A 55,404-nucleotide genomic window follows, 5' to 3' on the forward strand; every position below is an offset into this window, starting at 1 on the left:
CGGGAGACCTGGGAGGCCGACCCGATCTTCACCGCGATGCAGCAGGCGTTCTCGGCGCACCACGTGGAGAGCCCGGAGTTCATGGGCATCCACTACATGGATGCGACGACGGTCGAGGAGTGCTGGCGGCTGCTGCGCCAGACCGGCAAGTCCAGCTCCTACGAGTCCCTGGCCAACGTCCCGCGCTACTCCGCCTGGCTGCGGCGGCAGGACTGGACCGACGCCTACGCTCGGCACAAGGAGAACCTCCAGCTGGTCGGCCTCAACGACCCCGAGAAGCGCTGGGTGCTCAAGAACCCCTCGCACCTGACCGCGCTCGACGCGCTGATGACCGTCTACCCGGACGCGCTGATCGTCTACACCCACCGCGACCCGGTCGTGTGCATCGCGTCGTCGTGCTCGCTCTCCGCCGAGACGACCGCGGGGCACAGCACGACGTACGTCGGCCGCACGATCGGCGAGACCCAGCTCGACCTGTGGTCACGGGCGTTCCACGCGTTCCACGACGCGCGCGGCCGCTACGACCAGGCGCAGTTCGCCGACGTCGCCTTCCGCGACCTGGTCGCCGACCCGCTCGGCGTGACGCGCGGGATCTACGAGCAGTTCGGCCTCGACTGGACGCCGGCGGCGCAGGCGGCCATCGAGGAGATCGACCAGGAGTCCAAGCAGGGCAAGGCGAAGCCGTCCCACACGTACACGCTCGAGGACTACGGACTCGCCGAGGCCGAGGTGCGCACGGCGTTCGACCGGGGGTGAGAGCTGCGCCGGGCGGCGACCGGAGCAGACCTAGTGTGGAGGCGAAGATCGTCCCCTAGGAGCAGCCATGAAGATCGCCGTCGCCGGCGCCACCGGGCTCATCGGAGCCCAGCTCACCACGCTCGCCCGGGAGGAGGGGCACGACGTCGTCGAGCTCGCCCGGTCGACGGGGTTCGACCTGCTCCGGTCCGACGGCGCCGACCGGCTCCGGGAGGCGCTGACCGGGGTCGAGGCCGTCGTGGACGTGACCTCGAGCGCCGACCCGACCGGGGTCGAGACGTTCTTCACCACCGTGGCCCGCAACCTGGGCCAGGCGGCCACCGGGGCCGGGGTGGCCCGCACCGTCGTCCTCTCGATCGTGGGCGTCGACCGCAGCCCGGACTTCGACTACTACGTCGCCAAGCTCGCCCACGAGCGGGCCACCCGCGAGCACGCGCCCGGCCCGGTCGTGTTGCGGGCCACGCAGTTCCACGAGTTCGCGGGCCAGATGCTGGCCTGGAACACCCACGACGGCGTCGTCCAGGTCATGGACGTCCCCAGCCAGCCGGTGGCGACCGGCGAAGTCGTACGCGTGCTGCTCGACCTGGCGACCGGGGCACTCACCGGTGACCAGGACCTCGCCGGCCCGCGCCCCGAACGGCTGGTCGACCAGGTGCGGGCCCTGGTCGACCGCGCCGGCTCGGACGTCACCGTCGAGGCGGCGCCGGCCGCGCCGAGCATGGCCGACGGGTCGATGCTGCCGGGCCCCGGCGCGCTGCTGCGCGGACCCGACTGGGCCACCTGGCTGGACCAGCAGGCCTGACGGGTCGTGTGCCTGAGCACGCGCCATGGCGCGTGCTCAGGCACACGACCCGAACCCCGTCGGCCAACCTGATGTCCGTGGTCAGAACACCTGGCGAGCCGTGACGCGGATCCTGGTGCCGCGCCGGGGGACGCTGGTGATGTTGCGGACCTTCGGCTCGTCGCGGCCGAGCGCCTCGACGTCGTACGCCGCGAACACCTCGCGCAGCACCGCCACCCCCTCCATCAGCGAGAAACCGGCGCCCAGGCAGCGGCGCACGCCGCCGCCGAAGGGGATCCAGGTGTTCGCGGGCGGGTTCTGGCCCAGGAAGCGCTCGGGCCGGAACACGTCGGGATCGGGATGGTTGTCCTCACGCTGGTGGGCGATGATGATCGACGGCCCGACCGTGGTGCCCCTGGGCAGGTCCCAGCCGGCGATGGTGGCCGGCTCCATGAGGGTGCGCACCACCATCGGGATGATCGGGTGCAGCCGCATCGCCTCCTTGAGCACCGCCTCGAGGAAGTCGTCGTCCCCGCCGGCGGCCGCTCGCTGGCAGCGGGCCAGCAGCCCCGGGTCGCGGCCGGTCTCGTAGAGCGCCCAGGACAGCGCGGACGCCGTGGTCTCGTGGCCCGCGAGCAGCAGGGTCACCAGCTGGTCGCGCAGCTCGGTGTCGCTCAACCGGTCGCCGCTCTCGCCGCTGTCGCCCTGGAGGATCAGCCGGGACAGCACGTCGGTGCGCTCGGCCAGGTCGGTTGCGGTCCGCCGGTCGCGGATCTCGGCGTACATCAGCCGGTCCAGCTCGCGCTGGTTGTCGACGGTCGCCTTCCACGGGCCGAACCGCTGCAGCCAGGGGTAGCCCCAGCCGAGCAGGATCGCCGGGCTGATGTTGACCGTCTTGTTGACGCGCGGGCGCAGCCGCGCGAGGCGGGCCTCGTCGGTGACGCCGAAGACCACGCGCAGGATCACCTCGAGGGTGAGCGCGTTCATCCGGTCCAGCGCACGGAACTCCTGGCCGCTGCGCCAGCCGCCGACCTCGGCGCGGGCGACCTCGGTGACCAGCGCCTGGTACTCGCGCAGGGCGTGCCCGTTGAACGCGGGCATCAGCAGCTTGCGGGCCCGCTTGTGCTCGCGGGAGTCCTGGAGGAGCAGGGAGTGCTCGCCCATGATCGGGCCGAGGATGCCGTTCGCCTTGCCGGCGTGGAAGACCTCCGGGTCGCCGGCGAAGATCTCCTTGGCGTGCTCGGGTCGGGTGAAGAACACCAGCGGCCGGCCCCCGGGGGCGAGCCGGACGGTGAAGGCGTCGCCGTACTTGCGATGCAGGTAGGGGTGGAACCGGTGCCGGAAGCGCAGCAGCCCGGCGGTCTGGACGAGCACCGGCCAGCGCGGGCCGGGCGGCAGCCCGCTGCGGTCCACCGCGGGGAGCTTGCCCTGGTTGCCCGGGCTCATCCGCTGCATCCGCTCGGTGGTCAGCTCGCTCACGTCGTCCAGGGTCGCCATGGACCGACTCTAGGTCGCCTCGCCCGAATTGAATAGTCGTCAATAGTGGCGTCGCCGCCCGGCGGTCAGCCGGCGCGCTCGATGACGAACGAGGCCAGGAAGCCGACGGTGGCGATCAGGCCGGTGAGCAGGTGGGCGCGCTCGAAGGCCTCGGGGATCATCGTGTCGGCGACCATCGCCAGGATCGCGCCGGCGGCCAGCGCGGTGATCGCGGCGACGGTGCCGCCCGAGGCGTCCTGCAGCGCCAGCACGCCGAGGGCCCCGGCGATGCCGCTGGCCACCGCGATGCCCACCCACACCCCGAAGACGTAACGGGCGCTGCGGCCGTTGCGCTTCATGCCGGCCGAGCTCGAGAGTCCCTCGGGCAGGTTGGAGATGAAGATCGCCGCGAGGACCGGTACGCCGACGCCGCCGCCACCCAGCAGCGACAGGCCGAGCACCACCGACTCGGGCACCCCGTCGAGCAGCGCGCCGACGGCGATCGCCGTACCGCTCCCGGCCTGCTCCTCCTCCGACGGCTGCTCGTCACCGGAGCGCTTGCGGTGCCGGGCGCCGCGGCGGGCCAGGAGCGCGTTGGCCGCGACGTACGCGAGCGCGCCGCCGAGGAAGCCGAGGGCGGTCGCGGCCAGTCCGCCGGTCCGCTCGGCGTCGTCGACCAGGTCGAAGGCGAGCGCCGAGATCAGCACGCCGGCCCCGAACGCCATCACGCCCGCGACCACGACCCGCGGCACCCGCGTCCACCAGGCGATCGCCGCGCCGAGCACCAGCGCGCCCCCGGCCAGCAGGCCCCAGAGCCCCGCCTCCACCCAGATCGGCATCGGGCCACCCTACGTCCGACCTCCGCCGCTGTAACGCGGGGCGAGCACCCGGGCGAGGAAGGCGACCTGGTGGCGCACGGCGGCGTCGTGCCAGGCACCCGACCCTCCCGTCAGACCCGGCGCGTCACGCTGAGCAGCTCGTGAGCGGGCACCGGGTTCGCGCGGCGCGCCTTGCAGGTCAGCTGCGTGGCGGTGGCCGGGTCGCGGGTGGTCCGGACCCGGACGTCGTACGTCGCACCCGCCACCGCGAAGACGGCCGTGGTCAGGTCCGCCTCGACCGAGCGACCGACGAGCACGACGTCCGGCTCCCGGGTCGCCCCCAGCTCGCGACGCAGGAGGATCTCCGCGGCCTGCACGGCCATCGGCTGGGAGGAGCGGCCGCGCAGGTGGTCCAGGTCGAGCTCGCCGGCGAGGTGGGCGCCCGCGACCGCGAGCGCGGCGGCGGGATCGAGCCGCCCGTAGTAGAGCCCCTGCGGCAGCACCACCAGGTTGCCGGCGAACCGGTCGCCGCCGATGTGCGAGACCTCCCAGGTCTCCTCGGGGTGCGCCCGGTCCAGGGCCCGGGCGATCGGGCGGCCGCGCTCCGCACAGCAGGCGTCGTGCCGGCCGTTGGTGCACACGCAGAACAGCGCGCTGTCGTACGCCGACAGGCCGGTCGACCCACCGTCTCGGAACCCGGCCAGGTCGAGGTCGAGCACCTCGCGCACGTCGCCCAGCCGGCCGGCCTCGATCCGCGGCCGGACCGGGTCGGCCAGCGCGGCGAACACCCGCACACCGGCGCCGTCCGACGTCGAGCTGAACCGCCGGATCAGCAGGATCTTCGCGCGCAGCGCCCGGGCCCGGTCCTTGAGCGCCGGGCCGACGCCCTCGGGCAGGCGGGCGTCGAGCAGGGCGTCGGCGCCCCACGGCCCGGTGTGCTCGACCAGGAGCCAGGCCCGGACCTGGGTCGCGGTGCCGGCGACCGGCTCGTCGCGCAGGAGGCTGGCGGCCGCACAGCGGAATGCCGGAGGCGGCGGGCTCACCGGACCTCCAGGAGGCCCTCCCGGACCAGTCGTCGGCACAGCACCAGGCGGCTCTGCTCGTCGAGCGGCAGGTCGGCCGGCGTCAGCTCGCCGCGAGCGCGGACCGCCTCGAGTGCCGGGCGGATCCACGCGGGCACGGTCAGCGACCGGTCGCCGAGCAGCACCTCGACCCGCTCACCCCGGTCGAGGAGCACGCAGGGGTGGCCGGGCCGGCGGCGCAGCAGGGTGGTGTCGGTGATCGTGCCGTGGGCGAGCACGTCGTGCAGCCCGCCGTCCAGGCGCGGCGGCCGCGAGGTGAGGAACCGCCGCACCTCGGCCTCGACGGCGGCGGTCGCGTCCAGGCGGCGGACGGCGTCCGCGAGTCGCTCGAGCCGGTCCGCGAGCGGGCCGGCGAGCGCGGCCGGGTCGTCGAGGTAGCCGGCCGGCAGGTGCTCGTCGGCCACCTCGCCGAGGGCCCCGGCCACGGTCCGCTCGACCAGGCCGCGCCAGGTGAGCTGGTTGATGCCGAGCGTGACGTGCAAGGAGACGGTGTCCTGGGCACGGGCCGCGTGCGGCGTGCCGGTCGGCAGGTACATCGACACCCCGGGCTCGAGCAGCACCTCCTCGGGGCCGTCCGGCCCGTGCACCTCCCAGCGCTTCGAGCCGGCGGTCTGGAACACGAACACGTCGTGGGAGTCCGAGTGCACCGCGAAGCCCTGCGCGCCCGGCGGGGTGAGGTACGCGTTGGCCTGGCACGGGTGGCCCAGCTCGAGCTCGAGCCGGGCGATCAGCCGGGTCAGCGGGGGCCAGTAGCGGTGCAGGCCCTGGAAGACGACGGTCGCGCCGTCGTCGAAGAGCGCCAGCGCCTTGCGGGCGTCGACCAGCCCGGTCAGCGGCTTGCCGGCGAGGCTCGCCCGTCGGGTGTACGCCGACTCCGGGAGCACCGCGCCGTCCTTGGCCAGCCGGATCGACGGCGTCCGGACGGCGCTCGAGGTCAGCAGGTGGTCGGCGTCGGCGAGCGCGAACAGCCCGACCAGGCTGTCCGGGCCGTCGGCGCTGCCGGGGCTGTCGGGGTCGGCGGGGCCGCTGCGGTGCAGGTGCACGCGCGACGCCCAGACCTTCGCCAGGAAGGTCTGGGCGTCACCGCTCAACAACTCGAGGGCAGGCAGCTCCCGGGCAGGCAGCTCGCGGGCAGGCGGGTCCAGGGCGGGCCGGTCGAGCGCGCTCACTCAGGAGGCGTCCCCGTCGGTGCCGTCGCCGTCGGTGCCGTCACTGTCCGAGCCGTCGCCGTCGGTGGTGTCGGTCGCGTCGCCGTCGGTCCCGTCCCCGTCGGTCCCGTCGGCGTCGCCGCCGTCGGTGCCGTCGGCGTCACCGCCGAGGCCGACCGTGGGGTCGCCCGCCGGGGCGGTGGTCATGTCGTCGTCGTTGAGAGGCTCTTCGGGCGTGGTGGTCATGACGTCCTCCTGGGTCGGTCGGGAACGGGATCGTCGATCTCCCGATCAGGTACCCCAGCCGACGACCGTGTACACGGGCGCGGCCTTCGTCCGAAGGTCCGCGCAGCTGTGCCGGCGCGGGGCGCCGAGCGACTCCTCGACCTCGACCAGGTACGCCGCGCCGCCGGCCTCCAGGCGCACCCGCCCGTCCTCCACCCCCACCACGCGGATGTCGTCGAGCCGGTGGAGCCCCAGCTCGGCGCGCAGGTACAGCTCGGCCACCTGGGCGATCCCCGGCAGGCCGGAGCGGCCGCGGGCCAGGTGGGCGGGCAGCCGGCCGGCCTCCAGGGCCGCACAGGCCGCGACGGCGGACCCCGGGTCGAGCCGGCCGAGCACCACGCCCGCCGGGAGCGCGAGCAGGGTCCCGGAGAACCGGTGCCCGCCCAGGTGACTGGTCTCCCAGGTCGCGTCCGGCCAGCGGGCGGCCAGCGCGGCGGCGACCGGACGACCGCGCTCGGCGCAGCACAGGTCGCGCCGCCCGTTCGTGCACACCAGCCACAGCGGGTCGCCGTACGGCTCCCAGGAGAGGTCGTCGAGACCGCCGAGCAGCTCGGTCGGGTCCGCGAGCAGCGCCGTGCGCACGACCGGCCGGTCGCCCAGCACCGCGGAGAAGACCCGCACGCCCGGCCCGGAGGCGCCGCCCGGGCGGCGGATCAGCTGGACCCGTACGCCGTCGAGGCCGGCCAGGTGGTCACGAACGGCCTCGGGCAGCCGGCACTCGGCGACCGCCTGGCGGCCCCACGGGCCGGGCTGCTCGACGAACAGCCACGCAACGTCGGCGGGCGCGGTGCCGGCCATCGGCTCGGTGTCGAGCAGGCTGGCCCCGGCACAGCGGTAGTCCGAGGCGGCGGTCGCGGTCACGGGTCCCGAGTATGGCTGTGCGGTGGGCGGTGAGCCGATCCGCCCCCTCGCCGGACGGGCCCGGCGGGCCGTGCGTGATCGAGCACACGCCGGCCGGCTCGCCTTCTGGCGGCCAGTTCTCTAGGCTCAAGCCGTGCATATTCGTGCGGGCGCCGACCAGCGGGCGGTGCGACAGCTCCACCACGACCCGGGAGACCGCCCGCTGATCACGATCTGGGAGGTCACCCGCGCCTGTGCCCTGGTCTGCCGGCACTGCCGGGCCGACGCCCAGACCCGGGCGGACCCGCGCCAGCTCACCACGGAGCAGGGCAAGGCGCTGCTGGACGACATCGCGGGCTTCGGCAAGCCGTACCCGATCGTCGTGCTCACCGGCGGCGACCCCTTCGAGCGGCCGGATCTCGCCGAGCTGGTCCGCTACGGGACCGCGCTGGGCCTCCACGTCGCGCTCTCACCCTCGGTGACCCCGCGGCTCACCCCGGACGTGCTCGCCGAGCTGCGTGCCGCCGGCGCCGTCGCCATGTCTCTCTCCCTGGACGGCGCGGTCGCCGAGACGCACGACTCGTTCCGTGGCGTGCCCGGGGTCTTCGAGGACACCCTGCGCGCCGCGCGGTGGGTCAAGGAGGCGGGCTTCCGGCTCCAGGTCAACACGACCGTCACCCAGGGCAACGTGCACGAGCTGCCCGACGTGCTGCGCACGGTCATCGACCTGGGCGCCTCGCTGTGGAGCGTGTTCTTCCTGGTGCCGACCGGCCGCGGCACGGCGCTGACCCCGCTCACGGCGCCGGAGGTCGAGGACGTGCTGCACTGGATGCACGACGTCTCCGACCTGGTCGCCGTCAAGGCCACCGAGGCGCCGCACTACCGACGGGTCGCGATCCAGCGGGCCCGTGGCGACCACGCCGAGCTCGGCGAGCTGTACCGGCGGCTGACGGCGGCGACCGCGAGCCTGCGCCAGGGGCGCACCGAGCAGCTCCGCCGGCCGCGGCCACCGATCGACGTCAACTCCGGCCGCGGGTTCGCGTTCATCGACCACCTCGGCGACGTCTACCCCTCCGGCTTCCTGCCGCAGCGCTGCGGCAACGTCACCGAGCAGGGCTTCCGGGAGCTCTACCGCACCGACCCGCTGCTGCTGTCGCTGCGAGACGCGTCGGCCTTCCACGGCCCGTGCGGGACCTGCGAGTTCCGCGAGGTGTGCGGCGGGTCGCGCTCGCACGCGTACGCCGTCACCGGCGACGTGCTCGGCTCCGACCCGACCTGCGTGTACGTCACCGCGAGCTGACCGACCAGCACCGGGCGCCGACCCCGGGCCGACCCCGGGCCGACGTCAGCCGATCAGCCCCCGGCGCCGGGCGATCGCGGCGGCCTCGGTGCGCCCGGAGGCGTCCAGCTTGCCGAGGATGTTCGAGACGTGCACGGAGACGGTCTTCGCGCTGATGAACAGCTGCTTGGCGATCTCGCCGTTGGACCGGCCCTGGGCGACGAGCTGGAGGACCTCGCTCTCGCGCGGGGTCAGCGCGTCCGGCACGGACTCGGTACGTGCCGGGGCGCTGCCGATCGAGCGGAGCTCGTCGAGCAGCGGCCGGGCGCCCAGCTGGTGGGCGCTCGCGCGGGCCAGGTCGCCGAGCTCACGGCCGCCGGCGAGGTCGCCGGTGGCGCGGAGGATGCCGGCCAGGGCGGTGCGCACCCGGGCCAGCTCGTAGGCGTGGCCGAAGTCCTCGAACAGCACCGCGGCGTCGCGCCAGGTGTCCACCAGCGCGTCCAGCGGCGGGGCGTCGATCCCGGCGAGCCACCGGACCCGCAGCGTCTCCGCGTCGAGCCGCTTCATCCAGGCACGGCCCTCCGGTCCCCAGTGACCGGAGGGGTCGGAGTAGCGCTGCAGCACGACATGCCCGTCGGCGTGGATCCGATCGACGCGGCCGACGTACGACGCCCGCTCGGCGGCGGAGAGCGCCGGCATCGCCTGGGCGACCGCGCCGATGGTGAGCGCGCCCAGCCGGATCCGCGCGCTGAACCACTCGTGCCAGATCCGGGTGAGCACGGCGACGACCGCGTCGTACACCTCGATCGCGCCGGCGGCGTCGCGGCGCAGGCCCGCCGCATCCAGCTCGACCGCGCTGGCGTTGATGGCCACGCCACCCTCCCGGGCCCAGAACTTCCGCAGCGCCCGGGCTTCGGCGCGCACGTCCTCACCCCGCGCCTGGAGCACCTGCATCCGCAGCGGCGCGATCAGCGCCCGGGGGATCGCGGGGGGCGGTGTGTCCTGGCCGGTGTCGGTCAGCGCGAGTGCGTCGTCCCAGCGGCCGCGGACCACCAGCACCCAGGCCAGCTGCCAGCGGGCCTCGAAGGCGTACGGCGCGTACGGGATGCCGGCGTCGGCGCCACGCTCGATGGCGCTGCGGAACCAGCGCTCGGTCTCGTCGAACTCCGCCCAGTCCTGGTAGGAGCGGCCCAGCAGGTAGCGGGCGCGCATCTCCGAGGACAGCGCCCCGGACGCCTCGGCCCGGGCGACCGCGTCCGCGAGGGCTTGGCGCAGGCCCTCCTTCGGGCCGGCCTTCTTGAGGCCGCTGAGGGTGGTGATCACCTCGGAGGCCAGCTCGTGCAGGTCGAGCCGCTCTGCCAGGTGGAGGGCGTCCAGCCCGACGGTCTGGGCCTCGTCGTACTGGCCCATCCCGGCCAGCACCCGGGCGTGGTTGGCGAGCACCCGGGTGCGCAGCCCGCTGTCGCCGTCGGGCACCAGGGCGACCGCCTCGGTGGACATCCCGACCGGATCGTCGCTGCCCTCGATCATCATCGTCAGCAGCGCCTGGGTCGACATCATCCGGGCCCGCCAGGTCGTCGGCGCGTCCACCGGGAGCCGTTCGACCTGGTCGGCGATCACCTTGACCGCGCGCTCGGGGTCGCCGCTGGCGGAGAGCGCCTCGGCGGCGCTGACGACGAGCTTGGACAGGTCGAGGTCGACCTGCGCGCAGCGGCGCGGGTCGACGAGCAGCTCGAGGGCTTGCTGGTAGTGGTAGGCCGCCTCGTCCGGGCCACCGACCCGCGAGGCCTCGTCGCCGGCCTGGATGCTCGCGGTCAGCGCGGTGTCCAGGTCCATCGCCAGCCGGGCGTGGCGGGCCAGCTCCGCGGCCGTGCCCCGCGCCCCGGCCCGCAGGGCGGCGACATACTGGGCGTGCAGCCGGACCCGCTCGCCCGGCAGGAGGTCGTCGTACACCGCCTCGCCGAGGAGCGCGTGGCGGAAGGAGTAGCGGCCGTCCCCGGCGACGAGGATGTTCATCTCGACCGCCTTGCGCAGGCCCTCGTCGAGCTCGGCGTCGGCGAGCCCGGAGGCCGCGGCCAGGGTCTCGTGCGAGACCCGGCGGCCCGAGACGCTGGCCGTGCGGACCACCTGCCGGGCGGTGTCGTCGAGCCGGTCCAGGCGGACCAGGAGCACGTCGGCGAGGTCGGCGGGGACCCAGCGGCCCGGCCCGGCGGCGGCGCTGGTGAGCTCCTCCACGAAGAACGCGTTGCCCTCGGCGCGGTCGACGATGTCGGCGAGCTCGCGCTCGGCCAGGCCCTCGGGGGCCAGCTCGGCGATGAGGGCGCGGACCGCGTCGTCGGACAGCGGGGAGAGCGGTACCCGGTGCACGCCGCGGATCCGGGACCACTCCGCGACCTGGCGGCGCAGCGGGTGCCGGCGGTGCAGGTCGTCGGAGCGGTACGACGCCACGACCGAGACCGGGCCCGCGAACGGACGGCTGAACAGGAAGCTGAGCATGTCGCGGGTCGACTGGTCGGCCCAGTGGGTGTCCTCGATGACCAGCAGCAGCGGCGCCGAGGTGGCGGCCGACTCGAGGAGCGCGTGCACGGCCTCGAAGAGGTCGCTGCGGTCGAGCGCGCCGAGGTCGTCGCTCGAGCGCGCCGGGGAGCCCATCACCCGGCGGCCCGGCTGGAGGCGGGCGAGCGCGGAGTGCCGGCCGGCGACCTCCTCGACGAGGTCCGGCAGGTCGGCGGCGAGCCGGCCGAGGACCTCCGAGAACGGCAGGTAGGGCAGCGCGCTGTCACCGAAGTCCAGGCAGTGGCCCGCGACCACCTGCCAGCCCTCGGTGAACGCCAGGTCGCGCAGCTCGGTGAGCAGCCGGGTCTTGCCGACGCCGGCGTCGCCGGAGAGCAGCACCAGGCCGGTGCCGGTGCCGGCCGGACGGACGCCGAGCAACGAAGCGATCTCCGTCAGCTCGGCGTCTCGTCCGACCAGGGTTCGGCTGGTGTGTGCGGCCACGTCGCCCATGATCGCGTGTTCCGGAGACAGCTGCCGCGCATTCGCGGAGGGATCGCCGCCCGGGACCAGGCGCAGCGCGGGCTGGGTCATCGCGGCGCGCCGCTCAGCGCACCGTCGTCCAGGTCAGGCCGTCGACGTCCCGGCTGCGGCGTACCAGCGCCCGCCGCTTGCGGCGGCCCGCCAGGTCGGCCTGGGCCCGGTTGATCCGGTACTCCAGCTCGGTCTTCACGTAGTCGCGGTGTGCGGTGTTGTCGTACATGGTGGGCTCCTCAGCTCCTCGGTGGTGAGACCGAGAGTGGTTCGCTGAGGTAGGCACGCACATCGGGAAGGTGCCTTATCTGTGGTCCGACCCGGGCTCGCGAGGCGTCTGAGGCACCCGGCCCGAGGTCTGCCGCCACTGCCGCGGAGAGCGGCCGTGGGCCCGCTTGAACGCCCGGCTGAACGCCTCCTCCGACTCGTAGCCGACCCGGTGGGCGATCACCGCCACGCCGAGCTCGCTGGACTCGAGCAGATCCCGGGCCAGGTGCATCCGCCAGCCGGCCAGGTAGCGGATCGGGGGCATCCCGAGGACCGTGCGGAACCGCTCGTCGAGGAGGGACTCCGAGACCGCGGCGACCCGCGCCAGCTCGGCCACGCTCCAGTGCGCTGCCGGGTCGGCGTGCATCGCGGCCATGGCCGGCGCCAGCACCGGGTGGTGGAGCGCACCGAGCCAGCCGTGGTGCGCCGCGGGCGCGTTCGCGAGGTGCAGCCGGAGCACCTCGACCAGCAGCAGCTCGGGAAGCCGGGGCGGCACCTCGAACCGGCCGTCCGCGACCTGGGCGGTCTGCTGCAGGGCGTAGGCGATGCTGGCCCGCACGAACTCCTGGGCCTCGCCGACCGGACTGACGACGAACACCGGCGGCAGCGCCGAGAGCCGCGGGTCGAACAGCGGGTCCTCGCTCGCGAGATAGCCGCACACCACCTGGGTCGGGTCGCCGCCACCGCCGTGCTCGATGGCGGGCATCCGGGTCCACGGTGGCGGCTGGACGAGGGTCCCGACCTGGACCGGCTCGACCGACTCGACCCCGCCCATCCGATGGGTGTCGCCGTAGGGCAGCACGACCACGTCACCGGCGTCGGCCCAGTGCCGGTCCCCGTCGCCCACCTGGATCCAGCAGCGCCCCCGGCCGATCACGTGCATGAGGACGACCCGCTCCGCCCCGGGCACGAGCAGCGCGGCAAGGTCGGCCCCCGGGACGGACTCGTAGGCCCACGCCTCGCTGTAGGAGCCGCGCAGGAAGATCGCGCCCTCGAGACGGAGCTTGGCCAACGCGTCGGCGAGCGGGTTCGTCATCTGCTCAGCATGAGTCCGAGAGACCTCCTCCGACAGATCCCGGACGGGTCATGTACTCCGGGCGTTCGGTCATGGTCCTCGGCAGCGGTGTCAGCCGAGACTCGACAGACCACCAACGAGAGGAGAGCGCGATGCCGCTCTACATGGACGTCCACGAGACCCTGCCGGAGGGCGCGACCGCCGCCGACGTGGCGGGCGCGCACGCCGAGGACCTGAAGATCCAGGCCAAGTACGGCGTGGACTACCGCAGCTACTGGGTCGACGAGGCCAACGGCAAGGTGTTCTGCCTGGTCGACGCCCCGAACCCGGAGGCAGCCGCCGCCGTCCACCGCGAGGCGCACGGGCTGGTCGCGGACCACATCCACGAGGTGGTCGCCGGATCCTGAGCGGCCGCGTCCTCGTCGTATTACAGCGGACGGCCGGCGACCCAGGTCTGGCGGACGAGAGGGACGCCGGGGCGGTAGGCGAGGTGGACGTGGGAGGGGGCGTCGAGCACCGCGAGGTCGGCGCGGCGCCCGGGCACGAGCGCGCCGATCCCGTGCTGCCCGTCGCGGTCCAGGGCCTGGGCACCGCGGTAGGTCGCCGCGTGCACCGCCTCCGCGGGGGTCATCCCCATCTCACGGACGGCGAGCGCGATGCACAGCGGGATCGAGCTGGTGAAGCAGGACCCGGGGTTGCAGTCGCTGGCCAGAGCCACCCGGACGCCCGCGTCGAGGAGGCGGCGGGCGTCGGGATAGGGCTGCCGGGTCGAAAACTCGACCCCGGGCAGCAGCGTGGCGATGGTGCCGCTGTCGCGCAGCGCGGCGACGTCCTCGTCGGCCAGGTAGGTGCAGTGGTCGACCGCGACCAGGCCGAGCTCGGCGGCGAGCCGGACGCCCTCTCCGTAGGTCAGCTGGTTGGCGTGCAGCCGGCCGCGCAGTCCGGCCGCCGCGCCGGCGTCCAGGATCGCCCGGGCCTGGTCGGCGTCGAAGGCGCCGCGCTCACAGAACACGTCGATCCAGCGGGCGTGCTCCCGGGCCGCGTCGAGCATCGGGCCGGTGACCAGGTCGACGTACTCCCCCGGGTCGCCGTCGGGCACGACGTGCGCCCCGAGGAACGTCGTCTCCTCGGTGAACTGCCGCGCGACCGCGAGGCTGCGGGCCTCGTCGTGGACGGTCAGCCCGTAGCCGCTCTTGATCTCGACCGTGGTCGTGCCCTGGCGGCGCATCTCCTCGACCAGCCGGGCGACGTGGCTGGTGAGCTGCTCGTCGGTGGCGGCCCGGGTGGCGGCCACCGTCGTGCGGATGCCGCCGGCGGCGTACGGCGTCCCGGCCATCCGCGCCGCGAACTCCGCGGCCCGGTCGCCGGCGAAGACCAGATGACTGTGACTGTCCACGAAGCCGGGCAGCACCGCCCGGCCGCCGGCGTCGACGAGCTGGTCGGCGTCCGGGGCGTCGGCGGCGCGGCCCACCCAGGCGACCGTCGAGCCGTCGATCACGAGCGCGGCCTGCTCGACGATCCCGAGCAGCCCCCGGCCGTCGTCGGCGGCCTCGGGGTCGTTGGTGACGAGCTCGCCGATGTTCGTGATCAGGGTGCTTGCCACAGTGCCTCCATCGCAGCCGCCAGCTCGCGGCCGATGTCCTCGTGGTCGTCCTCGGACGCGACGACCCGGCCGTCGACGACGACGTGGGTGACGTCGGCGGCGGTGGCGGCGAAGACGGCGGTGTGCTCGTCGGCGCCGGTGCCGGCGGTGCGGGTGCTTCGCGTGTCGATCGTGACCAGGTCGGCCGGCGCACCGACCGCGATCTGCAGCCCGGCGGTGCCGATCGCTAACAGCTCGGCAGCTGACCAGTGCCCGCGCTCCTGGGTCGCGAGCCGCTCGTCCATCTCGAGGCCGCGCAGCTCCTCGAACGGGTCGATGACCGCGTGGCTGTCGCTGCCGATGCTGATCCGGCAGCCCACGTCCGCGAGCCGGCGCGCCGGGCCGATCCCGTCGGCGAGGTCACGCTCGGTGGTGGGCGTGATGCAGACGTTCGTGCGGGTGCTGCCGAGCAGCGCGATGTCGTCGTCGGTGAGGTGGGTGGCGTGCACGACGGTGGTGTCCGGACCCAGCAGACCCTCGTCGTGGAGCAGCCGGGTCGGGGTGACGCCGTACGCCGCCAGGCAGGCCTCGTTCTCGGCGACCTGCTCGGAGAGGTGGACGTGCAGGGGCGCGCGGCCGCGGAAGACCGCCAGCTGCTCGCGGGGGACGGCGCGCACGGAGTGGATCGCGGCCGGGCCGGCGCCGACCCGTGCGGCCCACCGCTCGGCGGTGCCGTCGCTGAACCGGAGCTGCACGCCCTCCGGCGGCGCGCCGAAGCCGCTGCTGACGTAGCAGGCGTCGAGCAGCGTGAGCCGGATGCCCGCCGCTCGTGCGGCCTCGCGGAGGGCGTCGCCCGTGGCCGGCTCCGGGTCGTGGAGGTAGTGGAACTCGGACACGCTCGTGTAGCCCGCCGCCACCATCTCCCGGAACGTCGCCCGGGCCAGGGTGAAGTAGGTGTCCGGGGTGAGCCGCTCCGCCACGGCGTACATCTGCTCGCGCCAGGTCCAGAACGTGCCCCGCCCCCGCTGGGTCCGCCCCCGCAGCGCCCGATGGAACGCGTGGCTGTGGTCGTTGGTCAGCCCGGGGAGGGTGAGGCCGGCGAGCCGGACGGTTTCCCCGGCTAGCCGGGGAAACCGGACGTTCTGGGCCGAAACTTCACCCGAGAAGCGGAGGCTTTGCCCTACCGGTGTGACGGATGTGAATCGGCCGTCCTCGATCTCGACGAGCACGTCGTCGCGGACGGCGCCGTCGACCCACGCCCGCTCGAGGAGGTACGCCGAGGAGGGGGACTCGGTCACCGGGCCAGCCGTTCCAGGGTGTCGGCCAGGGCGGAGACGCCGACCAGGCAGTCGGGGAGCTCCGCGTGCTCGGCCGGCGAGTGCGAGACCCCGGTCGGGTTGCGGACGAACAGCATCGCAGTCGGGATGCCGGCGGCGGAGAGGATGCCGGCGTCGTGGCCGGCCTGGGTCGGGATCACCGGCCAGTCGCCGCCCTCGTGGTCGGCGGCGACCCGGGCGGCGAGTGCGGGGTCGAACCGCACGGCCGGCGACACCGACTCGGCCGTCACGGACAGGACGGTGCCGTCCCGCCCGGCCCGGTCGGTCGCCTGGGTCGTGATCCCCTCGACGAGCGCGGCCAGCGACGACTCGGACGCGCACCGGGCGTCCAGCCACGCGGTCACGTGAGACGGCACGGCGTTGGTGCCGTTCGGCTCGACCGAGACCCGGCCGAAGGTCGCCCGCTCACCGGCGAGCCGCGCCTGCTTGTTGGCACCCAGGGCGGTGAACGCGTAGGTGAGCATCGGGTCGGCGCGGTCCTCCATCCGCGTGGTCCCGGCGTGGTTCGCGGTGCCGGCGAACTCGAAGCGGTAGCGCCCGTGCGGCCAGATCTCGCTCGCCACGCCCACCGCCGCACCGCGGTCCACGAGGTCGCGGCCCTGCTCGACGTGCAGCTCGACGAAGGTGCCCACCAAGGACAGCAGCGCGGACGCCCCGCCCTCGACCACGTCGCCGAAGGCGACGCCGTCCCGGTCGGGCAGCTCGCGCGCCCGCTCCCACGACACGGCGCCGGTCGCCAGCCGCGAGCCGAGGCAGGCCAACCCGAAGCGCGAGCCCTCCTCCTCCACGAACACCGAGACCCCGATCGGCCGCGCCGGCGCGACGCCGCGCGAGCGCAGCAGGTCGATCGCCGCCAGCGCCGACACCACGCCCAGCGGACCGTCGTACGCACCGCCGTCGAGCACCGAGTCCAGGTGCGACCCGGTGAGCACCGCGGGTCCGGCGCCGACGTCCCACCAGCCCACGACGTTGCCGAAGGGGTCGCTCTCCACCCGCAGCCCGCGGGCCCGGCACTGCTCCACGAACCAGGCGCGCAGCTCGGTCTCCGGAGCCGTGAAGGGTTGGCGGAAGTAGCCGCCGCTCGACGCGGAGCGCCCCACCGGGGCGAGGTCGGCCCACATCCGCTCGAAGTCGTCAGGCATGGTTCCCTCCATAATCCGGGCCATGGAGTTCCAAGACGTCGTACGCCGCCGCCGCATGGTCCGCAACTACGCGACCGAACCGGTCGACCCGGCGGTCGTCGACCGGGCGCTGCGCAACGCGACCCGCGCCCCGAACGCCGGCTTCAGCCAAGGCTGGGGGTTCCTCGTGCTCGACACCCCGGCGGACGTCCGGAGGTACTGGGAGGCGACCGCCGAGGACGTCGACCACCCCGACGAGTGGCTCAGCGGGATGATGCGCGCCCCGGTGGTGATCGTGCCGTGCTCGAGCAAGGCGGCCTACCTGAGCCGCTACGCCGAGCCCGACAAGGGCTGGACCGATCGCGACGAGGCCCGCTGGCCCAAGCCGTTCTGGGACATGGACACCGCCATGGCGGCACTGCTCATCCTGCAGACCGCGACCGACGAGGGGCTCGCGTCGTGCTTCATCGGGATCCCGCCGGACCGGGTGGCGCTGGTGCGGACGGCGTTCGGCATCCCCGACGAGTTCGACCCGGTCGGCGTGGTCACGATCGGCCACCACCCCGAGGACCCCGCGCACCCCGGAGCCGCGGGCTCGCCGACCAGGCGGCGGCGCAAGCCGGTGGCGGAGGTCGTGCATCGCGGCAGGTGGGGGCACGGGGCCAGTCCATCGGCGTGACGCCCCGCGGTCAACGACCGGGGCCGGTCCGAGCGTCTCGCATCCGAGACGCGCGCGGGTGTCCTAGCCTGCGCAGGTGACCCATCGCGCCGTCGGCAAGCTGCAGGCGCTGGTCCGCATCCCCACCGTGTCCGACCGTGACCCGGACGGGGTGGACGCCGGCGCGTTCGACCGGCTGCTCGAGGAGCTCGCCCGGCAGTTCCCGGTGCTGCACGAGCGGCTCGAGCTCATCCGCGTCGACACCCACGGCCTCCTGTTCCGCTGGCCCGGCCGCGCCGCGGACCGCCCGGTGGTGCTGATGGCCCACCTCGACGTCGTACCCGTCGACGAGACCGCGCCCTGGCGGCATCCGCCGTTCGGCGCCGAGATCCACGACGGCGCGATCTGGGGGCGCGGCACCCTCGACGACAAGGGCGCGGTGGTCGGCATCTGCGAGGCCGTGGAGAGCCTGCTCGAGCAGGGCTTCGTCCCCGGCCAGGACCTCTGGCTGTCCTTCGGCTGCAACGAGGAGGTCTCCGGCACCGCGGCCCGGCTCGCGGTCGCCGAGCTCGAGGCGCGCGGCGTGCGGCCGTGGTTCGTCGTCGACGAGGGCGGCGCGATCGCCTCCGAGGCGTTCCCCGGCGTCGGCGCCCCGATCGGCGTGGTCGGCGTGACCGAGAAGGGCGTCACCTCGCTCGAGCTGCGCGTCGACGGCCGCGGAGGGCACGCCTCGACGCCGACGCGGATGGGGCCGACCGCCCGCCTGGCCCGCGCGATCACCCGGCTGGATCGCTCGCCGATGCCGGCCCGCATCCCCGAGCCGACCGTCGAGCTGTTCCGGCGGATGGCGCCGCACGCCTCGCTCGCGTTGCGCCCGCTGCTCGCGAACGCCACCCGGCTGCGCCCCGTGCTCACCCGGGCGCTGCTGGCCGCCGGCCCGGAGCCGGCCGCGATGGCCCGGACCACGTTCGCGGTCACCACCCTGTCCGGCTCGCCGGCGCTCAACGTCATCGCCAGCACCGCGCGGGCGGGCGTGAACATCCGGATCATGGTCGGCGACACGGTCGCCGGCGTCGTCGAGCACGTACGGCGCAGCATCGCCGACGACCGGGTCCTGATCGAGGTCGTGGAGCGCAACGAGCCGAGCCCGGTCAGCCCGACCGACGACGAGGCGTTCGCGCTGCTGGAGGCCACGATCGCCGAGGTGTTCCCCGACGCCGTGGCCGCGCCGTACGTGATGATGGCCGCCACCGACTCGCGGTTCTTCACCGCGATCTGCACCCGCGTCTACCGGTTCGCGCCGTTCCGGATGACCAAGGCGCAGCGCGAGTCGATCCACTCCTACGACGAGCACCTCGGGGTCGACGCCCTCGTCGAGGGTGTGCGCTGGTACCAGCGCCTCATCGAGAGGATCCCCTGATGGAGCCCGTGACCCCGCCCGGACGCACGCCGGCGATCCGGCCGCGCCACTCCCTGCTCGCGATCGTCGGGTTCCTGGTCTGCGTGGAGCTGGCCAGCGGCATCCTGCAGGGCTACTACACGCCGATCTTCAGCGACATCGCCGACCACCTCGACATCGCCGACGCCGACGTGAACTGGTTCGAGGCGGCGCAGCTGATCGTGTCCGCGCTGGTGGTGCCGCCGCTGGCCCGGCTCGGCGACCTGATCGGCCACAAGCGGGTGCTGCTGCTCTCGACCGCCGTGACCGCGCTCGGCTCGTGGATCCTGGCCTTCGCGCCGTCGTTCTCGACGTTCCTCGTCGGCGCCGCGATCCAGGGTGCGTACGTCGTCTGGCTCCCGCTCGAGGTCGCGATCATCTACCGGAGGACCGCCGGCACCGGCCGGCAGAACCAGCTGACCCGGCGCTCGGCGGCGGTGCTGGTCGGCGCCCTGGAGCTCGCCGTGATCATCGGCGCGGTGACCAGCGGCGCCCTGGTCGAGGCGACCTCGATGACCGTGCTGCTGGCGCTCCCGGCGATCGCGGTGACGGCGTGCTTCGTGGTGATCTGGCTCGGAATCGAGGACCTCCCCGGCACCGCCTCCGGCGGCATCGACCTCGGCGGCCTCGGCCTGGTCACGACCGCGATCGGCCTGGTGATGGCAGGGCTGATCGTGGTCCGTGTCGACGGTGTCGGCAGCCTCCTCGCCTGGGCACTGGTCGTGCTCGGCCTGGCCGCCGTCGTGCCGTTCGTGCGCTTCGAGCTGGGGCAGGCCGAGCCGCTGATCGACGTCCGCCTGCTCCGCGAGCCGGGGCAGTGGCCGGTGCAGCTCACGGCGTTCCTGTTCGGCATGTCGGTGCTGGGCGCCCAGATCCCGCTGTCGACGTTCGCCCGCACGGACCCCGAGATCGCCGGCTACGGACTGGGCGCGAGCGCCGGGTTCGTGTCCACGCTGATCGGGCTGTACGTGATCTTCCTGGCGATCGGGGCGTTCACGCTGCCGCTCACGACGCGCGCGCTCGGGCCCCGGGGTGCGCTGGTGTTCTCCTCGCTGCTGGTGGCCGCCGGCTACGCGCTGTGGCTGCCCTTCCACGACGAGACCTGGCAGGCGCTGGTCAACATGGCCGTCGCCGGCCTCGGGTCCGGGGCGCTGGTCGCCGCACTGCCGGCCACCGCGGCGGCCGCCGCGCCGCCCGAGCGGACCGGGTTCGCCACCGGCATGACCAACGCGACCAAGACCGTCGGCGGCGCGATCGCGTCCGCGATCTTCGCGATCGCCCTGTCCGCCACCGGCAGCATCGACGACCCCACCGAGGGCCACGCCGCGCTCTCCGGCTACCTCACCGTGTGGTCGGTGTGCGCCCTCGCCGCCCTGGCCGCCGCCGTCGCGCTGCTCTCGGTGCCGAACGTGGTCGCCGAGGACCCGGAGCCCGTGCTGTCGTCCGATCCGGGATAGTCCCTGACGTTTGCGGGGTTCCCGCGGCCCGGAGACCGCGCAAGCGTCAGGGACTATCGTCGGCGGAGCAGGAGGTGACGACCCGATGCCCGACGAACAGAAGCCCGAGCGCCGCGACGGTACGACGAGTGCCGCCGGCACCGACGCCGGCCGACCGGCGAGCCGGGCCGCGGCCCGGGCCCGGATCGAGCAGCAGCAGACCTGGGTCGACCTGCAGGTGCGCCAGGCCATGGAGCGCGGCGACTTCGAGAACCTGCCCGGCGCCGGCAAGCCGATCGAGGGTCTCGGCGCGCAGCACGACCCGGACTGGTGGCTCAAGAAGCTGGTCGAGCGCGAGCGGATCACGGTCCTCCCGCCCAGCGTGGCCCTGCGCAAGGAGGACGCCGAGCTCGACGCCGCCCTCGACCGGCTGCACTCCGAGGCCGAGGTCCGCGAGCACGTCGAGGACTTCAACGACCGCGTGGTCGCGGCCCGCTACTCCCTCGCACCGGGGCCGCCGCTGATCACGATGCCGCGCGACGTCGACGCCACGGTCGCGGCGTGGGCGGAGCGGCGGGCGGCCCGCCGTACGGTCCGGGCGGCACCCGCCGTCCCGCCGCCGCGGCGGCACTGGTGGAATCGGTGGCGACAGCGGAGCGAGGGAGGGTCATGAACAGGGTCGGTGTGGTCGGCGGGGGCCTGATGGGTTCGGGTATCGCGGAGGTGAGTGCGCGGGCGGGCCAGGACGTGGTCGTGGTGGAGTCGTCCGAGGAGGCGGCGAAGGCGGCGACCGGGCGGCTGGAGAGGTCGTTGTCGCGGGCGGAGGCGAAGGGCAAGATCGCCTCGGCCGAGGAGGTGCTCGGCCGGGTCCGGGTGGTCACCGACCTGGATGCGGTCGCGGATCGTGAGGTGGTGGTCGAGGCGATCGTGGAGGACGAGGCCGCGAAGGTGGCGCTGTTCCGGGCGCTGGACGCGGTGGTGGCTGCGCCGGAGGCGATCTTGGCGTCGAACACCTCCTCGATCCCGATCATGAAGCTGGGGGTGGTGACCTCGCGGCCGACCCAGGTGATCGGGATCCACTTCTTCAACCCGGTGCCGGTGCTGGGGCTGGTGGAGCTGGTGCCCTCGCTGTTGACCTCCCCGGAGACCACGGCCCGGTCGCGGACCTGGGTGGAGGGCACGTTGGGCAAGCAGGCCATCGATTGTCAGGACCGGGCCGGGTTCGTGGTCAACGCGCTGTTGATCCCGTTCATCCTCTCCGCGATCCGGATGTTCGAGTCCGGGTTCGCCTCGGCCGAGGACATCGACCGGGGCCTGGTGCTGGGTGCGGCGCACCCGCAGGGGCCGTTGGCGTTGGCCGACCTGATCGGCCTGGACACCACCAAGGCGGTGGCCGAGTCGCTCTACGAGGAGTTCAAGGAGCCGCTCTACGCCGCGCCCCCGCTGCTGGCCCGGATGGTCGACGCCGGCCTGCTGGGCCGCAAGACCGGCCGCGGCTTCTACACCTACGCCTGAGCCGCGACCCGCCGTGCGGGGTTCGGCTGTCAGCAGCCGAAATCCGCAACCGCTGCGACATCCGTCATACCGACGCGTAGCCGGCCGCTGCTACCTTCCGGCCCATGACCGGATCGCGCAGCGCCAAGGACTTCTTCCGACCTCTCGCGGTGGGTGCCCCGGCGCCCCTGACCGAGATCCCGGCCCGGCCGAGCCGGGCGATCCACTTCTTCGACCCGAGCAACCCCAAGATGGCAGCGAAGGTCCCCGACCTGGTCGGCAAGGTGGACGTGCTGCTCGGCAACCTCGAGGACGCGATCAAGGCCGACAACAAGGAGGCCGCCCGCGCGGGCCTGGTCGAGATCGCCGAGGACACCGACTTCGGTCCCACCCAGCTGTGGACCCGGATCAACGCACTGGACAGCCCGTGGGTGCTCGACGACCTCACCACGCTCGTCCCCGCGATCGGCGCCAAGCTCGACGTGATCATGGTGCCGAAGGTGCAGGGCGCCGAGGACATCCACTACGTCGACCGCCTCCTCGCCCAGCTCGAGGCCAAGGCCGGGCTCGACCGCCCGATCCTGGTGCACGCGATCCTCGAGACCGCCCGCGGCGTCGCGAACGTCGAGGAGATCTGCGCAGCGAGCCCCCGCATGCAGGGCCTCAGCCTCGGCCCGGCCGACCTCGCGGCCGACCGCCGGATGAAGACCACCCGCGTCGGAGGCGGCCACCCGGGCTACCTGGTGCGCCAGGACCCGCCCAAGAACGACCTCGGAGTCGCCGACATCGAGGCCAAGCGCGCGACCTTCCAGCAGGACCTGTGGCACTACACGATCTCCCGGATGGTCGACGCCTGCGCGATGAACGGGATCTACCCCTACTACGGCCCGTTCGGCGACATCGCCGATGTCGTGGCCTGCGAGGACCAGTTCCGCAACGCCTTCCTGCTCGGCTGCGTCGGGACCTGGAGCCTGCATCCCAAGCAGATCGAGATCGCCAACCGGGTGTTCAGCCCCAGCATCGAGGACGTCACCCACGCGCGACGGGTCGTGGCCGCGATGGGCGACGGCACCGGCGCGGTGATGCTCGACGGCAAGATGGAGGACGACGCCTCCGTCAAGCAGTGCCTGGTGATGGTCGAGCTCGCCGAGCAGCTGGCCGCGATCGACCCCGAGCTGAAGAAGGCGTACGACGCGATCGAGGTCGACCAGGCATGAGCGAGTTCACGCCGCTGCGCAGCGTCCTGTACATGCCCAGCTCCAACGAGCGGGCCCTGGAGAAGGCCAAGACGATCGCCTGCGACGGGCTGATCCTCGACCTCGAGGACGCGGTCGCCCCGGACGCCAAGGACGCCGCCCGTGAGGCCGCCTGCACGGCCGCCGCGAGCGGCGAGTACGGCCGCCGTACCCTCACCATCCGGGTCAACGGCATCGGCACCGAGTGGCACGACGCCGACCTCGAGGCGGCGGCGCAGGCCGGACCGGACGCCGTCGTCGTCCCGAAGGTCGACAGCCCGGCCGCGGTGGGCCGCCTGGTCGACGCCCTCGAGCGGTACGGCCCCCCCGACCACACCACGCTCTGGGCGATGATCGAGACCCCGGTCGCGATCCTCGACGCGCTCGCGATCGCGCGCGCGTCCCAGCGGCTGAGCGCGTTCGTGATCGGCACCAACGACCTGGTCAAGGAGCTGTACGCCGAGCACGTGCCCGGCCGGGCGCCGATCCTGCCCAGCCTCCACACCGCGCTGCTCGCCGGCCGCGCCGCCGGCATCGCCGTGCTCGACGGCGTCTACAACGACGTGAAGAACACCGACGGGTTCCTCGCCGAGTGCCGCCAGGGCCGCGAGATGGGCTTCGACGGCAAGACCCTGATCCACCCGGGCCAGGTCGAGGGTGCCAACGAGGCGTTCGCGCCGAGCGACCAGGCCGTCGAGGAAGCCCGCGGGCTGATCCAGGCGTGGGAGGACGGGCGGTCGGATTCCGGGGGAGGCTCCGGCGTCGTCACCTACAACGGCCGGATGGTCGAGAACCTGCACGTCGAGTCCGCCCGCCGGGTCCTGGACATCCACCGCGCGATCCAGTCGCTCGACTGACCGCCCTGCCCGCAAGGTTTGCGGGCCGAGACCCCGGGGGTACTGCCGATCGGGGGCATTCACAGGGAGGTTACGGAAATGATCGTTCTCGGCTTGATCCTGTTGATCATCGGGCTGGTAGCCAGCATCTCGATCCTCACGACGATCGGCATCATCCTGCTCATCGTGGGGCTGATCCTGAACCTCGTGCCGATCGGGGGCACGCGCCGCAGGGTCTTCTAGCAGCTCCGACGCCGGCGAGCCCCGGCAGCCTCCGGGGCTCGCCGGCGTCCGGGCGGGCGTGGCGTCAGTCGTCGTCGCGGCGCAGCTGCTCGTCGAGCCAGAGCTTGACGCTGCCGAGCACCCCGGCGACGTCGTGGACCAGCCTGCCGACGGCGTCCTGGCTCTGCCGGAACGTCTCGGAGTAGCTGCGGGCGGCGGCCTTCGCCGCCTCCGAGACGCCCGCCTGGTCGTCGTCCTGGCGCCGCGGGTAGTCGCCGGCGAGGATCCGGGTGTACTCACCGGAGTCGACCCAGCGGCGCAGCTCGGCCGCGCGGACCACCAGGAACGGGTGGGAGCGGTTCTCGACGAGCAGCATCTTGAGGACCGAGTCGCGCAGGTCGGCCTCGTCGTACTCCTGGCCCTGCGCGAAGAACGACGTCGCGTCCAGGTCGTCGAGGTGGCCGCCGCTGGCGAGCTTCATGTGCACGCGGAACGCCGTGGCGGGATCTTGGGTCGCGAGCAGTCCCGCGCGGTCGGCGGAGAGCTCGGCCTTGCGCGACCACTCGTGCAGCGCCGCCATGATCGCCCGGAAGCCGAGGCCCCCGACGGGCACGCTGCTGAGCACGCCGGTGAGCTGGATCAGCCGCTGCAGGAGCGTCTGGTAGACCGCGTGCCCGCTCATCGCGTGGCCCAGCTCGTGGGCGACGACGAACCGCAGCTCCTCCTCGTCGAGGAGGTCGACCAGCCCGGAGTTGAGCACGATGAACGGCTTGTTCATCCCGAGGGTCATCGCCCCGGGCACCGGGTCGGCCACGACGTACATCTCCGGCAGCTGCGGGGCGTCGAGGGTGCGTCCGACCTCGCCGAGCAGCCCGTGGAGGCGGGTGAACTGACGCTCGTCGACGCGGACGGCGGAGCCCAGGAAGACCAGGCGTACGGCGCGCTCGTTGAACAGTCCCGAGATCGCCTTGAGCAGGGTGTCGAACCCCTTGAGCCTGCGCAGCGCGACCAGGGCGCCACGATCGGCGGGGTGCTCCCACGCGCGGGAGCTGATGCCGGTGAGGGTGGCCCGGGACCGAGCCGGCTGCGTCGTCACGCGCTCACTGTGGCACGTGGCAGGTGGGGGCCGGTCGGACTTCTCGGGCAATCCCTGCACTTCTCGGCCGAAACTTCGGCCCAACAGTTCCGGTTTCCCCGGTTCACCGGGGAAACCGACCGCCGCCTCAGCCCTCGGACATCGGGATCCGGACGCCGCGCTCGCGGGCGACCTCGGCGGCGCGGTCGTAGCCGGCGTCGACGTGGCGGATCACGCCCATGCCGGGGTCGTTGGTGAGGACCCGCTCGATCTTCTGCGCGGCGAGGTCGGTGCCGTCGGCGACGCAGACCTGGCCGGCGTGCAGGGACCGGCCGATGCCGACGCCGCCGCCGTGGTGGAAGGAGACCCAGCTGGCGCCGGACGCGGTGTTGACCAGGGCGTTGAGAACGGCCCAGTCCGCGATGGCGTCCGAGCCGTCGAGCATGCCCTCGGTCTCGCGGTACGGCGAGGCCACGGAGCCGCAGTCCAGGTGGTCGCGGCCGATCACGATCGGGGCCTTCAGCTCACCGGAGGCCACCATCTCGTTGAACCGCAGGCCGGCGAGGTGGCGCTCGCCGTACCCGAGCCAGCAGATCCGCGCCGGCAGCCCCTGGAAGTGCACCCGCTCACCGGCCATCGTGATCCACTTCCGCAGCCGCTCGTTGGCGGGGAACAGCTCGAGGATGGCGCGGTCGGTGGCGGCGATGTCGGCCGGGTCGCCGGACAGCGCGGCCCACCGGAACGGCCCCTTCCCCTCGCAGAACAGCGGCCGGATGTAGGCGGGCACGAAGCCGGGGAACTCGAAGGCCCGGTCGTAGCCACCCTTGCGGGCCTCGTCGCGGATCGAGTTGCCGTAGTCGAAGACCTCGGCCCCGCGGTCCTGGAGCTCGACCATGGCCCGCACGTGCGCCGCCATCGAGGCCCGCGCCTCCTTGGTGAAACCCTCCGGGTCGGCCTCCCGCCGGGCCGCCCACTCCTCGAAGGGGACGCCGACGGGCAGGTAGTAGAGCGGGTCGTGCGCCGAGGTCTGGTCGGTGACGATGTCCACCGGCACCTCGGTCTCGAGGATCCGCGGCAGCACCTCGGCGGCGTTGCCGAGCAGCCCGATCGACAGCGGCCGCCGCTCGTCGCGCGCCTCGACCGCGAGCGCCACGGCCGCCTCGAGCGACGGCGCCTCGACGTCGAGGTAGCGGTGGTCGATACGCCGCCGGATCCGCTCGGGGTCGCACTCGACGCAGATCACCACGCCGTCGTTCATCGTGACCGCCAGCGGCTGCGCGCCGCCCATGCCACCCAGGCCGGCGGTCACGGTGATGGTCCCGGCGAGGGTCCCGCCGAACCTCTTGTCGGCGACGGCCGCGAACGTCTCGAAGGTGCCCTGGAGGATGCCCTGGGTGCCGATGTAGATCCACGAGCCCGCGGTCATCTGGCCGTACATGGTCAGGCCGAGGTCCTCGAGCCGGCGGAACTCCTCCCAGTTGGCCCAGTCGCCGACCAGGTTGGAGTTCGCGATCAGCACCCGCGGCGCCCACTCGTGCGTCCTCATCACGCCAACCGGCTTGCCGGACTGCACCAGCATCGTCTCGTCGTCACCGAGCGTGGTCAGCGTGCGCACCAGCGCGTCGTAGGCCTCCCAGGACCGGGCCGCGCGACCGGTGCCGCCGTACACGACGAGGTCCTCGGGGCGCTCGGCGTTCTCGGGGTCGAGATTGTTCATCAGCATCCGCAGCGGGGCCTCGGTCTGCCAGGACCGGGCGGTCAGCTCGGTGCCGTGCGCGGCGTGGATGGGCAGGCGCGGGTTGGCGGGAGTGGTCACGACAGTTCTCCGATCACGGTCTCGGCAGCATGGAGTACGGCGCCGGAGGAGACCAGGCCGACCACGGTCTCGATCTCGGGCGAGAGGTGTCGGTCGGGTCCGGGGCCGGCGACCCCGGCGCCGCGCAGCAGCCCGATGACGGCACCGGTGGCCGGCGACGGCTCGAGCGGTCGGCGCAGGTCGAGCGCCCGGGCCGCGGTGAGCACCTCGATCGCGACGACGCGGGTCAGCCCGTCGACCGAGCGGCGCAGCTTGCGGGCGGCCGACCACCCCATCGACACGTGGTCCTCCTGCATCGCGCTGGAGGGGATCGAGTCGACCGAGGCCGGCACGGCGAGCCGCTTCAGCTCGGAGACGATCGCGGCCTGGGTGTACTGCGCGATCATGTGCCCGCTGTCGACCCCGGGGTCGTCGGCGAGGAACGGCGGCAGCCCGTGGTTGCGCGCCTTGTCGAGGAACCGGTCGGTACGACGCTCGCTGATCGAGGCCACGTCGGCCGCGACGATCGCGAGGAAGTCGAGGACGTAGGCGACCGGCGCCCCGTGGAAGTTCCCGTTCGACTCGACCCGCCCGGGGGCTCCGCCCCCCAGACCCCCGGTCCCCCGCCCGCCCAGGTCGTCGAAGACGACCACCGGGTTGTCCACGGCCGAGGCGAGCTCGCGGGTGGCGACCGTCGCCGCGTGCTCGACGGTGTCGCGGGCGGCACCGTGCACCTGGGGCGAGCAGCGCAGGGAGTAGGCGTCCTGGACCCGGTTGCAGTCCGGGCCGCGGTGCGACGCCACCACGCCTGAGTCGGCGAGCAGCGCGGTGAGGTTCGCGGCCGAGCGCGCCTGGCCCGGGTGCGGCCGGATCGCCTGGAGCTCCGCGGCGAAGACCCGGTCGGTGCCGAGCTGGCCCTCCACCGACATGGCGGCGGCGATGTCCGCGGTGCGCAGCAGCATCCGCAGGTCCTCGATGGCCAGCACCAGCATGCCGAGCATCCCGTCGGTGCCGTTGATCAGCGCGAGGCCCTCCTTGGCGGCGAGCTCGACCGGCTCCAGCCCGACGGCGGCCAGCGCGTCGGCGGCCGGCAGCAGCGCGCCGGACGCGTCGCGGACCTCGCCCTCACCGATCAAGGCCAGGGCGCAGTGGGCCAGCGGGGCGAGGTCACCGGAGCAGCCGAGCGAGCCGTACTCGCGCACCACAGGTGTGATGCCGTGCTCGAGCAGGCCGGCGAGCAGGCGGGCGGTCTCGACCCGGACGCCGGTGTGTCCGGTGGCCAGCGTCGAGAGCCGCAGCAGCATCAGCCCCCGGACCACCTCGCGCTCCACCTCGGGGCCGGAGCCGGCGGCGTGCGAGCGGACCAGGGAGCGCTGCAGCTGGGCGCGCATCTCGGCGGGGATGTGCCGCGTCGCCAGGGCGCCGAAGCCCGTCGAGACGCCGTACACGGGAGTCTCGGAGGCGGCCAGCTCCTCGACCACCGCGCGCGCCCGGGCGATCGCCGCCAGTGCGTCGTCGGTCAGGTGGACCGGGGCGCCGTCGCGCGCCACGGCGCGGAGCTCGGCGAAGGAGACCGGTCCGACGCCGACGCCGACCGACGGGTGGGAGTCGTGGTTCATGCCCGCCATCCTCGTCCGCGCCGAGGACGCCGACCAGTACGGCGCCACCCACCGTAGTCTGAGATCCGAGACTCGAAGGCTACTCATGCGTAACCACAGCAGCGCCCCGCCGTTGGGCCCTGCGGAGGCTGGTCGCGGCGAGGGACGACGCAAGCCGGGCGGGATGTCCGGCCACGCCAGCCGATCCGACCGAGGAGGGAACCTTGACCGAGCACGCCCACGGTCGCGCCGGCACCGGCGATCTGTCTAGACCATGGGGTGCGGAGGCCGCTGCGCGGGCACTCCGTACTCGTACATCCGCTCAACACGGGGGGCCGCACATGAAGCGACGCCGCAGCATCGTTCTATCCGCCATCGCCGCCGGGCTGCTGACCGCCGCATTCGGCATCGCCCCACCCGCGACGGGAGCGCCCGCGGCCGCAGGCACCTCCGGGACCTCGGCCAAGACCACCAGCGACATCGCCCTGAAGGGCTACGCCTACGGCACCCGCGTCGTCGGGGGCCAGGTGCCGGCGGGGTCCAACATGACCGCCTTCACCGCCCTCGGCTGCGCCGTCAAGACCGGCATCAACCGGAGCAACGAGATCGCGGAGGCCGACCTCCAGGGCAACGGCACCGTCTCGGGCGTCAAGACCGAGCTGTGGACCCGGAACATCGACGGCGCTCGCCACTCCTACTCCCGCAACACCATCGCGTCGATCGTGTTCGCCGACAGCCCCCTGGGCTCACTCAGCATCCGCGGGATCACCTCGTACTCCCACGCCTGGCACGACGCGACGGGCTTCCACGCCGAGAACGAGAGCAGCATCGGCAAGATCGTCTTCACCCCGCCGGTCGGCGACCCGCAGGTCCTCGACATCCCGACGCCGGGTCAGCCGGTCCCGATCCCGGGGCTCGGCACCATCTACCTCGGCAGCTCGGGCAAGAAGGTCACCGACACCAGCGCCGCAGCCCGGTCCACCGCGCTGCGCATCGACCTCACCCCCTCCAGCGGGAGCCAGGTCTACGTCGCCCGCACCACCGCCCAGGCGCTCTCCGGCGTCAAGCACGGCCGCTTCGGTGGGTTCTCCGCCGGCACCGAGGTCACCGCGCTGGACGGCAACCTCCGCAGCGGCCGCAACCCGCTCTCGCTGATGCCCTGCCAGGGCACCGACGGCAAGGTCGACGGCAAGGACAACGCGACCGTCGACCTCGGCGGCCAGGTCGTCGTCAACGGCGTCAGCAGCCGCCAGTACGGCAAGCGGTTCCCCGGCATGAGCGTCGCCTGGGAGCGCGGCTCGATCGCCGAGCTGAACCTCGGCGGCGGCCAGCTGGTCGTCGACGCGGTCGTCGGCAAGGCGACGGCGACCCGCACCGCCACCGGCAAGCTCGTCACCAGCACCGACGGCAGCACGATCGGCTCGATCACGGCCAACGGCGAGCCGCAGACGTTCCCGGACACCGGCGTCCTCGAGATCCCGGGCGTCGCCAAGCTCGAGCCGATGGTGGTCGAGAAGGTCGCCGGCGGCATCTCCGTGGTCGCGCTCCGGATCACCCTGCTCGACGGCACCGGGGCGGTCATCGACCTGGGCGTCGCGAAGGCCACCATCCGCACCAGCTGACGGCTTCGTCACACCTCACCCTGCGAGACACGGCGTCGTACGTCGGGCCGCCGGGCGTTCACTGGGTCGCATGACCCTGACCGCCCCGCGGCTCGACGTCGGCGCCGCGCGCCGTTGGTCGATGCTCGGCGCCAGCACGCTGGCCCAGGCCGCGACCGCGGTGATGGTGCACGGTCCCGCGTTCCTCATCCCGACGCTCCACGAGCGGGAGGGGATGGGCCTGGCCGAGGCCGGTCTGGTGGCCGCGGCTCCGACACTGGGCGTGATGCTCACGCTCGTCGCCTGGGGTGCCGTGACCGACCGGCGCGGTGAGCGGTTCGTGCTGCTCGCCGGCCTCACGACGACGGCGCTGGCCGGCGCCGTGGGCGCCCTGACCGGCGGTACGACGCTGCTGGCGCTCGCCCTGTTCCTCGCCGGCTCGGCGGCGGCGAGCACCAACGCCGCGAGCGGCCGGGTCGTGGTCGGCTGGTTCCCGCCCGCTCGCCGCGGCCTCGCCATGGGCATCCGGCAGATGGCCCAGCCGGTCGGCGTCGGCGTCGCCGCGATCTCGATCGCCGTGGTCGCGGACGTCGCGGGAGTCCATGCCGCGCTCTGGGTGCCGACCCTGGCGTGTGCCCTCGCGGCCGTGGTGGTCGGCCTGGTCGTGGTCGACCCACCGCGCCCGCCGCACCGCGACGGCCTGGCCGCCAACCCCTACCGGGCGGACTCCTACCTCGCGCGGATCCACGGCGTCTCGGTGCTCCTGGTGGTGCCGCAGTTCGTGGTGTGGACCTTCGCGCTGGTCTGGCTGGTCCAGGACCGCGACTGGTCGCCGGCCGCGGCCGGCACCGTCGTCGCGGTCGCCCAGCTGGCCGGGGCGCTCGGCCGGATCGCGGTCGGCCATGTCTCGGACCTGGTCGGCGGCCGGATGCGGCCGCTGCGGTGGGTCGCCCTCGCCGCGGCGGCCTGCATGGGCCTGCTCGCCCTCACCGCCGCTCTCGACCTCGGCGTCGCCGTGCTGCTCGTGGTGGTCGCCACCCTGGTGACCGTCGCGGACAACGGGCTCGCATTCACCGCGGTCGCCGAGCGGGCCGGCCCGTTCTGGTCGGGGCGCGCGCTCGGAGTGCAGAACACCGCGCAGTTCCTCGCGGCCTCGGCCGTGCCGCCGGCGGCGGGGCTCGTGGTCGCGGGCGCCGGCTTCCCTGCGGTGTTCGCGCTGGCCGCGCTGTTCCCAGTGCTCGCCGCCCCGCTCGTGCCCGTCCGCGAGGAGCGCGCGCTCCACTGACCGAGCCCGCCACGACCCCCGCCACGAGCCCCGCCACGAGCCCCGCCACGAACCCCGCCACGGACCTGGCCACGGAGGCGGGCCTCACGGGGACTGCGCCGCGACGCGGTCGGGTACGGGCAGCGTGGGGGTAGTCGAGAGGGAGGATTCCCATGGCCACCGTGATCGTGATCGTCGTCGTGCTGGTGGTGCTCGCCATCGCCGTCGCGGCCTATCTGATGAGCAAGCGGCGCACCGAGCAGCGCCGGCACCGCGCCGACCAGCTGCGGACCAAGGCCGCCGCCCAGGGTGGTGCCACCGACGTGTCCCGCCAGGAGGCCGCGGCCGCCGAGGCGCGCGCGGAGGTGGCGCGGGCCGAGGCCGAGCGGGCGGCGCAGCAGGCCGCCGAGGCCCGGCAGGGGCTCCGCATGGACGAGGCCCGGCAGGAGGACTCGCTGCGCTCGGCCGACGCGCTCGACCCCGATGTCGACCACCGCTCGAGCGACTACCGTCCCGGGGCCGCCCCGTAGTCTGCGCCACATGAGCCAGGTACCCGCCGCGACCCGGACCCTGCGGGTGCTGCGGTTCCTGGCCGGCCAGCCCGACCCGGTCGCCCTGGACCGGATCATGCGCGCCGTCGACCTGCCGCGCAGCACGACGTACCACCTGCTGCACGCGATGATCGACGAGGGCTTCGTCGTGCACCTGCCCGAGGAGCACCGGTTCGGCCTCGGCCCGGCGGCCTTCGAGCTGGGCAGCGGCTACGCGCGCCAGGAGCCGCTGCAGCGGATCGCGCGCCGGCCACTCGCCGATCTCGTCGACCGCACCCGGCAGTCCGCGCACCTGGCCATCCTGCACGGGCGCGAGGTGCTGTACGTCGTCGAGGAGCGCGCCCCCGGCCGGCCGCCGCTGGTGACCGACGTCGGCGTGCGCCTGCCCGCCCACCTGACCGCGAGCGGCCGTGCGATCCTCGCGCTGCTGCCCGGGACCCAGGTGCGCGCGCTCTACTCGCAGCCCTCGGACTTCGTCGACCGGCACGGGCTGGGACCGCGGACCCTCAGCGCGTTGCGTCGGGTCCTCGCCGACGCCCGGCAGCGCGGGCACGCGGTCGAGGACGGCGAGATCACCCCCGGGCTCGCGAGCGTCGCCGTCGCGGTCCTCGACCACAACCGGCACCCGGTCGCGGCGGTGGCCCTCACCTACCCGCAGGACCCCGAGGCCGAGAGCGCCGTGGGTGCGGGTCTCGCGGCGGCGGTCGCGGCGACCGCCGGGGCCCTGACCCGCAGGATCGGCGGCCCCGCCGACCGGTGAGCATCACCCGGATCGGCCCCGCTCGTTGGATGCACCGGACGACGTGAAGGAGTGTTCGGTGAGAGAGAAGAGTCCCGGCCGCCGGCTGGCGTGGGCCCTGGTCGCCGCCGCCGTGGTGGTCGCCACCGCGATCTCGATGGGCGGGGCAGCGGGGCTGCGGCCCGGCGGCCTGGGTGAGCGCTATGCGTTCGCCCAGGACGCGCTCGGCCAGCGGAGCGTCGACAAGAACGCGATCTCCCGGGCGGGCGACCTCGGCGACCTCACCCGGGACCCCACCACCGCGGCCGAGAAGGCCGCGGCCACGGCGTACGTCGACCACGAGCGCGCGCTGCCCGACCCCGAGCTGACCACGGCGCCGATCATCGGCGCGCGACACCGGCACCCGCAGGACCGCTACGCCCTGGCCGGCGGCTGCTACACGCTGACTCCCGACGGTGACCCGTTCTACTTCAAGGCCACCGACCTCGGCAGCTACCTGATCTACGACGCCGACCGGGCGTTCCTGCTCGCCGACGGCAACCGCGCCGGCGAGCCGAGCGCCGACACCGTCTGGGACATCTCCCGGTCCGCCGGCGGGCGCTACTCCTTCCGCAACGACACCGGCGCGCTGACCCTCGGCAGCACGACGGCGTTCCGCCCGACCCGGACGACCGGCTGCACGCCGTACCCCGAGTCCCAGATCGACATCACCGGCCGCCCGCACGCGGGGGTGACGCCGTTCCAGGAGGTCCGCGGCTACGTCGACGGGCACACCCACGGGATGGCCTTCGAGTTCCTCGGGGGCGACGTCCACTGCGGCAAGCCCTGGGACCGGTACGGCGCGCCGTACGCCCTGGTCGACTGCCCCGACCACACCGCCACCGGCGGGTACGGCGGCGTCCTGGAGTCGGTGCTCTCCGGGGAGCCGCACCACGACCCCGTGGGCTGGCCGACCTTCAAGGACTGGCCGGCGCCGAACTCGCTGACCCACGAGGGCACCTACTACCGCTGGCTGGAGCGGTCCTGGCGGGGCGGCCAGCGGATCTTCGTCAACCTGCTCGTCGAGAACAACCAGCTCTGCCAGATCTACCCGATCAAGCGGAACTCCTGCGACGACATGGACTCGGTGCGCCTGCAGGCCAAGGACATGTACGCCATGCAGGACTACATCGACGCCCAGTTCGGCGGTCCCGGCAAGGGCTTCTACCGGATCGTCAAGAACCCCTACCAGGCCCGCGAGGTCATCAACGCCGGGAAGATGGCGGTGGTCATGGGCATCGAGACCAGCGTCCCGTTCGGCTGCACGTTCAAGGCGCTGCCGGGCGGCGACGTGCCGGCCTGCGACGTCGACGACATCGACGCCCAGCTCGACCAGGTCAAGCGGATGGGCGTGCGCCAGATGGAGCTGGTGAACAAGTTCGACAACGCCCTGTCCGGCATCGCCGGCGACAACGGCGAGGTCGGGGTCGCGGTCAACAGCGCGAACTTCCTCGAGACCGGCACGTTCTGGGACATGGAGCACTGCGAGCCCGAGATCCCGGGCGCGCACGACCACAACCAGCTCGCGGCGCCCGACATCTCGGCGGGACAGCAGGACGCGCTGTTCGGTGCGATCGGCGAGCTCTTCGGGCCGCTCGCGCTGCCGGCCCTCCCGGTCTACCCGCCGCCGGACCACTGCAACAGCCGCGGCCTGACCACGCTGGGCGAGTACACGATCCGCGGCCTCGCGCAGCGGCACATGATCTTCGACCCCGACCACATGAGCGTGAGGGCCCGGACCCGGGCGCTCGACCAGATCGACGACCTGGGCTACCACGGCGTCATCTCGAGCCACTCCTGGTCCACGCCCGACGCGTACCCGCGGATCTACGCCGACGGCGGGTTCATCACGCCGTACGCCGGCGACTCGACCGGCTTCGTCGAGAAGTGGCGCACCCACCTCGGCTGGGCCGACCCGCGCTACTACTGGGGGATCGGGTACGGCGCGGACATGAACGGGCTCGGTGCGCAGGGCGACCCGCGCGGCGCGGACGTGCCGAACCCGGTCACCTACCCGTTCACCGGGCTCGGCGGCGTCCGCGTCGGTCGGCAGCACGCCGGCGAGCGCGTGTACGACATCAACGTCGACGGCGTCGCTCAGTACGGCCTCTACCCCGACTGGATCCAGGACCTCGGCCAGGTCGCCGATGCCCAGCACCCGGGCGACGGCGCGAAGATCGAGGACGACATGGCGCGCGGGGCCGAGGCCTACCTGCAGATGTGGGAGCGGGCCGAGGGCATCGCGCCGGACTCCTGCCGCAACGCCGACCTGCGCCTGCCGGTCGACCGGGCCCTGGGGCTGGTCCGCCCCGGCATGACCACCAAGCAGGTCATGCAGGCCGTCGGCCAGCCCTACACCCGGCTCGGCGCGACGTACGGCTTCTGCGCGAGGACGTCCGCGGACCCGAAGGTGATGGTGACCGTGACGTTCTCGGAGGCGGGCCGGGTCACCGGCGCGCGCCGGGCCTGAACGGGGCACTGCCGGAGGGGGTGCAGGAAGTTACCAATCGGTAGGATCCTTCTCACGCTCCCGGGGGACTGACGGGCCCCGCGGCTGCCAATAGGCTCGCGGACACGCCCCCGGGCGGCACATCGAACACCTGACAGGGAGCTACCAGTGACTGCAGTGCTCATCTTGGGTCTCGTGATCAACGCGATCGCCCTGCCGATCGCGGGGAAGCGGGCGCTGTTCCTCTACCGACTGATCAGCAGCGGCCAGCCCGCGCCGGACCGGATCGCGGGGGTGACCCGGCGCATCGGCGCCGCCGCCAAGCGGCAGGTGCTCGAGGTGTTCGGCCAGCGCAAGATGCTGAAGTGGACGGTGCCCGGCACCGCGCACTTCTTCGTGATGTGGGCCTTCTTCATCCTCGCCACCGTCTACCTCGAGGCGTACGCCGTCTTGTTCGCGCGCGACTCCGGGTGGCACTGGTTCGTCTTCAACAGCTGGGGCGTCCTCGGCTTCCTGCAGGACTTCATCGCCGTGATGTGCACGCTCGGCATCGTGGTCTTCTGGGCCATCCGGCTGCGCAACCAGCCCCAGCAGATGGGGCGCAAGTCCCGCTTCTTCGGCTCGCACCTCGGACCGGCGTACTTCACGCTGTTCATGATCTTCAACGTCATCTGGACGATGTTCCTGTTCCGCGGGGCGGTCGAGTCCCGCGACATGGGCACCGAGCACGGCTACGGCAAGGCGGCGTTCGTCTCCTACCTGCTCGGCAAGGTGCTGCCGGACAGCACCGCCCTGATCGGCATCGGCCTGCTCCTGCACATCGGCGTGATGCTCGCGTTCTTGATCTTCGTGCTGAACTCCAAGCACCTGCACATCTTCCTGGCGCCGCTCAACGTGCTCTTCGGCCGCGAGCCGAAGGCGCTCGGTGCGGTCAAGCCGCTGATCTCGGCGGGCAAGCCGGTCACGCTCGACGACATCGACGACCTCGACGAGGACGCCAAGCTCGGCGCCGGGGCGATCGAGGACTTCACCTGGAAGGGCCTGCTCGACATGGCGACCTGCACCGAGTGCGGTCGATGCCAGTCGCAGTGCCCGGCCTGGAACACCGAGAAGCCGCTGTCGCCGAAGCTGATGATCATGGCGCTGCGCGACGCGTCGTTCGCGAAGGCGCCGTACCTCCTCGCCGACGAGGGCAAGCGCGCCGGCCTCCTCGAGGGCAGCGACACGCTCACCAAGGAGGTGGAGCGGCCACTGGTCGGCGACACCGGTGACGAGTGGTTCTACATGCCCGAGGACGGCTCCGCGGTCATCGACCCCGACGTGCTCTGGTCCTGCGTCACCTGCGGCGCCTGCGTCGAGCAGTGCCCGGTCGACATCGAGCACGTCGACCACATCGTCGACATGCGCCGCTACCAGGTGCTGGTCGAGTCGAACTTCCCCAGCGAGCTCAACCAGCTGTTCCGCGGCCTGGAGAACAACGGCAACCCGTGGAACATGTCGCCCAACGCGCGGCTGGACTGGGCCAAGGGCCTGGACTTCGAGGTCAAGGTCGTCGGCGAGACGATCGAGTCGCTCGACGAGGTCGACTGGCTGTTCTGGGTCGGCTGCGCCGGCGCGTACGAGGACCGTGCGAAGAAGACGACCCGCGCGGTCGCCGAGCTGCTCGACATCGCCGGGGTGAGCTTCGGCGTCCTCGGCAACGGGGAGACCTGCACCGGCGACCCGGCCCGGCGCGCCGGCAACGAGTTCGTCTTCCAGGGCCTCGCCCAGCAGAACGTCGAGACGTTCAAGGAGACCCGGGTCAAGAAGGTCGTCTCGACCTGCGCCCACTGCTTCAACACGCTCAAGAACGAGTACAAGGAGTTCGGCATCGAGCTCGAGGTCGTGCACCACACCCAGCTGCTCAACCGGCTGGTGCGCGAGGGCAAGCTGACCCCGATCCGTGACGGTGCCGGCGCGCACAAGCGCAAGATCACCTACCACGACCCGTGCTACATCGGCCGCCACAACGGCGTCTACGCACCGCCCCGCGAGCTGCTGCAGGTGCTGCCCGGCGCCGAGGTCGTCGAGATGGAGCGCAACTCCGAGCGGTCCTTCTGCTGCGGTGCCGGCGGCGCGCGGATGTGGATGGAGGAGACGATCGGCGAGCGGATCAACGAGAACCGCACCGCCGAGGCCGTCGGCACCGGCGCCGACCAGATCGCGGTCGGGTGCCCGTTCTGCCGGGTGATGCTCTCCGACGGGCTCACCGCCCAGCAGGACAAGGGCGCCGCCCGTGCCGAGGTCGAGGTCCTCGACGTCGCGCAGATGCTGCTCGCCTCGGTCAAGGGCGAGATGGCGACCCGGCATGCCCCCGGCTCCCTGGCCGCCGCGGCACCCGCCGCTCGCTCGGAGGAGACGAAGGCCGAGCCGGAGCCCGGCGACGCCACCCAGACGGCCGACACCGTCACCGAGACCGCCGACGTCGGGCCGGCCGCGAAGGCCTCCGGCGGGTCGTCGCTGTTCGACACCCCGGCCGACTCGGCGACCGCCACCGAGGACAGCTCCGTCGCGGAGGAGGCCCGGGCCGCCAAGCCGGCGTCCTCGGGCGGTTCGCTGTTCGACCTCGGCGGGGACACCGACTCCACCGTCGCGGCGAAGCCGACCCCCGAGGCGCAGACCGAGGTGGCCAACACCGGCAGCGACACCGCGACCACCGGGTCGCTGTTCGACCTCGCCGGCGACCAGCCGGCCGAGCAGCCGAAGGCGGCCGAGCCGGACGCGAAGCCCGAGACGGAGTCGAAGGAGGAGGCTCCCGAGCCGCCGGCCGCGACGACCCCGGCCGCCGGCGCGGACCTCGGATCCGGCTCGCTGTTCGACATCGTCGCCGACGAGCCGGCCGCCTCGGCGCCGAAGGCCGCCGAGCCCGAGCCCAAGGCCGAGCCCGCGCGGCCCGAGCCCGCCGCACCCGCGGCCGAGGCGAAGCCCGAGCTCGACCTGAGCTCGGGTGGCTCGCTGTTCGACATCGCGGCCCCCGACCCGCAGGAGCTCAGTGCTTCGGCCACCGCGGCCGCCAACGCCGCGTCCGGCGCGACGCCTGAGCCGGAGGCCGCGGCCGAGCCGGAGGTCGAGGAGCCGGAGGTCGAGGAGCCCGAGGAGCCCGAGGCCGCCGCACCCGCGGCCGAGGAGCAGCAGTCCGAGGAGAAGCCGAAGCCGCCGGCCGGCGGCGCGGCGCACCAGCCGAAGACCGACGTCGACATCCACGAGACCGGCTCGCTCTTCGACCTCTAGCCACCGACGGCGACCGACGGGTCGTGTGCCTGAGCACGCGCCATGGCGCGTGCTCAGGCACACGACCCGTTCCTCGTCCCGGGGGTGGCGCCGGGCTCCGTGGACTCCTGCATCGACGAGCTCGCGGCCGTCTCGCTTCTCATGGGCGAGCCCTAACGTCTGAGGATGGACCCGCAGGCGTACGTCGACGCCCGGTGGCACGCGCTGCTGCGCGCCGCGGTCGACCTCGGCGTGCCCGAGGAGGACGCGCCGGCCCTGGTCCGCGGCGTGCTCGCCGCGCAGCGCCGGCGGATCCGCCGCGCGGAGGACCCCGACCCGCTCGTGCACGCCGCACTCGCCGGCGCGGTCCGTGGCCCCCGGCCCGCGCGCCGGAGGCCGCCGTGGCGGGTCGTCGCGGGCACCCTCGGCGCGCTCGCCGTGGTCGTCGCCGCGGTCGCCGTCACCCGGCCGGACCGGCCGCCCACCGACCACCTCGACCCCGACCAGGTGCCGTCGGTGTTCGGCTACAGCGAGCGGGCCGCCCGCGACCTGCTCGCCGGGCTCGGTCTCGAGGTCAGGGTCCAGCCGATCCGGGCGTGCGAGGTCGCGGGCCGCGCGCTGGGCAGTGACCCGCAGCGCGGCGCGGCGTACCGGCCGGGCGACTCGATCACGCTCTACTCGGCGGTGCCCGCGAGCATCACCTGCCTGACCGACTACCAACGGCGCGCCACCGCGTGGCAGCTCGTCGACCTGGCCGCCGGTCGCGGCAGCGGACCGGTGTTCGCCGATCGGGTCCTCGTCTACACCGAGGTGGGCGCCCCGACGGTGCTCACCCGGGACCAGGCCAGCGACCCGGCCGCGTGGGCGCAGACCGGCGTGTTGGACGACCTGCTGCGGGCGGTCTCCGGCGTCCTGCTGACCGCCGAGCGGCCCCCGACGTACGCCGTTCCCGCGGTGCGGATCGTGCCCGCCGCCGAAGGTCTCGGCTCGTGCGTGCCGCCGCAGCCGTCTGTCGCGGACAGTGGTGACGCGTTCGCGGTGCTGGTCCTCGCACCGAGCCGTTCGGGCTGTCCGCTGCGGCTGGAGGTCTACCGCGAGGACGGCGCCGTCGACGCGGTGGCCCTCTACGCCGGCTCGTCCTGAGCGCGGTCGTGGTGCTCGGGCACCACGACCGGGCGCAGCCGTGCCCAGGTCACGAACACCACGCCGACCACGATCATCGCGAGGCCGGCCCAGAGGTTGGCGTTCACGTCGCCGGTCTTGTCCGACTCCTGGTCGGCGAACAGGCCCATCAGGGTGAGGATCACGCCGTACACGCCGACCAGGCTGCCGATGATGTTGCGGATGTCCAACAGGCCGGCGGTGTGCCGTCCCGCGGTCTTGGTGGGGGTGCTCTCGGTCATGGCGTCTCCTCTAGAAGATGACGTTCAAGATGATGACCAGGACCAGGGCCACCCCGGCGAGCGGGAGCGTGCGCTGGTACCACGGGTGGGACGCCTCGTCCGGGTCGACGAGGTCCTCGCGCGGGGTCTCGGAGTAGACCAGGCCGCGCAGCTCCTCGACCGGCTTCGGCGGGGTGACGAGCGAGATCGCGACGCTCAGCACGATGTCGACCACGAAGGCGACGCCGGCGGCGACGAACGCCGCGCCCTGACCGCTGATCGGCAGCGCCCCGGTGCTCCAGGAGCCGAACGCGTCCTCGCTGAGGAACGCGACGATCACGGCCGAGACCGTGCCGGCCACGAGGCCGACCCAGCCGGCGGCCGCGGACATCCGCTTCCAGAACATGCCGAGGATGAAGGTCGCGAACAACGGCGCGTTGAAGAACCCGAACAGCACCTGGAGGTAGTTCATGATGTTGCTGAAGTTGCTGGCCAGGCCGGCGGTGAAGATCGCGACCACGGTCGCCGCCACCGTCGCGATCCGGCCGATCACCAGGTAGTAGTGGTCGTCGCGGTCCTTGACGACGTACTGCTGCCACAGGTCGTAGCTGAACACGGTGTTGAACGCGGAGACGTTCGCGGCCATGCCGGCCATGAACGCGGCCAACAGGCCGGTGATCGCCAGGCCGAGCAGCCCGTTGGGCAGCACGTCGCGCATCAGGTAGAGCAGCGCGTCGTTGTAGGCGACCCCGTCGCCCGACGCTCCGCCGGGCACGCTCTGACCTGCCTTCACCTTGCCGATCTCGGTGACGAGGACGGCGGCGATCATGCCGGGGATGATCGTGATGAAGGGGACGAACATCTTCGGGAACGCGCCGATGATCGGCGTCTTGCGGGCCGAGGAGATCGAGTTGGAGGCCATCGCGCGCTGGACCTCGACGAAGTTGGTGGTCCAGTAGCCGAAGGACAGCACGAACCCGAGACCGAAGACGATCCCGATCACCGACAGCAGCGAGGAGTCGAACCCGGTCAGCGGGAGGCCCGGCCAGGAGTTCAGCTGCTGGTCGGCCGGCGGGATGGCGTCGGGGTGGGCCTGGGCGGCCTCGGTGATCTTGTCGGTCAGCCCGCCCCAGCCGCCGATGCGGTGCAGCCCGATCAGGGTCAGCGGCAGCAGGCCCGCGACGATCACGAAGAACTGCAGCACCTCGTTGTAGATCGCCGCGCTCAGCCCGCCGAGCGTGATGTAGGAGAGCACGATCGCGGCCGCGACGATCAGCGCCACCCACAGCGGCCAGCCCAGCAGCGCGTGCACGATGCTGCCGAGGAGGAACAGGTTGATGCCGGCGATCAGCAGCTGCGCGACCGCGAACGAGACGGCGTTGACCAGGTGCGCACCGGTGCCGAACCGGCGGCGCATGAACTCGGGGACCGAGCGGACCTTGGAGCCGTAGTAGAAGGGCATCATCACGACGCCCAGGAACAGCATCGCGGGGATCGCGCCGATCCAGAAGTAGTGGACGGTCGGCAGCCCGAACTCGGCTCCCGATGCCGACATCCCCATGATCTCGACTGCGCCGAGGTTCGCGGAGATGAAGGCGAGCCCGGTGACCCAGGCGGGCAGGGAGCGGCCGGAGAGGAAGAAGTCGACGGAGTCGGAGATCTGGCGGCGCGCCACGACCCCGATGCCGAGCACGACCGCGAAGTACAGGGCGACGATCACGTAGTCGACGGCGTTGGCCGAGATGATCGTGTCGGTGGCCAGGACGGTCGGACTCGCCATGGTGAAGACCTTTCGTTCCCCTCGGTGACGCAGCCCGGACGGACCACCACGTCCGGTGCCCGGACGTCCGGACGCACAAACGTCCGGCGGCACCGCGACATCACCATGACGTCGCAAACCGTTGACAATGACACCACGATGATGTCATTGTGGTGCGCATGGACATCACGCCGTACGTCGAGAGCCTCCGCCGGGATCTCATGGCCGCCGCCGAGGCGGCCGGACCCGAGGCCCGGGAAGCGACCGAGCGGCTGGCCTTCGCCCTGGACCCGGCCGCCCGGCTCGCGCTGATGGAGGCGGTCTCCCAAGCCGCCGCCGAGATCACCGCCGAGATGCCGGAGGGCGGCGTGGACGTCCGGCTCACCGGGCGCGAGCTGGACTTCCTCGTGCACACCACCGCGCCGTCCCCCGCGGACGCCGCGCCGGCGCCCGCCACCCCCGACGACGAGCCCGAGGATGACGGCAACGTCGCCCGGATCACGCTGCGGATCCCCGAGTCGGTCAAGACCAAGGCCGAGGAGCTGGCCGCCCGCTCGGGCCACTCGCTCAACACCTGGCTGGTGACGGTGGTCCGCGCCGCCACCCGGGAGAGCGCGATCAACGTCGACATCGACCTGTCCAGCATCCCGTTCCTCAGCGGCAACGACCCGTTCGGCGGCAAGCGCGGCAACCGCCGGATGACCGGCTGGCTGTAGCGGGCATCCCCCACACTCCCGGGACCGGCACCAGGCCGGCCCCGTGGCTCAACACACCCTCACGAGCACACCCTGACGCAGGAGAGAGCACCATGACCGAGCACCACTTCGAGAGCCCCCGGCCCGTCCGCCTGCTCACCGAGATCGGCAAGGGATCGGTGAAGATCGAGGCGGCCGGTACGACCGAGACCCACATCGAGGTCGTCGGCCGGGACGCCGAGCAGGCCCTGGTCCGTCAGGACGGGGACCAGATCAGCGTGATCGGCCCCAAGCAGCGCGGCGGCTTCTTCGGCGGGGACAGTCGACTCGACGTCGTCGTCACCCTGCCCACCGGCAGCGACCTGGTGGTCCGCACGGGCAGTGCGGACATCACGGTCACCGGCACGGTCGGCACCACCCAGCTCAAGAGCGGCTCGGGAGACGTCGAGGTCGACACCGCCGACGGCCCGCTGGTGGTCGAGACCGGCTCGGGCGACGTCCGCATCGAGTCGGCCGGCGCCGACCTCAAGGCCAAGAGCGGCTCGGGCGACGTGCTGGTGGTCGACGCGGCCGCCGCCGTCCTCGTCTCCACCGGCTCCGGCGACGTGCAGCTGTGGACCACCCGCGGCACCGCCGTCGTCAAGACCGGGTCCGGCGACCTCAAGGTCGGCGAGGCCGAGGGCGACGTCGCCCTCACCACCGGCTCCGGCGACCTGGTCGTCACCCGCGCCCACCGCGGCCGGGTCACGGTCAAGGGCGCGTCCGGGGACGTCGCGATCGGCATCCCTGCCGGCGTACCGGTGTGGACCGACATCTCCACCGTCGCCGGCGAGATCCGCTCGAACCTCCACGGCACCGGTCAGCCCCGCGACGGCGCCGACCACGTCGAGGTCCGCGCCAAGACGGTCAGCGGCGACATCGTGCTGTCCGAGGCCTGAAGCACCCGCCACCCACCCGCAGGAGAACGTCATGGAGTACAGCAACGTGGTCCTCGACGCCGAGGTCGCCCGCCAGCAGCTCGCCGAGCGGATCGCCCGCGCGCGCGTCCCCCGGATCCCCGCCACCACCTACCGCCACCTGCTCGCCCAGGGGCTGCGCCGGGCCGCGACCCGGATCGACAACTGACCCACCAGCGATAGTCCCTGACGTTTGCGCGGTTCGGGAGCGCTCCCACAACACGCAAACGTCAGGGACTATCGCTCTCGGATCACGAGCGCATGGCCACGCCCCGACGCCAGTAGCCCATGAAGGCGACCTGGCGGCGGTCCAGCCCGAGGTCGGTGACCAGGGCCCGGCGCAGCGCGGTGCGCAGGTGGCCGCGCTCCTCGACCGGGCGGTCGAGCCAGGCGGCGTACCACGACTCCTCCGCGCCGGTGAACGACGGCAGCCGGCCGGCGCCGTGGGGGAAGATCAGCTTGATCCGCTGGTCGTACAGCGGTCCGTCGACGCCGAAGTCGGCGAGGCAGGGGCCGCCGAGCTCGACCCGGACGAAGGACGGGGAGAGCCGGTCGACGCGGACCGCCTGGACCTGGTCGAGGATCATCGGCATCCGGGCCTGGGTCACTGCCATGAAGTTAGGTTAGCCTAACCTCATGCCCTAGATCGGGGTGCGGTGGAAGTTCTGGTACGACCGCGAGGGCGTCGGGCCGCGCTGGCCCTGGTAGCGCGAGCCGTACTTCGCCGAGCCGTAGGGGTGCTCGGAGGGCGAGGAGAGCCGGAAGAAGCAGAACTGGCCGATCTTCATCCCCGGGTAGAGCTTGATCGGCAGCGTCGCGACATTCGCCAGCTCGAGCGTCACGTGCCCGGAGAACCCCGGGTCCACGAAGCCCGCGGTGGCGTGGGTGAGCAGGCCGAGACGGCCGAGCGAGGACTTGCCCTCCACGCGCGCGGCGATGTCGTCGGGCAGCGTCACGACCTCGTACGTCGAGCCGAGCACGAACTCGCCCGGGTGCAGGATGAACGGCTCGTCGCCCTCGGGCTCGACCATCCGGGTCAGGTCCGACTGGTCGGCGGCCGGGTCGATGTGGGGGTACTTGTGGTTCTCGAAGACCCGGAAGAACCGGTCCAGCCGGACGTCGATCGACGACGGCTGGAGCATGCCCGGGTCGTAGGGCTCGAGGGCGACCCGCCCGGCGTCGATCTCGACCAGGATGTCGCGGTCTGACAGCAGCACGCGCTCAACCTACCGGCCGCCACCCGCCGTGGGCACGGGATGCGGGGACGGTGAGAATGGCCCGGTGAGCCTGCACCGGTACGTCGCCCTGGGCGACTCGTTCACCGAGGGCGTCGGCGACCCCGATCCCGACCGCCCCAACCGCCTGCGCGGCTGGGCCGACCGGGTGGCCGAGCACCTGGCGACCCTCGAGCCGGACTTCCGCTACGCCAACCTCGCGATCCGCGGCCGCAAGCTGCCCGCGATCCTCGACGAGCAGCTCGACGCCGGGCTCGCCCTGCGCCCCGACCTGGTCACGATCCACGGCGGCGGCAACGACGTGCTGCGGCCCCGGGTCGACGTCGACGCACTGGCCGCCCGCTACGAGCAGGCCATCGAGCGCCTCTCGACCAGCGGCGCCCGGGTCGTGATGTTCACGCTCTTCGACCCCGGCACGACCGGGGTCTTCGCTGCCATGCGAGGTCGCTTCGCCGTGTTCAACGAGTGGGTCCGCGAGATCGCCGACCGGCACGGGGCGACGCTGGTCGACCAGTGGCGGATGCGCGATGTCGAGCTGCCCGCGGTCATGGACTCCGACCGGATGCACCTGAACTCCGCCGGCCACGCCTACATGGCGACCCGGGTCCTCGACGCGCTCGGGATCGCCCATGAGCTGGCGCTCCCCACCCTCGCCCCCATCCCGGTGCTCGACCGCCGCGAGCGGTTCACCGAGAACGCCCGCTGGACCCGTGAGTTCCTCGCGCCCTGGGTGCGCCGGCGGCTCACCGGCCGCTCGTCCGGGGACCTGGTCAGTCCCAAGTACCCGACCCTCGTGGACGTGCTCGCCCCCGCCGTACCCCGGGTCATTTCTCCGGGCGGAGACTGATCGATATAGCATGTGCGCCGACCCGCTTCCCGCGGGTCGTGCGGATGTAGCTCAGTTGGTAGAGCGCGACCTTCCCAAGGTCGATGTCGCGAGTTCGAGTCTCGTCATCCGCTCCACGAATCCTCCGAGGACGTCGGCCGCGCTCACGAGCGCGACGCTGTGCCCCGACGTCGATGTCGCGAGTTCGAGTCTCGTCATCCGCTCCACGAATCCCCCGAGGACGTCGGCCGCGCTCACGAGCGCGACGCTGTGCCCCGACGTCGATGTCACGAGTTCGAGTCTCGTCATCCGCTCCACGAATCCCCCGAGGACGTCGGCCGCGCTCACGAGCGCGACGCTGTGCCCCGACGTCGATGTCACGAGTTCGAGTCTCGTCATCCGCTCCACGAATCCCCCGAGGACGTCGGCCGCGCTCACGAGCGCGACGCTGTGCCCCGACGTCGATGTCGCGAGTTCGAGTCTCGTCATCCGCTCCACGAATCCCCCGAGGACGTCGGCCGCGCTCACGAGCGCGACGCTGTGCCCCGACGTCGATGTCGCGAGTTCGAGTCTCGTCATCCGCTCCACGAATCCCCCGAGGACGTCGGCCGCGCTCACGAGCGCGACGCTGTGCCCCGACGTCGATGTCGCGAGTTCGAGTCTCGTCATCCGCTCCACGAATCCCCCGAGGACGTCGGCCGCGCTCACGAGCGCGACGCTGTGCCCCGACGTCGATGTCGCGAGTTCGAGTCTCGTCATCCGCTCCACGAATCCCCCGAGGACGTCGGCCGCGCCCGAGTCGACCCGGGCTGCGCGGTGGTTGGTTTCCCCGGTTCACCGGGGAAACCGGAACTGTTGGGCCGAAACTTCGGGCCAGAAGTTCCAACATCCCCGGTGAACCGGGGAAACCAACCCGGGGCTCAGGCCTTGCTGGCGCCGAGACCCGATCGGGACCTGTGACTCCTGGGGAACTTGACTAGACCAGTGACACAAGGTGACAGTGGGACGGCTGGTCTTCCCCACCGTCTCGAGGTCGTCCCATGTCCCGCCGTCTCCTCCTGATCCTCGCCGGCGCGCTGGTCGTGCTGCTCGCCGTGACCCCGTTCCTCCCCCGAGGAGAGCACGACGAGGGTGCGATCGCACCCTCGGGCGAGGGCAAGGCGGGCGCGCTGCGCCCGGCGACGACGGCCGGCTGGTCGCGGGTGACCCCGCCGCTGCAGGAGGAGATCGACCGGGTGGTGGCCGAAGGTCGGGCGCTCGGCCGGGTGTCCGGCAAGGCGACGCCCGAGCAGCTTGCCGCCTCGGCGGTGCGCTGCGCCGACTTCGAGGGCCAGCGCTACTGCCTCGGGACCGGTTGGACCGAGGACACCCAGGACCAGGTCCGGGCCCGGATGGCCACGGCCGCCCGCCGCGCGGCCGCCCGCCGCGCGGCCGCCCGCCGCGCGGCCGCCCGTCCGGCCGGGGCACCCGAAGGGACCGGCGACCTGGACGCCGCGGCGGCGCTCGCGCAGCGGGCCCGACTCAGCCCGTCGGCCCGCGCCGCCGCCGACCGCGCGGAGCTGACCATGGCCGCGCGGTCGCTCGCGAAGGTGTGGCTGCTGCGCCACCAGATCGAGGGCGTCCCGCTGCCCAGCGGCTTCCTGGAGGAGCACCCCGAGGCGCGCGCCGGCGTACCGGCCGCGCGGACCGCGGCCACGGCGAGCCCGACGGGCAGGGCGAGCGCAACGGCCTCGTCCTCGCCGACCGCCGCCCCGACCCGGGCGAGCCTCAAGACGATGCGCGACTACCCACGACGCACCGCGATCCTGAACCCGAAGCAGGTGGCGGCGCAGAACCGCACCTACTGGTGCGGCCCGACCTCGATGCAGATGATCGCGTGGGGCTGGCGCGACCGGCGGCAGACCCAGGGGCACTGGGCCCGGCGGCTGCACACCACCAGCAGCGGCAGCTCGGTCTACGACATGGTCCGGGTCGTCAACCAGAGCACGGGCTGGGACCGTGAGGACCATGCCGGGCCCTACATCGTGCTCGACATCAGCCACTACGACTTCCGCAAGTGGATGCTGCTGATGATGCGCCACCTCGCCGACTACCGGGCGCCGGTCGTGCTGCACCCGGTGCTGCTCAAGCGGTTCTACCCCTACCTCGACGACGACGCCTCCGGGCACTTCCAGGTCGGCCGCGGCTACGCCAAGCGCGGCGCCAAGCCCGACCTGCTCGGCTACTTCGAGCCCTGGAACCAGCAGCGCTTCGACCCCTCGGAGCCCTACATCTCCCGGGTGCAGTGGCGCAACGCGTACAAGAGCTACCGCGCCAACCAGGCGCACTTCGGGCACAACGTGGGGGTCTGATGCGGGCCTTGCGGTACGCCGCGACCGCGGTGGTGCTCGGCCTCGCGCTCGGTGGGTGCGGCGGAAGCGACCCCGACGAGCCGCGGCCCGGTCCTACGCCGACCCCGGCGCCGTCCACCTCCACGGCCGCGACGCCGGACGCGTCCGCGGGCTCGTCCGACGCGGGGCCCGCCACCGACCTCCTCGACTGGCAGCCGGTCGACGGGCCGGTCGAGGCGACCGCGACCCGCAGCGGGGAGTGGACGCTCACCGTCGACCGCGGCGGCCGCGGCTACCGGCTCGACGGCCCCGAACCGGCCCGCGGCACGGCCGGACCGGGCCAGCGGGTCGGCGACGCGCTGATCGACGGCGACTGGGCGGTCGTCGTGCTGCAGGACCAGGCCGAGCAGCGCCCGATGACCGCCGAGGTCACCGACCTCGCGACCGGCAAGCGGTTCCGGGTCGACGGGCACTCCCAGGTGCCCACCACCACCGGCGGCACCTGGGCCCTGGGCGAGGGGCGGCTGGTGCACGCGACGGTCGGCGCCAAGGGCGCGTACTGCCTCGCGACCGTCGACCTGGCCACCCGCGCGTCCGAGGTCGGCTGGTGCGCGCCGAAGCGGCACGGCTTCAACGACGCCCGGATCACCCCCGCGGGCACCTCGCTGCTCAGCTTCGACGACGGCCAGCCGTCCTGCCGCACCCTGGTCTCCGTCGAGGGCGACCGGGCCACGCCGTTCCCCGGCGTCGAGGACTGCAAGGGCTGGGACGGCCTGCGCACCGACGACGGCGCGGTGTGGTCGGTCATCCCCAAGGAGCGTCAGGTCGAGAGCGCGCACTTCTACGCGAGCGCCGGCGACACGCAGGCCGACCTCGGGCCCGGTACGGCGGGCACCCTGGTGTGGTGCGCCGGCGCGGCGTACTTCGTGCGGGACCCGCAGCGCGAGGGCGACCCCGCGAGCCTGATGCGGTGGGCTCCGGACACCGGCCTCGCCGTGGTCTACCGGTCGCCCGGCGGGCAGGCGTTCCTCGCCGAGCCGCGGTGCGGCGGCGACACGCTGACGGTGACCGCCTTGGCCGAGGACGGCGACGAGCAGGTCGCCGCGACGCTCTCCTGAGGCGATGCGCGCGGGCGGAGAAATCCGGACCCGGGCCGTCACATACTCGCAATCCTTGCGTTGGACCCAGTGTCGGACCCTCGGGATCCGACGCACCGGCGAGGTGGTGACGCTGCAGCGGGCGGCGCCACCTCGCCACCCGGGATCGCCGCCCGAGTCCGCTGGTTACGCTCGCCGCGTGACCGATGCCGCCTTCACCGGATTCCCCGTCGCCGCGCTCGACTTCTACGACGACCTCGAGGTCGACAACACCAAGGCGTTCTGGGAGAAGCACAAGGCGGTGTACGCCGAGGCGGTCAAGGCGCCGATGACCGCACTGTGCGCCACGCTCGAGCCCGAGTTCGGAGCGGCCAAGATCTTCCGGCCCTACCGCGACGTGCGGTTCGCCAAGGACAAGACGCCGTACAAGACCCACCAGGGCGCGTTCGTCCGGGTCGGCGAGGCGACCGGCTGGTACGTCGAGGTCTCGCCGCGCGGTGTGCGCACCGGCGCCGGCTTCTACGAGGCGAGCGGGCCGCGGCTCGCGGCGTTCCGCGCGGCGGTGGCGCACGACCGGTTCGGGCCCGAGCTCGAGAAGGTGCTGCGTGCCCTGGAGCGCACGGGCTTCGAGATCGGCGGCGACCGGCTCAAGACCAGCCCCCGCGGGTACGACGCCGACCATCCGCGGATCGAGCTGCTCCGGCATCGCTCGCTCGTCGCGGGGCACCCGCTCGGCTTCGAGCCGGTGATCCACACCCCCGAGCTGCTCGACCTGGTCCGCGCCGACTGGCAGGCGCTGCGCCCGCTCGTGGAGTGGGTCGCCCGGCACGTGCGCGACTGAGCCTGCGGGCTGGGCCCTCAGCCCTTCGTGAAGGTCGCCATCGTCCGCTCCGGCTCCCAGTAGGCCTTCATCGAGGCGACCCGGCCGTCGTCGTCCACGACGTAGACCATGATCAGGTCGGTCGTGGTGTGGCTGCCGTCGGGGAACGACGTGGTGATCCGGCCGATGTTGGCGCAGGTGTTGCTGCCGGGGTTCGCGAAGGAGTCGTTGATCTCGAACTCGAACCGCTCGATCGGCGCGATCGCGGCCTGCCAGAACGCGGTGATCCCCTCGTGCCCGCGGTGCCCCGCGCCGTCGGGGTCGAACAGCGACGGCCCGACGGGGTCCTCCAGCACGGCGTCCTCGGCGTACACCGTCAACCACTCGGCCAGGTCGCCCTTCGCCACGGCGGAGTAGGAGCGCTGGGACGCCGCCCGAGCGGGGTGCGGGTCGTCGGGGGCGTTCCAGGTGATGGCGTCGGAGGTGATCATCCGGGCATCCTAGGCCCAGAACTGCAACACGTTCTAGATCCGTCGCGCCGGTCCGCCCACGAGAAGCCGTCACCCGGCGTTCACCGTCCGGCCCACCCGAGATGTCACGGTGCGGTCATGGCACGCAAACGCAAGGCCTACCTGCACATCGGGCTGCCTCGCACCGGGGGCGCCTTCCTCGACTCCGCGCTGGCCCAGCACGCCGACGCCCTGGACGCCGCCGGCGTCTGCCACCCGGCGATCTCGGCCGAGGAGATGTTCCGCGCCGCGATCGAGATCCGCCGCGACCACCGCGCCTGGGGCTACGAGCGCCGCGAGGTCGAGGGCGCCTGGGCGGCGATCTGCCGCCGCGCCCACAAGGGCCGCCGCGACGTGATCTTCAGCCAGGAGCTGCTCGCCGCCTGCACGCCGGCCCAGATCGACCTCCTCCTCGACGGCCTCGCCGGCTTCGAGGTGCACGTCGTCGTCACCGCCCGGGACCTCGGCAGCCAGCTGCTGGCCGCCTGGGCAGCCTCGGTCGAGGCCGGCCGCTCGGTCTCGTTCGCCCGGTTCTGCAAGCGCGTGCTCGACCCGGAGCGCGAGCACGAGCAGGCCCAGCGGTTCTGGGCCGGGCAGGAGCTCGGCGCCGTGCTGGAGCGCTGGGCTGCCGCCGTCCGCAAGCCGCACCGGGTCCACGTGGTCGCCGTCCAGCCAGATGCCGCGGACCGGTACGACGCGGTGTGGAGTGCGATCGGCGCGGTCGTCGGGTTCGACGCCCGGCTGCTGCCGCTGAGCGGCGACCGCCGGGCCGGCCCGGACGCCGCGGGCATCGCCGTGCTGCGCAACGTCAACCGCGCCGTCGACGGCCGGCTCGCCGCCCGGACCCACCGGGCCGTCGTCCGCCGCTACCTCTCCGAGGGCGCGCCCGCCGACGCCACGGTCGCGCCGGCGCTCCCGGCCGACCTGTACGACGACCTGCTCGAGGTCGGCGAGCGCTGGCGCAAGCAGATCGCCGACGGCGGGTACGACGTGCACGGCGACACCGGTGCGCTGCTGCCGGCCCACCCGGAACCGGGCGTGCCGCTGCCCGACGAGGTGCCCGCCGAGGAGCGGCTCACGACCGCCACCGACGCGCTCGCCAACGTGCTCGTCGAGGTGGCCCGGCTGCGCGAGCACAACCAGGTGCTCGAGGAGCGCAACGCCGAGCTGGAGCGGAAGAAGCGCAAGCTCAAGCGGCGGCTGGCCGAGGCCGGGTGACCGACCTGGCTAGTGGGGCTGCCAGGCGTCCTCGTCGGCCGTGCGGGTGGTGACCGCGTCGGGGAGCCGGCCGTCGGCGAGCTGCTGGATCGAGACCTGCTCGAAGACGTCGCGCAGGGAGTGGCGGGCGGCGATCCACACGTGCTGGAGCACGTCCGCGGCCTCGTTGTAGCTGACCGCCTCGGGGCGCAGCCCGTAGACCGAGACCAGGGGGCCGTCCACCGCACGGATCACGTCCGCGACCGAGACGTCCGCCGCGGACCGGCCCATCCGCCAGCCGCCCGACTGGCCGCGCTGGGACATCACGATCCCGGCCCGGCGCAGGTCGGCGAGGATCGCCTGGAGGAAGCCGTGCGGGATCTCCTGGAGCCGGCCGAGCTCCTCCGCGCTCACGGCCCGACCATCCGCGCGCGAGGCCATCTCGATCAGCGCACGCAGGGCGTAGTCGGACTTCGCGGAGACTCGCATGGGTCAAGTGTGTCAGATGTGTCGACTTGTTCAGTCGACCTTGGGGAGTACGGCGCAGCCGCCGGCACCCCGAGCGCGGCCCGGCTCGGATCAGACCGCGACCAGCTCCTCCTCGCGGGCCGCGACCTCGCGGGCCCGCCGCTCCTGGCGGACCGCGCGGGTGATGCCGGCGATCCAGAGCACGAAGATGCTGCCCGCGAGCAGCGCCACCTGGACGTCCGAGGCGCCGACGGCCTCGGCGATGGTCTTGGAGTTCGTGAGCACGATCAGGCCACCGGCCGCGACGCCCAGGACCCGGGCGGCGAGCCGCTTGACCAGCCAGGCGGCGATCGGGGCGGCGACCACGCCACCGGCGAGCAGCGCGCCGGCGTAGGACCACTCGATGCCCTGCGAGCCGAGGGCGAGGATGAAGCCGAGGGAGCCGCCGACCGCGACGACGAACTCGGAGGTGTCGATCGAGCCGATCACCTTGCGCGGCTCGAGCCGGCCCGACGACAGCAGGGTGGTGGTGCCGACCGGGCCCCAGCCGCCCCCGCCGATCGCGTCGAGCGCACCGCCGACCAGGCCCATCGGCGCCAGGAAGCGGGCCGAGGGCCGGGCCTTGAACGTCGGGCGCCGGCCACCGAGCACGAGGAACCGCCAGATCACGTAGCCGCCCAGGCCGAGCAGGATCGCGGCCACCCACGGCTTCGCGGTGTCGCCGTCGACACCGGCCAGGAAGGTCGCGCCGGCGAAGGCGCCGACGAAGCCGGGCAGCGCCAGGATCGAGACGGTGCGCCAGTCGACGTTGCCGAGCCTGTGGTGGGAGAAGCCGGACACCAGCGAGGTCCCGATCTCGGAGAAGTGGACCGCGGCCGAGGCCGCGGCGGGCGCGACGCCGGTGGCGAGCAACAGCGTGGACGACGTGACGCCGTACGCCATCCCCAGCGAGCCGTCGATCAGCTGGGCGACCAGGCCCACGAAGGCCAGGACGATGAGCTTGCGCATGAGGTGCACCCCTCGGGTCGTAGGGCGACCGCAGCGTCGCCGACCAGATCTAGTCAATCCAGTGTAAGCAGTTTTCTAACCGGCTCAGTACAGATTGAATGGTTTGGCATGTCAAGTCGGCGACAAGATCCCGCCCGCGTCGGGACCTTTTGACCTGGATTTGAGCCGACATTGGGGATCACCTGAGCGGAGCACCGCGATCGTCGGCGGGTGCGATCGGCACCACGGTCGGTCGCGAGAGAGGAAGAACCCGATGCCGTCCGACATCCTCGGCCTGCCCCTGCACCCGCTCATCGTCCACGCGACCGCCGTCCTGGTCCCGCTCGCGGCCCTGGTGGTGATCGGCGCCGTCGTCTGTCCGCGGTTCCGCGCCTGGGCCGGCCCGATGCCGATGGGCCTGAGCCTGGTGGCGCTGATCCTCACCCCGCTGTCGACGGCCAGCGGCGAGAACCTCGAGCACGACGTCGCGGAGACCGCGCTGCTCGAGAAGCACACCGAGATGGGCGAGCAGCTGCTGCCGTTCACGATCGCGCTGTTCGTGCTCGCGGTCGGCTTCTGGTGGCTCGACCGGCGGCGTACGGCGGCTCCCGGCGTCGACTCGGCCCCGGCGGAGCGCGCGGCCGCGGGCGGCCTGCGCACGCTGACCACCGTGGTCGGCGTCCTCGCCCTCGTGGCCGCGGTCGGCACCGGGGTCCAGGTCGCCCGGATCGGGCACAGCGGCGCCGAGGCGGCCTGGTCCGACGCGGGCTCCGCGAGCGGGTGAGCGGCGCTAGCCTGGCCGACATGATCCGCCTCCTCCTGGTCGAGGACGACCCGGAGATCCGGCGCACGCTCTCCCGCGGGCTCGGGGAGCACGGCGCGACCGTCGTGCCGGTGGCGACCGCCGTGGAGGCGATCAAGGCGGTGAGCACCGAGCGACCCGACGCGGTGATCCTCGACCTCGGGCTGCCCGACCTCGACGGCGCCGACGTGCTGGCCCTGATCCGGGCCGGCAGCGACCTCCCGGTCGTGGTCGCCACCGCGCGCGACGACGAGCGGGAGATCGTCCGGCTCCTCGACGCCGGCGCCGACGACTACCTGATCAAGCCGTTCTCCGCCGCCCAGGTGATGGCGCGGGTGCGGGCGGTGCTGCGCCGCTCCGCCCCGGCCGTCCGCGAGGACCCGCGGGTGGTCGTCGGCGGCCTGGTGGTCGACCCGGTCTCGCGCACCGCCGCGTTGGACGGCGCCGAGCTGAGCCTGAACCGCAAGGAGTTCGACCTGCTCTTCGCCCTGGCCTCCCGCCCGGGCGAGGTGGTCACCAAGCGCCAGCTGCTCGCCGAGGTGTGGCAGATGCCGTGGGGCGGCGCGGACCGGACCGTCGACGTGCACCTGTCCTGGTTGCGCCGCAAGCTCGGCGAGACCGCGGCCGAGCCGCGCTACCTGATCAGCGTGCGCGGCGTGGGGGTCAAGCTCGTCGACCCGGGCGCCGCGTGAGGGCCCGATGAGCCTGCGGGCCCGGATCCTCACGCTGGCCGTCGGTGCCACCGCCACCGTGCTGGTCCTCTTCGCGATCCCGCTGGTGCTCCTGCTGCAGCGCACGGCGACGGAGGAGAGCCGGGAGGGCGCCTCCGACGTCGCCCGCAGCGTCGCCGACTACGTGAGCACCGGCCCGGCCGACGCCGCCCTGCTCGGCGCCTACGTCGACCGGCTCAACGCCCGCGAGGAGTCGACGCCGGTCACCGTCCTGCTCCCCGACGGCACCGCCCTCGGCGCCGACCTGCCGGCGGCCGCCGGCGAGCACGAGGAGCGCCGGCCAGGCCCCACGGTCAACGGCAGCGACGACGGGGACAGCGACGACGACGGCGACAACCGGCTGATGCCGGTCTCGGACGCCGAGGTCCACGAGGTCGGCGGCGGCCAGCTGGTCAGCGTCCACGCCGGGACCAGCGACGGCGACGCCGTCGTGCTGGCCTACGCCTCCGGGGCCGACGTACGCGCCAAGCTGCTGGACCGGCTGCTCCTGCTCGGGGCCGCCGCCGCCGGGCTGCTGGTGCTCGCCGCGGTGGCGGCCGAGGTGGTGGCCCGGCGCCTGGTGCGCCAGCTCGCCAGCACCGCCACGGCCGCCGACCGGCTCGGCGAGGGCGACCTCACCGCCCGCGCGCCCGACGACGGGCCCTCGGAGGTACGCCGGGTGGCGCACGCGCTCAACCGCCTGGCCGGTCGCATCGACGACCTGCTCGCCGCCGAGCGCGAGACCGTCGCAGACCTGTCCCACCGCCTGCGCACCCCGCTGACCGCCGTCCGGCTCGACGTCGAGGCGCTGCCGCCCTCGGAGCGCACCGAGGAGCTCGAGGCCCATCTCGACCAGCTCGAGCGGACCCTCACCGCCGTGATCCACGCGGCCCGCCGGCCCGAGCGCGAGGGCGCCCTCCCCCGTGCCGACGCCGCCGCCGTCGTCGACGACCGGGTGGACTTCTGGCGCCCGCTCGCGGAGGACCAGGGCCGCACCGTCGCGACCCGGATCATGCCCGGGCCGGTGCTGGTCCGCTGCGCCGAGGACGACCTGCGGGCCGCGCTCGACGCCCTCCTCGAGAACTGCATGGCGCACACCCCGGACGGCACCCCGATCGAGGTGGAGCTCGCCGCGGCG

At 73.2% G+C, this 55,404-nt stretch carries 52 protein-coding genes and 1 tRNA gene (2 of these 53 running past the window's edge); 31 read left to right on the forward strand and 22 right to left on the reverse strand.

Translation table 11 applies throughout. From position 1 onward, the window contains the following. A protein-coding gene (locus tag NOCA_RS23610) for a sulfotransferase family protein (protein ID WP_011757799.1) crosses the window boundary here: on the forward strand, positions 1-756 show its 3' portion. It extends 405 nt beyond the left edge of the window; 756 of the gene's 1,161 nt are visible here — the last part of the coding sequence; its start codon lies beyond the left edge, outside the window; the stop codon is at positions 754-756. Positions 757-823: 67 nt separating this feature from the next. Continuing rightward, positions 824-1,558 carry an SDR family oxidoreductase gene (locus NOCA_RS23615; protein WP_011757800.1) on the forward strand — a complete coding sequence of 245 codons (735 nt, stop codon included), beginning with the start codon at positions 824-826 and terminating at the stop codon, positions 1,556-1,558. A gap of 81 nt (positions 1,559-1,639) precedes the next feature. Here the strand turns inward: NOCA_RS23615 and NOCA_RS23620 are convergent, their stop codons facing one another. The 6 genes from NOCA_RS23620 to NOCA_RS26175 all read right to left on the reverse strand — a co-directional run bounded on the left by NOCA_RS23620 (position 1,640) and on the right by NOCA_RS26175 (position 7,207). Next, positions 1,640-3,034, reverse strand: coding sequence for a cytochrome P450 (locus tag NOCA_RS23620; RefSeq protein ID WP_011757801.1), 1,395 nt, complete (start codon positions 3,032-3,034; stop codon positions 1,640-1,642). A gap of 65 nt (positions 3,035-3,099) precedes the next feature. Further along, entirely contained in the window at positions 3,100-3,852 is a 753-nt protein-coding gene (locus NOCA_RS23625; RefSeq protein ID WP_011757802.1) for a ZIP family metal transporter, read from the reverse strand. A gap of 110 nt (positions 3,853-3,962) precedes the next feature. Beyond that, a complete protein-coding gene (locus NOCA_RS23630) occupies positions 3,963-4,874 on the reverse strand; it encodes a sucrase ferredoxin (RefSeq protein WP_011757803.1) in 912 nt (303 codons plus the stop codon). Further along, entirely contained in the window at positions 4,871-6,082 is a 1,212-nt protein-coding gene (locus NOCA_RS23635) for a cupin domain-containing protein (protein WP_011757804.1), read from the reverse strand. The genes NOCA_RS23630 and NOCA_RS23635 overlap by 4 nt, the downstream gene beginning before the upstream one ends. Next, positions 6,083-6,307, reverse strand: coding sequence for a hypothetical protein (locus NOCA_RS23640; protein WP_011757805.1), 225 nt, complete (start codon positions 6,305-6,307; stop codon positions 6,083-6,085). Between the two features lie 45 nt (positions 6,308-6,352). After that, positions 6,353-7,207 (reverse strand): sucrase ferredoxin, encoded by an 855-nt coding sequence (locus tag NOCA_RS26175; RefSeq protein ID WP_011757806.1) that lies wholly within the window; start codon positions 7,205-7,207, stop codon positions 6,353-6,355. Between the two features lie 133 nt (positions 7,208-7,340). Here NOCA_RS26175 and NOCA_RS23650 point away from each other — a divergent pair, with 133 nt between their 5' ends. Further along, the gene (locus NOCA_RS23650) at positions 7,341-8,486 is read left to right on the forward strand and encodes a TIGR04053 family radical SAM/SPASM domain-containing protein (RefSeq protein WP_011757807.1); all 1,146 of its coding nucleotides are present in this window, start codon (positions 7,341-7,343) and stop codon (positions 8,484-8,486) included. 45 nt (positions 8,487-8,531) lie between these two features. On the opposite strand, the gene NOCA_RS23655 is transcribed toward NOCA_RS23650, so the two are convergent. The 3 genes from NOCA_RS23655 to NOCA_RS23660 form a co-directional block, all read right to left on the reverse strand. Further along, a complete protein-coding gene (locus NOCA_RS23655) occupies positions 8,532-11,552 on the reverse strand; it encodes a helix-turn-helix transcriptional regulator (RefSeq protein ID WP_011757808.1) in 3,021 nt (1,006 codons plus the stop codon). 13 nt (positions 11,553-11,565) lie between these two features. Beyond that, positions 11,566-11,721: a hypothetical protein gene (locus NOCA_RS27695; protein WP_158305697.1), complete on the reverse strand. Its 156-nt coding sequence runs from the start codon at positions 11,719-11,721 to the stop codon at positions 11,566-11,568. Between the two features lie 75 nt (positions 11,722-11,796). Beyond that, positions 11,797-12,795: an AraC family transcriptional regulator gene (locus NOCA_RS23660; RefSeq protein ID WP_011757809.1), complete on the reverse strand. Its 999-nt coding sequence runs from the start codon at positions 12,793-12,795 to the stop codon at positions 11,797-11,799. 131 nt (positions 12,796-12,926) lie between these two features. Between NOCA_RS23660 and NOCA_RS23665 the strand changes: the two genes are divergently transcribed. Next, positions 12,927-13,181: a DUF4242 domain-containing protein gene (locus tag NOCA_RS23665; protein ID WP_011757810.1), complete on the forward strand. Its 255-nt coding sequence runs from the start codon at positions 12,927-12,929 to the stop codon at positions 13,179-13,181. A 20-nt stretch (positions 13,182-13,201) separates the two neighbouring features. Here the strand turns inward: NOCA_RS23665 and hutI are convergent, their stop codons facing one another. The 3 genes from hutI to NOCA_RS23680 are packed head-to-tail and all read right to left on the reverse strand — an operon-like array spanning position 13,202 to position 16,835. Continuing rightward, entirely contained in the window at positions 13,202-14,377 is a 1,176-nt protein-coding gene (gene hutI, locus NOCA_RS23670) for an imidazolonepropionase (RefSeq protein ID WP_011757811.1), read from the reverse strand. After that, positions 14,362-15,654: a formimidoylglutamate deiminase gene (locus NOCA_RS23675; RefSeq protein WP_011757812.1), complete on the reverse strand. Its 1,293-nt coding sequence runs from the start codon at positions 15,652-15,654 to the stop codon at positions 14,362-14,364. The genes hutI and NOCA_RS23675 overlap by 16 nt, the downstream gene beginning before the upstream one ends. Beyond that, positions 15,651-16,835 (reverse strand): allantoate amidohydrolase, encoded by a 1,185-nt coding sequence (locus NOCA_RS23680; protein WP_011757813.1) that lies wholly within the window; start codon positions 16,833-16,835, stop codon positions 15,651-15,653. The genes NOCA_RS23675 and NOCA_RS23680 overlap by 4 nt, the downstream gene beginning before the upstream one ends. 22 nt (positions 16,836-16,857) lie before the next feature. On the opposite strand from NOCA_RS23680, the gene NOCA_RS23685 reads away from it, so the two are divergent. The 8 genes from NOCA_RS23685 (at position 16,858) to NOCA_RS27860 (ending at position 24,154) form a co-directional block, all read left to right on the forward strand. Continuing rightward, on the forward strand, positions 16,858-17,493 hold the full coding sequence (locus tag NOCA_RS23685; RefSeq protein WP_011757814.1) for a nitroreductase family protein: 636 nt from the start codon (positions 16,858-16,860) through the stop codon (positions 17,491-17,493). Positions 17,494-17,569: 76 nt separating this feature from the next. Beyond that, positions 17,570-18,892, forward strand: a complete 1,323-nt coding sequence (locus NOCA_RS23690) for a M20 family peptidase (RefSeq protein ID WP_011757815.1) — start codon at positions 17,570-17,572, stop codon at positions 18,890-18,892. Then, positions 18,892-20,367, forward strand: coding sequence for an MFS transporter (locus NOCA_RS23695; RefSeq protein ID WP_011757816.1), 1,476 nt, complete (start codon positions 18,892-18,894; stop codon positions 20,365-20,367). The genes NOCA_RS23690 and NOCA_RS23695 overlap by 1 nt, the downstream gene beginning before the upstream one ends. A gap of 85 nt (positions 20,368-20,452) precedes the next feature. After that, positions 20,453-21,019, forward strand: a complete 567-nt coding sequence (locus NOCA_RS23700) for a J-domain-containing protein (RefSeq protein ID WP_011757817.1) — start codon at positions 20,453-20,455, stop codon at positions 21,017-21,019. Then, complete coding sequence (locus NOCA_RS23705; RefSeq protein ID WP_011757818.1) at positions 21,016-21,861, forward strand: 3-hydroxybutyryl-CoA dehydrogenase; 846 nt, start codon at positions 21,016-21,018, stop codon at positions 21,859-21,861. The genes NOCA_RS23700 and NOCA_RS23705 overlap by 4 nt, the downstream gene beginning before the upstream one ends. A gap of 104 nt (positions 21,862-21,965) precedes the next feature. Then, a complete protein-coding gene (locus NOCA_RS23710; protein WP_011757819.1) occupies positions 21,966-23,057 on the forward strand; it encodes an HpcH/HpaI aldolase/citrate lyase family protein in 1,092 nt (363 codons plus the stop codon). Continuing rightward, positions 23,054-23,932, forward strand: coding sequence for an HpcH/HpaI aldolase/citrate lyase family protein (locus NOCA_RS23715; RefSeq protein ID WP_011757820.1), 879 nt, complete (start codon positions 23,054-23,056; stop codon positions 23,930-23,932). The genes NOCA_RS23710 and NOCA_RS23715 overlap by 4 nt, the downstream gene beginning before the upstream one ends. Positions 23,933-24,010: 78 nt before the next feature. Further along, positions 24,011-24,154: a hypothetical protein gene (locus NOCA_RS27860; protein ID WP_011757821.1), complete on the forward strand. Its 144-nt coding sequence runs from the start codon at positions 24,011-24,013 to the stop codon at positions 24,152-24,154. 64 nt (positions 24,155-24,218) lie between these two features. On the opposite strand, the gene NOCA_RS23725 is transcribed toward NOCA_RS27860, so the two are convergent. The 3 genes from NOCA_RS23725 to hutH form a co-directional block, all read right to left on the reverse strand. Further along, positions 24,219-25,229 (reverse strand): M48 family metallopeptidase, encoded by a 1,011-nt coding sequence (locus tag NOCA_RS23725; RefSeq protein WP_041546888.1) that lies wholly within the window; start codon positions 25,227-25,229, stop codon positions 24,219-24,221. Between the two features lie 127 nt (positions 25,230-25,356). Beyond that, positions 25,357-27,024 (reverse strand): urocanate hydratase, encoded by a 1,668-nt coding sequence (gene hutU, locus NOCA_RS23730; RefSeq protein ID WP_011757823.1) that lies wholly within the window; start codon positions 27,022-27,024, stop codon positions 25,357-25,359. After that, entirely contained in the window at positions 27,021-28,622 is a 1,602-nt protein-coding gene (gene hutH, locus NOCA_RS23735) for a histidine ammonia-lyase (protein ID WP_011757824.1), read from the reverse strand. Before hutH ends, hutU begins: the two co-directional genes overlap by 4 nt. Before the next feature lie 320 nt (positions 28,623-28,942). Between hutH and NOCA_RS23740 the strand changes: the two genes are divergently transcribed. The 7 genes from NOCA_RS23740 (at position 28,943) to NOCA_RS23770 (ending at position 39,636) form a co-directional block, all read left to right on the forward strand. Next, a complete protein-coding gene (locus NOCA_RS23740; protein ID WP_011757825.1) occupies positions 28,943-30,223 on the forward strand; it encodes a choice-of-anchor P family protein in 1,281 nt (426 codons plus the stop codon). 70 nt (positions 30,224-30,293) lie between these two features. After that, positions 30,294-31,487 carry an MFS transporter gene (locus tag NOCA_RS23745; protein ID WP_011757826.1) on the forward strand — a complete coding sequence of 398 codons (1,194 nt, stop codon included), beginning with the start codon at positions 30,294-30,296 and terminating at the stop codon, positions 31,485-31,487. 152 nt (positions 31,488-31,639) lie between these two features. Next, on the forward strand, positions 31,640-31,996 hold the full coding sequence (locus NOCA_RS23750; RefSeq protein WP_011757827.1) for a hypothetical protein: 357 nt from the start codon (positions 31,640-31,642) through the stop codon (positions 31,994-31,996). Between the two features lie 10 nt (positions 31,997-32,006). Continuing rightward, complete coding sequence (locus NOCA_RS23755; RefSeq protein WP_011757828.1) at positions 32,007-32,777, forward strand: IclR family transcriptional regulator; 771 nt, start codon at positions 32,007-32,009, stop codon at positions 32,775-32,777. Positions 32,778-32,835: 58 nt separating this feature from the next. After that, positions 32,836-35,265: a hypothetical protein gene (locus NOCA_RS23760; protein ID WP_011757829.1), complete on the forward strand. Its 2,430-nt coding sequence runs from the start codon at positions 32,836-32,838 to the stop codon at positions 35,263-35,265. 147 nt (positions 35,266-35,412) lie between these two features. After that, complete coding sequence (locus tag NOCA_RS23765) at positions 35,413-38,514, forward strand: (Fe-S)-binding protein (RefSeq protein ID WP_011757830.1); 3,102 nt, start codon at positions 35,413-35,415, stop codon at positions 38,512-38,514. A 165-nt stretch (positions 38,515-38,679) separates the two neighbouring features. After that, positions 38,680-39,636: a PASTA domain-containing protein gene (locus tag NOCA_RS23770; protein WP_011757831.1), complete on the forward strand. Its 957-nt coding sequence runs from the start codon at positions 38,680-38,682 to the stop codon at positions 39,634-39,636. On the opposite strand, the gene NOCA_RS23775 is transcribed toward NOCA_RS23770, so the two are convergent. Together NOCA_RS23775 and NOCA_RS23780 are read right to left on the reverse strand one after the other, a co-directional pair. Then, a complete protein-coding gene (locus NOCA_RS23775) occupies positions 39,618-39,896 on the reverse strand; it encodes a hypothetical protein (RefSeq protein ID WP_011757832.1) in 279 nt (92 codons plus the stop codon). The two genes, NOCA_RS23770 and NOCA_RS23775, sit on opposite strands and share 19 nt — an antisense overlap. A 10-nt stretch (positions 39,897-39,906) precedes the next feature. Then, a complete protein-coding gene (locus NOCA_RS23780) occupies positions 39,907-41,637 on the reverse strand; it encodes a sodium:solute symporter family protein (protein WP_197687753.1) in 1,731 nt (576 codons plus the stop codon). A 176-nt stretch (positions 41,638-41,813) separates the two neighbouring features. On the opposite strand from NOCA_RS23780, the gene NOCA_RS23785 reads away from it, so the two are divergent. From NOCA_RS23785 to NOCA_RS27700, 3 genes are all read left to right on the forward strand, one after another. Beyond that, positions 41,814-42,350 (forward strand): pilus assembly protein HicB, encoded by a 537-nt coding sequence (locus tag NOCA_RS23785; protein ID WP_041546893.1) that lies wholly within the window; start codon positions 41,814-41,816, stop codon positions 42,348-42,350. Positions 42,351-42,442: 92 nt separating this feature from the next. Beyond that, positions 42,443-43,267, forward strand: coding sequence for a DUF4097 family beta strand repeat-containing protein (locus tag NOCA_RS23790; RefSeq protein ID WP_011757835.1), 825 nt, complete (start codon positions 42,443-42,445; stop codon positions 43,265-43,267). Positions 43,268-43,298: 31 nt separating this feature from the next. Further along, positions 43,299-43,454 (forward strand): hypothetical protein, encoded by a 156-nt coding sequence (locus NOCA_RS27700; RefSeq protein ID WP_011757836.1) that lies wholly within the window; start codon positions 43,299-43,301, stop codon positions 43,452-43,454. An 82-nt stretch (positions 43,455-43,536) separates the two neighbouring features. Here the strand turns inward: NOCA_RS27700 and NOCA_RS23795 are convergent, their stop codons facing one another. Together NOCA_RS23795 and dcd are read right to left on the reverse strand one after the other, a co-directional pair. Then, entirely contained in the window at positions 43,537-43,899 is a 363-nt protein-coding gene (locus tag NOCA_RS23795) for a siderophore-interacting protein (protein WP_011757837.1), read from the reverse strand. Positions 43,900-43,926: 27 nt separating this feature from the next. Continuing rightward, the gene (gene dcd, locus NOCA_RS23800) at positions 43,927-44,502 is read right to left on the reverse strand and encodes a dCTP deaminase (protein WP_011757838.1); all 576 of its coding nucleotides are present in this window, start codon (positions 44,500-44,502) and stop codon (positions 43,927-43,929) included. Positions 44,503-44,566: 64 nt separating this feature from the next. On the opposite strand from dcd, the gene NOCA_RS23805 reads away from it, so the two are divergent. The 5 genes from NOCA_RS23805 to NOCA_RS23825 all read left to right on the forward strand — a co-directional run bounded on the left by NOCA_RS23805 (position 44,567) and on the right by NOCA_RS23825 (position 49,614). Beyond that, the gene (locus NOCA_RS23805) at positions 44,567-45,367 is read left to right on the forward strand and encodes an SGNH/GDSL hydrolase family protein (RefSeq protein WP_011757839.1); all 801 of its coding nucleotides are present in this window, start codon (positions 44,567-44,569) and stop codon (positions 45,365-45,367) included. Between the two features lie 40 nt (positions 45,368-45,407). After that, positions 45,408-45,483 (forward strand) — tRNA-Gly (locus tag NOCA_RS23810). Between the two features lie 903 nt (positions 45,484-46,386). Next, positions 46,387-47,697, forward strand: a complete 1,311-nt coding sequence (locus NOCA_RS23815; RefSeq protein ID WP_011757840.1) for a C39 family peptidase — start codon at positions 46,387-46,389, stop codon at positions 47,695-47,697. Further along, positions 47,697-48,794 carry a hypothetical protein gene (locus NOCA_RS23820; protein WP_011757841.1) on the forward strand — a complete coding sequence of 366 codons (1,098 nt, stop codon included), beginning with the start codon at positions 47,697-47,699 and terminating at the stop codon, positions 48,792-48,794. The genes NOCA_RS23815 and NOCA_RS23820 overlap by 1 nt, the downstream gene beginning before the upstream one ends. A gap of 178 nt (positions 48,795-48,972) precedes the next feature. Then, the gene (locus NOCA_RS23825) at positions 48,973-49,614 is read left to right on the forward strand and encodes a DUF2461 domain-containing protein (RefSeq protein ID WP_011757842.1); all 642 of its coding nucleotides are present in this window, start codon (positions 48,973-48,975) and stop codon (positions 49,612-49,614) included. A 17-nt stretch (positions 49,615-49,631) separates the two neighbouring features. Here the strand turns inward: NOCA_RS23825 and NOCA_RS23830 are convergent, their stop codons facing one another. After that, positions 49,632-50,084 (reverse strand): nuclear transport factor 2 family protein, encoded by a 453-nt coding sequence (locus tag NOCA_RS23830; protein ID WP_011757843.1) that lies wholly within the window; start codon positions 50,082-50,084, stop codon positions 49,632-49,634. A gap of 117 nt (positions 50,085-50,201) precedes the next feature. On the opposite strand from NOCA_RS23830, the gene NOCA_RS23835 reads away from it, so the two are divergent. After that, complete coding sequence (locus NOCA_RS23835) at positions 50,202-51,320, forward strand: hypothetical protein (RefSeq protein ID WP_011757844.1); 1,119 nt, start codon at positions 50,202-50,204, stop codon at positions 51,318-51,320. Between the two features lie 9 nt (positions 51,321-51,329). On the opposite strand, the gene NOCA_RS23840 is transcribed toward NOCA_RS23835, so the two are convergent. Continuing rightward, entirely contained in the window at positions 51,330-51,788 is a 459-nt protein-coding gene (locus tag NOCA_RS23840; RefSeq protein WP_011757845.1) for an RrF2 family transcriptional regulator, read from the reverse strand. Positions 51,789-51,878: 90 nt separating this feature from the next. Further along, positions 51,879-52,775, reverse strand: coding sequence for a sulfite exporter TauE/SafE family protein (locus NOCA_RS23845; RefSeq protein ID WP_011757846.1), 897 nt, complete (start codon positions 52,773-52,775; stop codon positions 51,879-51,881). Positions 52,776-53,028: 253 nt separating this feature from the next. Between NOCA_RS23845 and NOCA_RS23850 the strand changes: the two genes are divergently transcribed. The 3 genes in view from NOCA_RS23850 to NOCA_RS23860 are tightly spaced (at most 20 nt apart) and all read left to right on the forward strand, a layout consistent with a single transcriptional unit that may run on beyond the window. Continuing rightward, positions 53,029-53,538, forward strand: a complete 510-nt coding sequence (locus tag NOCA_RS23850; RefSeq protein ID WP_011757847.1) for a DUF2231 domain-containing protein — start codon at positions 53,029-53,031, stop codon at positions 53,536-53,538. Between the two features lie 20 nt (positions 53,539-53,558). Continuing rightward, entirely contained in the window at positions 53,559-54,248 is a 690-nt protein-coding gene (locus NOCA_RS23855; RefSeq protein WP_041548255.1) for a response regulator transcription factor, read from the forward strand. Between the two features lie 7 nt (positions 54,249-54,255). Next, positions 54,256-55,404, forward strand: the 5' portion of a protein-coding gene (locus NOCA_RS23860; RefSeq protein WP_011757849.1) for a HAMP domain-containing sensor histidine kinase. Its footprint extends 201 nt past the window's final position; 1,149 of the gene's 1,350 nt are visible here — the first part of the coding sequence; its start codon is at positions 54,256-54,258; its stop codon lies beyond the right edge, outside the window.

The sequence above is a fragment of the Nocardioides sp. JS614 genome, assembly GCF_000015265.1.
GTDB lineage: Bacteria > Actinomycetota > Actinomycetes > Propionibacteriales > Nocardioidaceae > Nocardioides.

What these genes read in the sequence shown, in the direction of transcription:
- NOCA_RS27860 (WP_011757821.1), top strand. Translation starts at nt 24,011, where the DNA reads ATGATCGTTCTCGGCTTGATCCTGTTGATCATCGGGCTGGTAGCCAGC.
- NOCA_RS27695 (WP_158305697.1), bottom strand. Translation starts at nt 11,721, where the DNA reads ATGTACGACAACACCGCACACCGCGACTACGTGAAGACCGAGCTGGAG.
- NOCA_RS23665 (WP_011757810.1), top strand. Translation starts at nt 12,927, where the DNA reads ATGCCGCTCTACATGGACGTCCACGAGACCCTGCCGGAGGGCGCGACC.
- NOCA_RS23680 (WP_011757813.1), bottom strand. Translation starts at nt 16,835, where the DNA reads ATGCCTGACGACTTCGAGCGGATGTGGGCCGACCTCGCCCCGGTGGGG.
- NOCA_RS23850 (WP_011757847.1), top strand. Translation starts at nt 53,029, where the DNA reads ATGCCGTCCGACATCCTCGGCCTGCCCCTGCACCCGCTCATCGTCCAC.
- NOCA_RS23615 (WP_011757800.1), top strand. Translation starts at nt 824, where the DNA reads ATGAAGATCGCCGTCGCCGGCGCCACCGGGCTCATCGGAGCCCAGCTC.
- NOCA_RS23770 (WP_011757831.1), top strand. Translation starts at nt 38,680, where the DNA reads ATGGACCCGCAGGCGTACGTCGACGCCCGGTGGCACGCGCTGCTGCGC.
- NOCA_RS23640 (WP_011757805.1), bottom strand. Translation starts at nt 6,307, where the DNA reads ATGACCACCACGCCCGAAGAGCCTCTCAACGACGACGACATGACCACC.
- NOCA_RS23835 (WP_011757844.1), top strand. Translation starts at nt 50,202, where the DNA reads ATGGCACGCAAACGCAAGGCCTACCTGCACATCGGGCTGCCTCGCACC.
- NOCA_RS23685 (WP_011757814.1), top strand. Translation starts at nt 16,858, where the DNA reads ATGGAGTTCCAAGACGTCGTACGCCGCCGCCGCATGGTCCGCAACTAC.
- NOCA_RS23845 (WP_011757846.1), bottom strand. Translation starts at nt 52,775, where the DNA reads ATGCGCAAGCTCATCGTCCTGGCCTTCGTGGGCCTGGTCGCCCAGCTG.
- NOCA_RS23700 (WP_011757817.1), top strand. Translation starts at nt 20,453, where the DNA reads ATGCCCGACGAACAGAAGCCCGAGCGCCGCGACGGTACGACGAGTGCC.
- hutH (WP_011757824.1), bottom strand. Translation starts at nt 28,622, where the DNA reads ATGAACCACGACTCCCACCCGTCGGTCGGCGTCGGCGTCGGACCGGTC.
- NOCA_RS23790 (WP_011757835.1), top strand. Translation starts at nt 42,443, where the DNA reads ATGACCGAGCACCACTTCGAGAGCCCCCGGCCCGTCCGCCTGCTCACC.
- NOCA_RS23715 (WP_011757820.1), top strand. Translation starts at nt 23,054, where the DNA reads ATGAGCGAGTTCACGCCGCTGCGCAGCGTCCTGTACATGCCCAGCTCC.
- NOCA_RS23815 (WP_011757840.1), top strand. Translation starts at nt 46,387, where the DNA reads ATGTCCCGCCGTCTCCTCCTGATCCTCGCCGGCGCGCTGGTCGTGCTG.
- NOCA_RS23750 (WP_011757827.1), top strand. Translation starts at nt 31,640, where the DNA reads ATGGCCACCGTGATCGTGATCGTCGTCGTGCTGGTGGTGCTCGCCATC.
- NOCA_RS23795 (WP_011757837.1), bottom strand. Translation starts at nt 43,899, where the DNA reads ATGGCAGTGACCCAGGCCCGGATGCCGATGATCCTCGACCAGGTCCAG.
- NOCA_RS23840 (WP_011757845.1), bottom strand. Translation starts at nt 51,788, where the DNA reads ATGCGAGTCTCCGCGAAGTCCGACTACGCCCTGCGTGCGCTGATCGAG.
- NOCA_RS23660 (WP_011757809.1), bottom strand. Translation starts at nt 12,795, where the DNA reads ATGACGAACCCGCTCGCCGACGCGTTGGCCAAGCTCCGTCTCGAGGGC.
- NOCA_RS23625 (WP_011757802.1), bottom strand. Translation starts at nt 3,852, where the DNA reads ATGCCGATCTGGGTGGAGGCGGGGCTCTGGGGCCTGCTGGCCGGGGGC.
- NOCA_RS23740 (WP_011757825.1), top strand. Translation starts at nt 28,943, where the DNA reads ATGAAGCGACGCCGCAGCATCGTTCTATCCGCCATCGCCGCCGGGCTG.
- NOCA_RS23705 (WP_011757818.1), top strand. Translation starts at nt 21,016, where the DNA reads ATGAACAGGGTCGGTGTGGTCGGCGGGGGCCTGATGGGTTCGGGTATC.
- NOCA_RS23695 (WP_011757816.1), top strand. Translation starts at nt 18,892, where the DNA reads ATGGAGCCCGTGACCCCGCCCGGACGCACGCCGGCGATCCGGCCGCGC.
- NOCA_RS23820 (WP_011757841.1), top strand. Translation starts at nt 47,697, where the DNA reads ATGCGGGCCTTGCGGTACGCCGCGACCGCGGTGGTGCTCGGCCTCGCG.
- NOCA_RS23830 (WP_011757843.1), bottom strand. Translation starts at nt 50,084, where the DNA reads ATGATCACCTCCGACGCCATCACCTGGAACGCCCCCGACGACCCGCAC.
- NOCA_RS27700 (WP_011757836.1), top strand. Translation starts at nt 43,299, where the DNA reads ATGGAGTACAGCAACGTGGTCCTCGACGCCGAGGTCGCCCGCCAGCAG.
- NOCA_RS23775 (WP_011757832.1), bottom strand. Translation starts at nt 39,896, where the DNA reads ATGACCGAGAGCACCCCCACCAAGACCGCGGGACGGCACACCGCCGGC.
- NOCA_RS23655 (WP_011757808.1), bottom strand. Translation starts at nt 11,552, where the DNA reads ATGACCCAGCCCGCGCTGCGCCTGGTCCCGGGCGGCGATCCCTCCGCG.
- NOCA_RS23855 (WP_041548255.1), top strand. Translation starts at nt 53,559, where the DNA reads ATGATCCGCCTCCTCCTGGTCGAGGACGACCCGGAGATCCGGCGCACG.
- NOCA_RS23785 (WP_041546893.1), top strand. Translation starts at nt 41,814, where the DNA reads ATGGACATCACGCCGTACGTCGAGAGCCTCCGCCGGGATCTCATGGCC.
- NOCA_RS23755 (WP_011757828.1), top strand. Translation starts at nt 32,007, where the DNA reads ATGAGCCAGGTACCCGCCGCGACCCGGACCCTGCGGGTGCTGCGGTTC.
- NOCA_RS23620 (WP_011757801.1), bottom strand. Translation starts at nt 3,034, where the DNA reads ATGGCGACCCTGGACGACGTGAGCGAGCTGACCACCGAGCGGATGCAG.
- NOCA_RS23745 (WP_011757826.1), top strand. Translation starts at nt 30,294, where the DNA reads ATGACCCTGACCGCCCCGCGGCTCGACGTCGGCGCCGCGCGCCGTTGG.
- NOCA_RS23710 (WP_011757819.1), top strand. Translation starts at nt 21,966, where the DNA reads ATGACCGGATCGCGCAGCGCCAAGGACTTCTTCCGACCTCTCGCGGTG.